Origin of the sequence: Polaribacter porphyrae, from assembly GCF_002954685.1 — a bacterium.
Classification (GTDB): domain Bacteria; phylum Bacteroidota; class Bacteroidia; order Flavobacteriales; family Flavobacteriaceae; genus Polaribacter; species Polaribacter porphyrae.
In genome coordinates this window covers 773,600-831,270 of record NZ_MSCN01000001.1, presented here as the reverse complement: position 1 = coordinate 831,270, position 57,671 = coordinate 773,600, and the positions used below count along the sequence as shown (strand labels likewise).

The following is a 57,671-nucleotide window of genomic DNA, read 5'->3' as shown; positions in this document are numbered from 1 at the left end:
CATCAACCAAAACCTTTTGAAAACGTCTTTCTAGAGCTTTATCTTTCTCAAAATATTTTTGATATTCATCTAAAGTAGTAGCACCAATTGCTCGCAATTCTCCACGAGCTAAAGCTGGTTTTAAGATGTTTGCAGCATCCATTGCACCTTGTCCACCTCCAGCACCAATTAGTGTGTGGATTTCATCAATAAACAACACAATATCTCCATCCGAAGTTGTTACTTCTTTAATTACTGCCTTTAAACGCTCTTCAAACTCACCTTTGTATTTTGCGCCAGCAATTAAAGCTCCCATATCTAAAGAAAAAATGAGTTTATCTTTTAGATTTTCTGGCACATCACCATCTACAATTCTATGTGCTAAACCTTCTGCAATGGCTGTTTTACCTGTTCCAGGTTCACCCACTAAAATTGGATTATTCTTTGTTCTACGTGATAAAATCTGTAATAATCTTCGGATTTCTTCATCACGTCCAATAACAGGGTCTAACTTTCCATTTTGCGCTAAATCATTTAAGTTTTTAGCGTATTTACTTAATGAATTGTAGGTTTCTTCTTGACTTTGAGAAGTTACTCTTTCTCCTTTACGAAGTTCCTCAATAGCTGCTTTTAGTAGCTTTTCTGTTACTCCTTGGTCTTTTAGAACTTGAGCAATATTAGATTTTGATTTAAAAATTGCTAAAATTAAATGCTCAATAGAAACAAAATCGTCTTTCATATTTTTAGCGATGATAGATGCTTCATTTAACGTTTTACCAGCTTCTCTTGATAACATTAATTCTGCTCCAGAAACTTTTGGTAAACTCTCTAATTGTTTGTCTAAAATTTGATTTATAACACCAGTATTGATGTTTAATTTCTTCAATAAAAAAGGCAACACATTTTCATCAACTTGTGTTAAGGCTTTAAAAATATGCTCGTTTTCTATTTGATTATGACCAAAACCTTGCGCTAACTGTTGTGCTAGTTGAATGGTTTCTTGTGATTTTGTTGTATAATTATTAAAATTCATTTTTCTTTGTTTTTTAAATCAACTGTCATTTTGAGCGTAATGGAATGCAGTCGAAAAATCTTAATGCCTTAATTTTAGATTTCTCCACAAGGTCGAAATGACAAGTTTATATTATTTATTTTTTCTTTATAACTATTACTTATCAATTACAATACCATCAGAAATTTAAAAGAACAACAAGTCAAAATGTCTTGAAAAGCCTTTAAAATAAAGACAAAATGACATTTTAAGTTCTTGATTTAGAAAAATTAGAAGGAGAAGTGCCAAATCTTTTTTGAAACAACTTTGAAAAATAGGAGTTGTGTAAAAAACCAACCTCTGAAGAAAGTTCTTTTAAAGAAATAGTATGATTATTTTCTAAAATAGTTCTTGCTTTTTGCAGTTTTACTTCAGTAATAAATTCTTTTGGTGTTAAACCTGTTTCAGACTTTATTTTTCTGTACAAAGAACTTTTTGAGAGGTGAAATTGTTCTGCTATATCTTCTTGTTTTAATGAAGTATTTGCAACATTTTTATTAACATAATTGCTTACTTTCAGAATCCAATTTTCAGTATTTTTAGTTGAATGATGAATATTCTCATCATTTCTGTATATTTTTCTTTTCTGATAATTGTGTAATGAATTTTGAACTCTAATCATTAACTCATTCTTCTCAAAAGGTTTTTCTAAATAATCATCAATACCCAATTTCAAAACATCTAATTTGCTTTTAGAATCTGATCTAGCTGTTAGCATTATTATAGGAATATCTGGATAAATAGGTTTTAAGTTTTTTATAAAATCCAAACCATTCATTTTAGGCATCATATAATCTGTGATGATAAAATCAACTTTATTTTCTTGTAAAATTTTCAAAGCTTCTGCACCATTTTCTGCTTCTAAACAGTTGTTTTCTTTAAAAATATCAGCTAAATATGCTCTCATTTCTCTATTATCATCAACCAAAAGAAATTTATAAGATTTTTGATGCAAAACTAATTTATCAAACTGAAATGTTTTTTCTTTTATCTCTTCTTTATGTACTTTAATTTCTTTTACAGCGTCAGTTTTGGGAATGGTAATTTTAAAAACACTTCCTTTATTTAATTCGCTTTCAACAGTTAAGCTTCCACTGTGGAGTTCAATAATTTCTTTACTAAATGCTAAACCAACTCCACTTCCTCCAGCTTTGTTTATTGAATTATCTGCTTGATAAAAACGTTCAAATATCTTTTTAGTATCTTTTTCTGATAACCCTATTCCTGAATCTTCAATTTTGATAATTACATTATCCTTTGATAATTCTAGATTAATACTTACAGTTCCATTTCTATCAGTATATTTTAAAGCATTAATTACAATGTTATTTAAAGCTCTTTCTAGATAAATAACATCAGATTTTATAAATAATTGTGCTTTATGTGTATATTTAAAATCAATATTTTTTTCTTTAAAAAGAGGTTCAAAATTCAAAATTATCTTATGAATTAGATTGTTAAGATTAATTGTTTTTAAATTAATTTTAAAATCTGCACTCTCCATTTTAGCCAAATCTAAAACATCATCTACCATTTTCTTTATTTTTGAAACTTGAACATCTACACCCTGTTCTATATTTTCTAGTTCATTTGATGATAAATCACTTTCTTTTAGTTTATCAATCTGACCTTTTATTAAAGTTAAGGGTGTTCTTATTTCATGAGAAATATTGATAAAAAACTGTGATTGAAATTGATTTATTTTCTCTAAATCGTTCTTTTTAGATTCTAATTCAGCTTCATTTGTTCTGTTGATATTTTTAAAATAGTTGATGATAATAAAAATTGCAAAAAATAAAAATGCAATTGAAACATCGTTAAACATTGAGATTGGGTAATGATGAAAGAAAAAGTTAGGAATAAAAAATAGGAGGAAAGCAATAAAAAGAATTACAAGGTTTATTCTTTTAGAATCGATGAAAATTAAACTTTTACTAAAAACTAAAAAGAAATAAAACTCTAAAAGGTTTTCTTTAAATAGAAAGTTTGCGTACCAATAGGTAAGACCTATCAACAAAAATAAATACAAAATTCTACCTAATAAATGATGTTTTTTATAATGAATAAATTGAATCATAAAAATTGCAGAACTCATAGCAATACTCAATAAAATAACAGAAAACGAACTGTGTTCTTTATATTCATCAACAGCCATTACTACTGATAATAATTGCCAGCCTAAACAGAATACATTAAATAAAACAATCTTTTTAAGCTCTGTTTTTGAAGTAGTATCATCAGAACCTAATTGAATATATTTTTTGAATAAAGTGTTAATTGTCATTTGGTTACCTATATAAAAAACAAGAATTACGTATAAAAGTATAAAATAAATTGAATTGTTTGTGCTATAAGTTGGTCTAAAATTGATATTTGATTAAAATATTTTTGTTTCCATAAAATAACTACATCCTATGAAAACTTTTACTTTACTATTTGCTTTTTTAATTTCGTTTACACTGGTTGCTCAAAACGTAAACATACCAGACTCAAATTTTAAAAACGCATTATTAAGTGATGCCACTATAAATACGAATAGTGATAATGAAATTCAGGTTTCAGAAGCACAAGCCTTTACTGGAACAATTCAAGTTTCCAATAAAAATATATCAGATTTAACTGGAATTGAATTTTTTGATAATTTAACAAAACTCTATTGTCATTATAATAATTTGACCACAATTAATTTAAAAGATAATAAAGAATTGTTAGAGCTTGGAGCGTCTAACAATAAAATCAATTTTATAGAAGTTGATAAAAACGTGAAGCTACAAGTTTTAGGTTTGGGAGATAATGAGTTGACTAACATAAATATTGATGAGAATGTAAATCTGATAGAACTTTATTTAAATGCAAATAAATTGAATACCATAGACGTTTCTAAAAATACTGCATTAGGAAAACTTCTAATTGGAGGAAATAATTTAACAAGTTTAAATGTTTTGCAAAACACGAATTTAAGGACGCTTTCTTGTGCAGAAAATTCTATTTCAGATTTAGATATCAGTAATTGTTTGCTTTTAGAAGATTTGAATTGTGGCTATAATAATCTATCCACTTTAAATACTGCAAATAATATTAGTCTGTTTGAAATTTCTTGTGATGATAATAGTTTAACTTTTTTGGATGTTACTAAAAATGTGAATTTGCTACAATTATTTTGTAGAAATAATAAGATTACTGAATTAGATTTGACAAAAAACACAAAGTTAGGTCAGGTATTTTTACAAAATAATCTCATAAAAATTTTAGATATTTCTAATGCTCCAGATATGACAGAATTTTATTGCAATGACAATTCGCTTACAGGTTTAGATGTTGCTAATGGAAATAATGCAAATTTATATTTGAATGCTTCTCAAAACCCTGGTTTACAATGTATAAATGTGGATGTTGGTTTTAGCCCAACCAATTGGGATAAAGATCCAGCTTCAATGTATGGAACTAATTGTGCTGTGGCTTCTATAGATGATGTTGAATTAGGTAAGCATATTAAAATTTATCCAAATCCTTTTAAAAATAACATTACAATTGATAACTTTTCTAATGAAAATGTAGCACTTTCAATCATTTATACTAGTCTTGGAAAAAGCATAAAGTCTTCATCAGAAAACATTCTAAATACTAAAGATCTATCCAAAGGAGTTTATTTTTTGAAAATTAGATTTTCTTCAGGCAAACACATTATTAAAAAAATTGTGAAATAATAGTTTGATTTTTTCTGATATTTGCTTAAAATATCAAAATGGGAATATTTAATAACTTGTTTGGAAGCAATAATGGTAAAGAAAATCAACCTGAAAAAAAATCTTTTTTAAACTGGATTCCTTTAACATCTTTAGAACAGTTAGAGGAAATTAAAAAACAATCAAAAACAGAATCCGTTTTAATATTCAAGCATTCTACAAGATGTGGAATTAGTAGTTTAGTTATCAGGCAGTTTGAGAAATTATTTCAAGAACAACATCAAAATTTAAAAGTGTATTATTTAGATTTATTGAGTTATAGAAGTATTTCTGATGAAGTAGGGTATAGCTTTCAAATAATGCATCAATCTCCACAATTAGTAGTTGTAAGAAACGAAGTTGCTGTGTATAATGCTTCTCATTATGACATTACTCAAACAGATTTAACAAGATTTATATAGATAAACTTGCATTCAACCTACTTTAAGTCTTAAATTTGTTACTTAAATTTTTTAACCTTTGGCAGAAATAAATACTTCAGAAAAAATAGTAGGAAAAGAATTATATGGATATCAAAAAGATGCACTTCAAGAGATTTTTAGAAGATTTAAAGATGCGCCTCAAGACTATCATTTATTATATCAGCTGCCAACTGGAGGTGGAAAAACAGTTATTTTCTCTGAAATTGTAAGACGTTATTTAGAAACTTTTAAAAAGAAAGTACTTGTTTTAACCCATAGAATTGAGTTAAGCAAGCAAACTTCTAAAATGCTGAATGAATTTGGTGTTAAAAATAAAACAATAAATTCTACTGCTAAATTAGATGATCAACATGAATATGATTGTTTTGTAGCAATGGTAGAAACACTCAAAAACAGACTAAATGATGAAAAAATTGATATTTCTGATATTGGTTTAGTTATTGTAGATGAAGCACATTATAATTCATTCACTAAAATATTTAAATTTTTTGATGAATCATTTATATTAGGTGTTACAGCTACACCATTAAGTTCTAATATAAAGCTACCAATGTATGAGAATTATCAAGAATTATTTGTTGGAGAATCTATTCAAGATTTAATTGATAATGGCTATTTAGCAAGAGCAAATATGTATTTTTATAATGTTGGTTTAACTTCGTTAGAAGTTGGTGCAAATGGAGATTATACTGTAAAGTCTTCAGAAGACTTATATACTAATAATGATATGCTTTCCAAATTAGTATCTGCTTATGAAGAAAGTGCTAAAGGAAAGAAAACCTTAATTTTTAATAATGGTATAAATACGTCTATTCAAGTATTTCATGCATTTAAAAAAGCGGGTTATCCTATTGCTCATTTAGACAATACAAATACAAAAAAAGAGCGTGAATTTATTTTAAAATGGTTTCATAAAACGCCAAATGCTATTATTACCTCTGTAAGTATTTTAACAACTGGGTTTGATGAACCTGGTATAGAAGCAATAATCTTAAACAGAGCCACAAAATCATTGACATTATATTATCAAATGATTGGTCGTGGATCTCGTATTTTTGGTGATAAAGTTACTTTTGATGTTATTGATTTAGGAAATAATTTTTACAGATTTGGACCTTGGGGAGCAGATTTAGACTGGCAAAAAATGTTTAGAGCTCCTGACTATTATCTAAATGCAATTCTTTCTGATGAAGAAATTGAAAGTACATTTAGATATGAATTACCTGCTGATGTTAAAAAAGAATTTGCAAACTCTAAAGACACTTATTTCGACATGAAACAAGTGTATATTGATACAATTAGAGCTGGTGAATCTTCGAAACGAGTTTTAGAAAAATCTATTGTTCATCATGCAAAAATGTGTATTGAAAATTCTGAAGATGTTTTTGATGCATTAATCTTAGCTAAAAAGCTAGGTGAGGAGATTGATGATAGAATTAATAGATATGCAAAGTGTATTTCTAAAAGTACACACAATTTTGTTACTTGGTTAAAAGATGATTATCGTAAAAAATTAAATGCATATTTGCGTTCTAATTTTGATGAAGATTATGAAAAGATTTTCGGACATCCTCCAGTTGAGGAATAAAATAACTCTTCTTAATTCATATTTAATTAAATATCAGAGTTGCAAATTGCAATTTCTGTGTTAATTCTTTCCAATAAATTAAGATTACTTTTATTGCATTTTCTATTTTCGTTCATAATTAAGTAATAAGAACCTTCAATAGTTACTATTAAGTTTTTTAACAGCTTATCATTTAAAAAATCATAATTTCCTTTTTTAATTTCGTCAAAATCAATTTTTCTAACAAACAAATCTGTAAAATATTTTTCGTAGATAGTTGCTAGCTTTTTGTAACTTTTTAATGTTAGTTTATGTTGAGAATAATGTTCTTCTATAGTTCTTCGCAGTTTAAAATTATCGATTAATTTCATATCTCCAGAATTAATTAACGTCTTATAAGTATTATTTTCTGGATAAAAATCAACCATAGTAGAAAGTTCAAAAACTTTATTTACAATTGTATCTCTATTACCTTTTTTCTTACCTAAAAAAGGTTTTATATCATGAATGGTTTTTAGAATGGTGTAAATTTCACCATCATTTTTTTTAAGTGTTTTTATTTCTGTTTTAATATCTAAAGCCAAACTCTCTAAATATTCAACTTTCAGTTTTGTATTCTTAACATTTTCTCTAAATGTGTTTAAAGAAAAAGCTCCATACAAGCCAATAATTACAATAATAACTTCTCCAACACCATATTTCCAGTTGATTTTTTTCATTTTAAGAAAAATTTAAAAATGATTTTTTTGAGGTCTATCCTCTCTGTTTCAGCTAAAACTTTACTTCTTACTAGTTAAAGAATTTAGATAAACATATTTCTTTTAATACAAAAAAATATAGAATAAACCATTTTATTCAACTAAATAACAGTTTATTACTGTAAAACATCAGAAAGAAATAATTAAAATATCAGAAAATAAAGCTAAAAACTATTTTAATTTATTCTTTTTCGTTTGTAAAACCCAAGTTGCATTGAATCCGAAATGGAAATTCCCATCTTTGGCATTAAAATTATTTCGGGTTTGTGTTATAAAAGTATCTTCAGCAAAATTTCTAGCATTTGTAATTTGAAACTGTAAAAGCAAATGACTCAACTCCCAATTAACACCAACCATAAAAGCGTTGTAAGTTTGAACTGACTTTAAAGGATTAGTTACATAAAAATATTCTGAAACAATAGCTGCATGATTTCCTATTTTATGTCGCCCACCAAAAGCAACAGCAAACTGATTATTTGGGTCGTTTGTTAACGGGTTTTCTTCTCTATGAATAAAAGTGGGTGCAACTTGTAAAGATAATTCAGTATTAATTTTTTTTCCGATTAAAACCTGACTCGTAAATGCATACTTATCTGTTGATGAACTAGTTTGTTGATAAATATTGCCATTTGCATTTTCCAGTTTTCTATGAGATAAAGCTTGTACTAAAGTAATGCTAAAAGGCATCTTTTTAGAGTTTTTACGTTGTTTAAAAAGCTTGTATTTAAGAAATCCATCAGTAATTTTATCATGATTTGTATAACCTAAACCAAAAGTAAAATTATCAGAAAAAGCATAATCTAAACCATAACGTGTACTAACAACATCAGCTAAAAAACGTTGCCCTGCAAAGTTGGGGATATTCCAATATCTGTTATATAAAGAAATTTCTAAAGCTCCTTTTTTACGAGTTTCAATAGAATGACCTAAACCAATTCTAGTTGTTTTAAAAGTGGCAATTTCATATAAAGGTTTATTAGTAAGTTCGTTGTTTAACTTATCTAGTAAGTCTTGAGCATTTATAGAAGAAGAATATGCAACTATAAAAAGCAATGCTAATAATTGTTTCTTTATACTATTCTTCATAAGGTTTGTATTGAAATTTGAATTTGATAGAAATAGTTTTTGCAATATTACTCGATAAAATTGGTGGAATTTTAATTTGAAAATCTTTTACTTCTACATCAAAACTACCACTCACAATATAATTACCATCAGAATTATCAATTACGGTTTTTATATCTACTTCTTTGGTTATGCCATGTATAGTTATAGATCCATGAATTATTTTAGTTTGTTTCCCTTTTAAGTCTGTATCAAAGTCTTTGATTTTGCCTTCAAAACTTGCTTTTGGATAAATATCTGACTCTATATAACTTTCGTTAAAATGTTCGTACATTAAATCCTTTTTAAATACAAATGCACGCATTATCATACTTACTGCAATCTCTTTTTTATCTGTATCTAAAATACTTACAACTTGATTGTTTTTAGCTTCTATATTCTCTACAGATGTGTATGAGAAAAAAGAAACTTGTCCTAATCTAGCAATAAATTGATTTTCTTTAGGCGAAAAGTTGCTGAAAGAGAACAATATTAAAAAGAGAAGTAAAAATTTATTCATTTTATAAAATTTCTATGGAACAATTTAGTAAAATTACATCTTTTAAGAAACCTTTACAAAGTCCTTTTACTATTATTTTTTGATTTTCTTTCAACGTTTTTATTTTTTCTTTTTCTGCTGAATTAACATCACAAATTACCCCAAATGTATTAGAATTACTTTGTAATATTACAGTGTTTCTACTATTTAAAAAAGAAATTTCTTTAACAGTACCAATAACTTCAATAATTTTATTAGTATAAATGGTATCTGTTTTTTCTTCATTTTTAGAATATGCTCGCAACAAATCATTAGAATGTATTGTAAAAGCTACGGTTTCATTTTTTAAATTCTTTTCTGATGAATCTACAAACAACGGAATAATATAATGGTATGTATTAATAAGTATTAATACAAAAACAATTAATAAAAAGAATTTGTTTTTGAGTTTCATATTTATCAAAGAAAATTAAAATTTGAGTATCTAAAAAAGAAAATACGCTAAAAAGGAAAAAAATAACTTAAAGAGGAATAAATGCTTGACAAAAAGTAAAGAATAGTAGTATATTTCCACTTTTAAATACAATGAAAAAAGACAAACTCTATTTTTTAACATTTTTATCTATTACTGCAGTTTTTTTACTAATTGCTTTAATAGCCTCTCAATATTTTATAAAAGTAAGTGCTAATCAGCTTATAGAAGTACAGGTAGAGTCTAGTAAAAGAGAGGCAAATGAAATTGCTAAATTGATTAGCTTTCAACTAAATTCTAAAATAGAGAAAGATAAAATTGTTGAAAATACGCAACAAATTATTGAAAACTCAAATACCGATACTTGGTTTATTAGTGTATTTAATTGGAGTGGAAGAGAGGTGGCTAACCCAGATAAAACAAAAGTAGGGCAGCTAGTAAACTCTAACAAAACATTACTATCATCCTTAAAAGAAAAAAATAACTCTGACGATTTATATGATTTACTTATGAACGCCAATAACGTTGCTTCATCAGAAATAATTCATATATCACCAATTAAAAATGCTGATTTAATAGTTGCTGCTAATGTAAATTTAAATAGTATAAAGGCACAAATGAAAGCTTTAAAAACTAATTTCTACCTTATTTTTTCTGTGATGGGTATTTTAGTGATAGTACTCTCTTTTCTTGCAGTAAGAATTATTGGAAGTGCTTATGAAAAGCAGCTAGAATTAAAAAATTCTTCATTAGCATCAGAAGTAATTAATTTATCTAAATTAAATACAGATTTGGTTTCATACAAAGAAAAAGTAGCTGAAAAACCAGAGCAGATTGATGCAAAAGAGCCCCAAGAAAAAGACAAAGAACGAATTTTAACCTACATTAGAAACGAGTTAGTTCCTGTAAATATAAAAGATATTGCTTATGTATATACAGAAAATACAATTACATACGTAGTTTGTTTTGATGGTAAAAGATCAACCACAAATATGAGTTTAGATGACATGTATTCTAATTTAAATTCTAGTATATTTTTTAGAGCGAACAGACAATTTATTATTAGCATAACTGCTATTGATAAGATTATTAAGTATGGTAATAGTCAGTTAAAAATTCTATTACAATCTAAAACATCAGAAGAAATAATTATTAGTAAAAATAAAGCCGCCGAATTTAAACAATGGTTAAATATCTAGTCATTCGTAGGCTAAAACCTGTTAAATTCAAATTACTTTCAAGCTATTTTTTTCCTTTTTACACTAAAATCTTTCCCTTTCGCAAAAGTTGATGCTTTGTAAATCCTTTTAATTTAGTTACTTTACAGTGTAATTAAAAACAACTATAATGATAAACTTCCAAAAAACTAAACCACACTTTTTTTTATTGAGCATTGGCATTTTGTTTGCATCTTGCTTATCTAATGTAGACGAAGTAGAAGAACTAGATCCTTGTGATGCGATTACATTTTCAGTAGATGTAAAGCCAATTATAGACAGTAACTGTATTCAATGCCATGGAACAGGAGGTAACTTTCCTAATTTAACAACTTATACTGGAGTTAGTACAAATGCAACTATTGTAAAAACTGAAATTGTAAGCAAAAGAATGCCTCAAGGAGGATCACTATCAGATGCAGAAATTCAAGCCATAAGTTGTTGGGTTGATGCAGGTGCACTAAATAATTAGAAATTATGAATAAGAAAAAAATTATTGTTGTTCTTCTAATTCTAGGAATGTTAGGGGGAGTAGTGGGTTATAAAATGTATAACAAACCTCACGTAAATGTTAATGACACTAAAGCAGACTTTAGTGTTAATGCAAATGCTTTTTTAAATGAATTTTCTACGGATGAAACTAAAGCCAATACAAAATATTTAGAAAAAATAGTTAGTGTTAAAGGTATTATTTCATCAATTAAAGTAGAAAATAATAAAGGAATCATTTCCTTAAAAACTGATGATGATTTTGGTAGCATTCAATGTCATTTGTCTGATGAAGCTACAAAAAGTATCAATAACCTTAAAGAAGGACAAAATATAACAGTTAAAGGAATTTGTACAGGATATCTTATGGATGTTATCCTTGTAAAATCAGAAATTATCAACTAAAAATAAAATAAATCATGAAACCAATTATCACATTAATTTGCTGTTTGTTTATTATAACAATTAGTAATAGTCAAGAAAGGTATTTAACAAAAAATGGTGCTGTAAACTTTTTCTCAAAAGCACCTATGGAAGATATTACTGCAGACAACAATCAAGTTTTAAGCATCATAGATGCTACAACTGGTAAAATGGCAATATCAATTTTAATGAAATCATTTTTATTTGAAAAAGCATTAATGCAAGAACATTTTAATGAGAATTATGTAGAATCAGATAAATATCCAAAAGCTACATTTAAAGGTAGTATCCTTAATTTTGATGCTATTAATAGTACAAAAAGTAAAGCAAAAGTTAAAGGGAATTTAACCATACATGGTGTTACAAAAGAATATCTTATAGAAGGTAATTTTACAAGAACAGATGATGCAATTTTGGTTGATGGTGAGTTTACAGTAAATTTAGATGATTTTGGTATCAAAATACCTGCAGTAGTTGCTAAAAATATTGCAAAAAACATAAAAGTAAGTTTTAAATTTAACCATACACCTTTTAAGAAATAAAAACATGAAAAAATTTGTACTAACCATTTTTTTTATAGCAACTCATATTGCTATGTTTAGTCAAGATGACTTACTTGATATACTAGATGATGAAGCTCCTAAAAGCAAAACAGATGGTGTTGTAACATCAACTTTTAAAGGAACTCGAATTTTAAATGGACATTCTGTAGAGAATAGAAAAGATAAAGAGCTAGAGTTTATAATCTCACATAGATTTGGACGTTTAAATACTGGTTTTAAAGACTTATTTGGTTTAGATGAATCTAATGTGCGTTTTTCTTTAGAATATGGTTTAAATGATAATCTAACTATTGGAATTGGTAGAAGTAGTTTCGAAAAAACATACGATTCTTTTTTAAAATATAGTTTATTTAAACAAAGAAGAGGAGAAAAGTCCTTTCCGTTTGCAATTTCTCTTTTTGGAAGCATTGCTGCAAAAACACAAGAAGAAAGTTTCCCAATTAAAGAGAGAAGTTTTGCAGAAAACTTATCTTATGTAGGGCAAGTATTAATTGCAAGAAAAGTAAGTAAATCTTTCTCATACCAACTTACACCAACATATATTCATAGAAATACAGTTACAAATGTTGCAGACCCAAATGGAATTTTTGCTCTTGGTTTTGGTAGCCGTGTAAAATTGAGTAACAGAGTTTCTTTAAATGGCGAATATTATCATGCTTTTAACGAATCTGTATCTATTAATGCTCAAAACTCACTTGCCTTTGGAGTCGATATAGAAACTGGAGGCCATGTATTTCAATTGATTTTCTCAAATGCAAGAACGATGATCGAAAAAGGTTTTATTGCTGAAACTACTGGCGATTTCTTTGGAGGTGATATCCATTTTGGATTTAACATTTCTAGAACCTTTTAAGAATCCAATTTTCGAAAGAAAAATTCAAAGCTGAAATACCAAAAGCAGATTAATGAGGTGAGTACTCATTTTTTAAGCAATCATTAATCTGCTTTTATTTAATTCATTCAATATGTATGAATTAGAGTCTTATACCCTAAATTTAACTTAAAAATTACAACAATGTTTCAAAGAGAATATACAGTGCAAGGTACAGATGTGAATGATTTTATGGTAATGCAAAGTGATGCTTACTTAAAATATGCCTCTAAAATAGTAGAAACTTTTTTGTTTGTAAAAGGTTACACAAAGCTTAAAATGAACACCTTAAAAGTAGGTTTACAAAAGCAAAGTGATCAACTTAACCAAAATAAACCCTTATTATTTACTCAAAAATTTACAATGCTACTAGAGTTTAAAAACATTGATTACACGTTGCAAAAAATGACTATCCTTGTTAGTTTTTACAATTCTAAAAATGAACCTGTAGCAAGCTTACAAAGAGAATTTTCATGGTTTGATTATTCTAGCTGGCAAGTAATTACGCCTCCAAAAGTAATTACTAAATATTTTAAGCAAGAAACCATCTTAAACAAAGCAAGTTAAAATTTACCAGACCTAATATTTTCGAAAGAAGTTTTACTTTCTATACTCATCAAAAGTACCATCATTATAAAAAACTACAATTCGTTGAATTTGCTTTCCTGTATTTGAAGAATCTTGAAATAGATTTGGTGGAGTAGGAGAGGCTTTAAGAGTTGAAGTATTATTCTCTTTTGGAAAATTTCCTTTTCCATTAAGTAACCAATGTATATCTACATTTTTAAAAGTAGTCGTGATTTTTAAAATAAAATCTAAACTAGGTTTGTTTCTACCAGATAAAATGTGAGAAATACTAGAACGTTGCACACCAATTTTATCAGCAAAAAGAGAGGCTGAAAGCTGATGAAAATCCATCACTTTTTTTATTCGATTAGCAAAATCTGTACTATTTATCATTGTAAACAATTGTAACAATACAAATGTAAATTAATATAATATGTCTTCAAAATATATTTTTACAAATATTACACACTCTGATTTTTTAATAAAGTAAAACTTCATTTAAAACACACAATTAACTTATTTTTAATAAACTAAATATGTTTTTAAAAATAAAATAAATATTTGCTATTCTATAATTTTATAGTAGTGTTATTATTTTGAATAGTGTTTACAAATGTATTCAATATTAGATATCTTTAAGTTTACAATTGTAATTTCAATAGTAGTTACAATTGTAAAATTATAATTGGTTGCTTCTATACTAAAGTGTAAATTTGCATTAATAATTTACTATTGTGGAAATTTTATCTGTTCAATTTTTAGAGGAAATATTTAATCAACAAAAAGAGAAAAATCTTTTTGGTAAGTGGATAACTTTTAATGATATTAAGGATTTATTTAATAAACACAAAGAACATTTTATAGTTCAACAAATAGGATTTTCTGAACAAGATAGACCTATTTTCTCTCTAAAAACAGGAACAGGTAAAAAGAAAATTTTGCTTTGGTCTCAAATGCATGGTAATGAAAGTACTGGTACTAAAGCTCTTTTTGATATTTTAAATTGCTTTTCTAATTCATCTAATAATGTTTTTAAAACTATTTTAGAAGAATGCACCTTGTTATTCTTACCAATGCTAAACCCTGATGGTTCTGAAGCTTATACAAGAGTAAATGCGAATAATATAGATTTAAATAGAGATGCTGTTGATAAAGTTGCAATAGAAAGCAAGTTACTTCGAGAAATATTAGAAAAATTCAATCCAAAATTTTGTTTTAATTTACATGATCAGAGAACTATTTTTGGTGTAGAAGGCACAAAAAACCCTGCAACAATATCCTTTTTAGCTCCTTCAGAAGAAAAAACTAGAGCTTTAACTGGAGGTAGAATTCAAACCATGAATGTTATTGTAGCTATGAATACAATGCTGCAAAACTTTATTCCAAATCATATTGGTAGATATACTGATGAGTTTTACCCAACAGCTACTGGAGATAATTTTCAAAAACTAGGTTATAATACTGTTCTTATTGAATCTGGTCATTATCCAAAAGATTATGATAGAGAAAAAACCAGAGAATTTACATTCTATTCCATTCTGCAAGGCATTTATCATATTGCTACTTCTCAAGAATTTATAGCTTACAAAGCTTATTTTTCTATTCCTAATAATACCAAAATCTTTTATGATGTTATTCACAGACATCAAAATTCAAGAAATGATGTTGCTTTTCAATACAAGGATGAAATTATCGATAGCAAATTAGTTTCTTCACTTGAAAAGGTAGATGAAAAAGATATTTTTAATAAAATTGGACATAGCGAAATCGTTTTCGTTGATAAGAAAAATTAAATTTTTCTCATTTTTAGTTATTTTTAATTAAATTAAATTCATAAATTTGTCATGTTAATTGAATAATATATAAAATGAAAAAATTTATTTTAGATGAAATTGATCATCAAATTCTAGACATCCTAATAGAAAATGCAAGAACACCTTTTACAGATATTGCAAAACAATTGCTTGTTTCAGCAGGAACTATTCATGTTCGTGTTAAGAAGATGGAAGACGAAGGTATTATTCAAGGTTCAACATTAACCCTTAATTACGAAAAAATGGGGTATTCCTTTATAGCACATGTTGGTGTATTTTTAGAAAAAACTTCAATGACTCAAAATGTTATTGAAAATTTAAGGAAAATACCTAATGTTACTGTGGCTTACGTTACTGCTGGTAAATATAATATTTTCTGTAAGGTTAGAGCTAAAGGCACCAATGATGCCAAAGATATTATTTATCAAATAGATGATGTACCAGGAGTGAACAGAACAGAAACTATGATTGCTCTAGAAGAAAGCATTAACGACAAAAAGAGAATGATGCATGCAATATTTGCAGAGTTATAAAAACAATAAATAAATTTTAAAAAAACCTTATCATAAAAATGATAAGGTTTTTTTATGGAATAAAATTCATAATGATTAAGTTTGTTATGAAATTTATAATTTGTGATGTCAAAAATTGAATATACTTCAAATTTAGAGTTAGATAATCAAACTTTATTATATTTATATAAAAGCATTTTAAAACCTCGTTTAGTAGAGGAGAAAATGTTAATCCTTTTAAGACAAGGTAAAATTTCAAAATGGTTTTCTGGTATAGGGCAAGAAGCAATTGCAGTTGGTGTTACTGCAGCTTTAAATAAAGACGAATATATTTTGCCAATGCATAGAAATTTGGGTGTTTTTACTACTAGAGAAATTCCTTTGTATAGGCTATTTTCTCAATGGCAAGGTAAAATGAATGGATTTACAAAAGGAAGAGACAGAAGTTTTCATTTTGGTACACAAGAATTTGATATTATTGGGATGATTTCTCATTTAGGACCTCAATTAGGTATTGCTGATGGTATTGCTCTTGCTAACAAATTAAGAAAAGAACAAAAAGTTTGTGCTGTTTTTACAGGTGAAGGTGGCACAAGTGAAGGCGATTTTCATGAAGCACTAAATGTGGCTTCTGTTTGGAGTTTACCAGTATTATTCTGTGTTGAAAATAATGGTTATGGCTTATCAACACCAATATCAGAGCAGTTTAATTGTAAAAATATAGCAGATAAAGGTATTGGTTATGGTATGGAAAGCCATATTATAGATGGTAATAATATAATAGACGTTTTTACAAAAGTTAATAAACTTGCAGAAAGTATTCGAAAAGAACCTAGACCAATTTTAATTGAGTTTAAAACTTTTAGAATGCGAGGTCATGAAGAAGCTAGTGGTACTAAATATGTATCCCAAGAATTAATGAATACTTGGGCAGAAAAAGACCCAATTAAAAATTTTGAGCAGTTTTTATTTGACAGAAAAGTGCTTACAAAAAGCTTAAAAGATGAGTTTCATAAAGAAATAATTAAAGAAATCAACGAGCATCTAAAAATTGCTTTTGATGAAGAAGTAATTCAACCAAATATCAAAACCGAATTAAATGATGTTTATAAATCCTCATTATATGAAGAAATCAAACCTTCTTCTACAAAGAAGAATATCCGTTTTGTAGATGCAGTTTCTGATGGATTAAAATTATCCATGCAAAAGCATCACGATTTGGTAATTATGGGGCAAGATGTGGCAGAATATGGAGGCGTTTTTAAAATCACTGATGGTTTTGTAAATGAGTTTGGTAAAGAACGAGTTAGAAATACACCAATTTGTGAATCAGCAATTGTGTCTGCTGCTTATGGTTTATCAATTAATGGGATAAAATCAGTAATGGAAATGCAATTTGCAGATTTTGTTTCATCAGGCTTTAATCCAATTGTAAACTTATTAGCGAAATCTCATTACAGATGGAATCAAAATGCAGATGTAGTAGTAAGGATGCCTTGTGGAGCAGGAGTAGGAGCTGGACCATTTCACAGCCAAACCAATGAGGCTTGGTTTACCAAAACACCTGGTTTAAAGGTTTTATACCCAGCTTTTCCTCAAGATGCAAAAGGTTTACTAATTCAAGCTATTAACGATCCAAACCCTGTGTTGTTTTTTGAACACAAAGCTCTCTACAGATCTGTTTATCAAGATGTATCTGAAGATTATTTTACGATTGAAATTGGTAAAGCAAATTTGCTTAAAAAGGGTAATGATTTAACAATTATCGGTTATGGAGCTACAGTACATTGGATTTTAGAAAGTTTAAAAGAACTCCCAAAAATAGCTGCTGATGTTATCGATTTAAGAACATTACAACCTTTAGATACTGCAGCTATTTATCAATCTGCAAAAAAAACAGGGAAAGTAATTATTGTGCAAGAAGATTCAATGTTTGGAGGTATTGCAAGTGATATTTCAGCATTAATTAATGAAAATTGCTTTGAGTTTTTAGATGCTCCAGTAAAAAGAGTTGCAAGTTTAGAAACACCAATTCCTTTTCAAAAAGAATTGGAAAACCAATATTTAGGAAAATCAACCTTAACAAAACAGATATTAGAAATCCATAATTATTGAGTATTTTTAACACAATTAAAAAATATCAAATGAATAACAAGCAAATCATATTTAAAAAACGCCCTGTTGGTGTGCCAGATGCTGATACTTGGCAATTAGAAACGAATCCAGTTCCAGAATTAGCAGAGGGCGAAATTTTAGTAGAGCATCATTATATTTCTTTAGATCCTGCAATGCGTGGTTGGATGAATGATACAAAATCATACATTCCACCAGTTGCTATTAATGATGTAATGCGTGCTGGCTCAATTGGAAAAGTGATAAAAAATAATGGAAATCCTAAATTTGAAGTTGGAGATGTTGTTACAAGTTGGGGAGGAGTGCAGCAGTATGCTATAACAAATGGAGATAGTTGGTATAAAGTAGATACACGTTTAGCACCAATGCCAAAGTATATTGGTATTTTAGGGATGCCAGGTATGACTGCTTATTTTGGAATTACAGAAGTTGGCAAAATTACAGCAGGTGATATCGTTTTGGTTTCTGGAGCTGCAGGTGCAGTTGGTAGTGTTGTTGGCCAAATTGCAAAAATAAAAGGTTGTACAGTTATTGGTATTGCTGGTGGACAAGAAAAATGTGATTATATTAAAAACGAATTAGGCTTTGATGAAGCTATTGATTATAAATCAGAAAATATTTATTCGGCATTAAAGCAAAAATGCCCAAAAGGTGTAGATGTATATTTTGATAATGTTGGTGGTAAAATTTTAGATGCTGCATTAAGTAAATTAAGAATGCATGCCAGAGTTGTAATTTGTGGAGCAATTTCTCAATATAATAACAAATCTAAAATTGATGGTCCAAGCAATTATTTGTCATTATTAGTTACACGATCTACAATGCAGGGAATGGTTGTAATGGATTATGCTAAAAAATTTGGTGATGCAGCCAAACAAATGGGAATGTGGATGCAAGAAGGAAAATTAACATCTAAAGAAGCTATTTATGAGGGTATTGAAAACTTTCACGAAACCTATAACAGGCTTTTTTCTGGTGATAAAAAAGGGAAATTGGTTTTAAAAGTGATAGAAGAGTAGGCAAGTGGAACATTTTTTTCAGTGCCCATATTGTTGGGAAGAAATTTCTATGATTTTAGATACTAGCGTATCTCAACAAACTTACATTGAAGATTGTGAAGTTTGTTGTAATCCTATAGAAGTTTCGCCAAGTTTTGAAAATGGAGAATTGGTAGGATTTTATTCACAATCTATAGAACAATAGCATAATTTCTATAAGGTTTTGCTTATTTTGAAGAGATTATACTAAAGGGTTTTTCCAATCAAATTTTTCAAATAAACTAAGCCAATCTTTTGAGAAATCAGCTTGTAAGTGCAATACTTCTGATGAAAAAGGATGAGAAAATTCCAATTTACCTGCATGTAAAAAAAGGTTTTTCCACCCAAAATTTTCTATAAACATAATATCATGATTTTTATCACCGTATTTAGCATCACCAATTAAAGGATGAGAAATTTTAGAAGAATGCACTCTTAATTGATGCATTCTTCCTGTTTTTGGGGTTAGTTCAACTAAACTATATCTTGATTTATCATAGGGCTTTACAGGAATATCTAATGTAATATTTGCCAGTGTTTTTAAAAGTGTTAATGCTTCTTTATGCACTTTTGCATCACGCCCTTTTACAGGAGAATCTATTGTTTTTGAATTAGGAGAAAAACCACGAACTACACCAAAATAAGTTTTCTGAATTTTATTATTTGTAAATAATTCTTGAAATTTAGAAACGTATTCTTTTTGTTTTGCTAATAAAATAATACCAGAAGTTTTTCTGTCTAACCTATGGATAGGAAATACTTTTATACCAATTTGTATTTCAATCAATTGTAAAAGAGAGGCTTCATCTGCTATATTTCTAGAGTGTTTTGCATGATGAACCAAAACATTATTGGGTTTGTTTACACAGAGCAGGTAATTATCTTGAAAAATAGTAGCAATATACATTCCGTGAAAAGAAAACTTAATTAATGTTAAAGTTAACAATTTATTACATTTATTTTATTAAATTATCAATATTAAATTTTTGATTATGAAAAAAGTGTTATTATTTGTTATAATTATGGTCACAGTATCGTGTAGCAGTTCTAAAAATTTCTTGTCAGAGGAACAAATTGTAGAATTAGAAAAAATAATAAAGTCAAACAGTATAGAAGTTAATTTTGAATGGGCAAATCCACTCTCTACTTCATCATTAATTGTGATGAATAATTTATTACCTCCTGGAAACACATCATCTAATATTAGTTTATTAGGTAATCCTAATTATTTAAAAATAGATAAAGATTCAATTAAAATTAACTTACCTTATTTTGGCGAACAAAGAATAGTTAATAATTACGGTAGTACAAATACAGGAATCAAATATAATGGTGAAATAGTAAGTAAAAAAATAGTTTTTAATCAAAAGAAAAAGGCATATCAATTAAAATTTAGTTTTAACAATAAACAGGAAGGCTATAATGCTCATTTAACATTATTTCAAAATAAAAAAGCCAATATAAACATAAACAGCACACATAGAACTATGATTACATACTATGGTAATTGGACAGTTTTAGAGGATAAAAAAGTAGAATAGATTATTCTTTACCAATTTGGCTTATCATTCTATCATTACCAACACCTTTTGGGTCTTCTCCCCATTGATTTGCTCTAGCTTCGCCTTCCATACATAATAAAACTAAAAGCCAAATAAAACCTGCAATAGGTATAAATAATACAAAAAAGTATGCACCACTTTTACCAATATCGTGTAATCGTCTTACTATTACTGCCAAATTAGGTATTAGCATAGCAAAACTATATATGTATGCAATAAATATAACCCAAATTATTCCTGTAGCTTCAGCTATTGCTCCTAGAATAAATAAAAGAGCATAAAAGAAGATGATATTAAAAAGTGTAAACATCCAATATTCTTTACGTCTTGCTCTACCCGAAAAATCTGCATACTGTTGTAATACTTTTAAATACCAATTCATAGCTTGTGTTTTTGATTATTCAGTTGGCGAAAGTAGTAATAAAATATTTAAAAAATACCTCTAGATTTTATTTCTAAATATTTATTAATAGTATTACCTGTTAAGTTTTTTGGTGATGTTAATACAGATTGAATTCCATATTTCTTTAATTCATTTACAATTCGTTTTTTCTCGTACATAAACTTTTCTGCTATAATACTATCATAAACTCCTTGTATGTTATCTGCTTTTGCATTGATTAAGACATCTAACTCTGTATTTTTAAAAAAAACAACTAGCACTAAATGATTTTTTGCTAACGCACGTAAATAGGGGAGTTGTCTATTTAACCCATCAATAGTTTCGAAGTTTGAAAAAAGAATTAATAGACTTCTATGTGTTATTTTTCTTTTGATAACCGAATACAAAGCACTAAAATCTGATTCTGAAAAATCAGTTTTAATATTATGCAATGCTTCAGATATTAAGGTCATTTGCGAATTTCGCCTTTCAGCCACAACCCAATCTTCTAGTTTTTTAGAAAATGAAAGCATACCTGCTTTGTCTTGTTTTCTTAAAATAACATTACTAATTCCTAATGTAGCATTTACAGCATAATCTAATAAACTCAATTCTTCGAAATGCATCTGCATTGCACGTCCTTTATCGATAATACAATATACAGATTGCGATTTTTCTTCTACATATTGATTTACCATCAATTGACTTCTTTTTGCAGTAGCTTTCCAATTTAAGGTTCTAATATCATCACCAGAAACATATTCTTTAATTTGCTCAAACTCTAAAGAATTTCCTATTCTACGGATTTTCTTTGTTCCATAAGAAATTGAATTAGAATTAAAACTTTTAATATCAAATTCTCTTAATTTTAAAAATGATGGATAACATTTCAATTCTTTTTCATCACCTAAAACAAATTTTTTAGTAGCCAATTGCAAAGGAGTGTTTGCATATACATTAATATTCCCAAACAAATAAACTCCTCTTTCTGTGGGTTTTAAAAAGTAAGTAATCACTTTAGAAGTACTTTTTTGCAATACTTCTCTAAAGTTAAAATCTCTTTTTTGAAATTGATAGGGCAATTCTTCAATCAAAACCAAATGAGCTGTAAAAGGATATTTATTTTCCAGCTCTAAAGTGATTTTATTATCATCGCCATTCGATAAACGTTCAGGTAAAATCCTGTTAACTTTTATAGCATCTTTAATATTGTAGAGATAAATCACATCAATCAAAGTAAGTATTGATAGCATAAATAACAATACTTTAGAGGCTTCAAAAAAAATAGGAATGAAAAAACCAATCACAAAAAATACAGCTATACAGGCTAGAGCATAGAAGAATCTATTGTTTAGATATAATGTATTGTAAAATTTTTTCAAAGAATTATATGTTTAAGATTTTCGTGCCTCAAAATCACTTGAAATGACAAGTCAATTAAATATTGCTACTAAATTTACCTTGGTATTTCTACAGTTTCTATAATTTGTTCTATAATTTGTTTACTGGTTAAGCCTTCCATTTCTCTTTCTGGAGTAACAATAACCCTATGTTGTAAAACAGGAATTGTTGCTCTTTTAATATCTTCTGGAGTCACAAAATCTCTCCCTTCAATAGCAGCAAAAGCCTTTGATGCTATAAGAATAGAGATACTTGCTCTTGGTGAGGCCCCTAAATATAAAAATGAGTTTGTACGCGTATTAATTACAATGTTAGCAATATATTTTAGCAAATTGTCTTCAATTTTTATTTGCTTAATCAACTCTTTATATTCAATAATCTTTGAAGCTTCTATAATTGTAGCTATTTTACTCGATTTTGTGGTGTTCTCTAAAGCATGTTCTCTAGTTATTATTTCTAGTTCTTCTTCTGCATTTGGGTAATCAACAACAATCTTAAACAAAAAACGATCTAATTGTGCTTCTGGTAACCTATGAGTACCTTCTTGTTCGATAGGATTTTGCGTGGCCAATACTATAAAAGGTTCTTCCATTTTGTATTGTTTACCATCTATAGTTACTTGTTTTTCTTCCATTACTTCAAACAAAGCAGCTTGGGTTTTTGCTGGGGCTCTGTTAATTTCATCAATCAAAATCATATTAGAAAAAATAGGGCCTTTTTTAAATTCAAAATCAGCAATTTTTGCGTTAAATACAGAAGTTCCTAAAATATCTGAAGGCATTAAATCTGGTGTAAACTGAATTCTACTAAAATCTACTTTCATTGTTTTAGATAAGAGTTTAGCTGTAATCGTTTTCGCAACTCCTGGTACACCTTCTATTAAAACATGCCCATCTGCAAGTAAGGCTACAATTAATAAATCTAGCATTTCTTTTTGCCCAACTATTACTTTTTGTAGCTCTTTTTTTATCTTAAAAACACTTTCTTGCAATCCGCTTAAATCTATTCTATTTTCGAATGCTAACTTTTCTGGTATTTCGTTTTCGTTTGGTGTTTCCATCATTTATTTTTTAAAAATTTTTCTATCATTTTATGCAATACAAATAGCTCTTCTTCAGAACATTTTGAACGTTTATTTAAAGTAATGATTGTATTAACTAAATATTTTGTATTCTGTAAATTATTCCCTGATTTTGCTGCTAGATTTTTAATAAATTCTTTGTTTAAATTATTGGTATTTAGCAAGTATTTTGTCCTTATTTTTTCTAAAAAGTAACTAATTTTTTTATCAACTAAATTCTTATGATTTTGCTCTTTTAGATACAAACTGGCAATGGTTTGTGTAAAAGCAACAGTTGTATTTTCTAAAGGATCAATAATAGGTATAGCTCTTTGTTTTCTCCTTGCATTAAATAGCATAAAAAGCAAAACACCAACAATTGTAACAAATAAAAACCATTTAAGCGTTGGGTGTTGCAAAAAGAATTTAAAAACTGAATTCTCTTTTTCTGACTGATTAGAATATTTACTTCTTTTAATTTGAGGATCCCAAAGAATGGTAGAAGAGGGGAGATAAGAAAATACTTTTTCTGTATAAGATTCCTTATCATTCAATAAATAATAATTGGTAAACACAACAGGATTCGAGTGCAGATAAACAGCTCCTTTACCATGATAAATTTTTATAAAATTAGGTACATCCTCACCACCAACAATTGCATTGCCTAAAACAATAGTTTTGTTTTCATTGTATTGCAAAAAATAGTTTCTTCTAATATTCCTATCAAATTTATAAGTAGAGTTGTACAATTCTTCATTTGTAAATTTAAAAGTACCTTCTAATTCTCTTAATTTTGTAATACCAAAAACATCTTTATCTAAATTATTGGTGGTAAATTCTAGTTGCTTTTTTAAACTTTTATTAAAGTAATTTAATGAGATAAATGCTGTATTACCATCAGCCACAAAAGAAAGGAGCTCTTTTATAGCATCTTCAGAAAGCCAATAGGCATCGTTTTTTATACAAATGTAATTCCCAAAATTAGGAGTTGTAGTATCATAATTTTCGAAAAGATAATCGTAAAAATTTTGTTTTAAAAGTATAACTTCTTCACTTTCAAATAAGTTTTTAGCCTCATTATAAACAATATACGTTCCAAAAGGGCTTTTTTCACGCTCTCTGTAATTTTCTGACCAATTCGTTTTTTTGCAACTGGTTAGCAATAAAAACACCACAAATAGAGTAACTAATTTATGTATATGAAGTTTAAACATCAACTTATGGAATTTATAAATGATTGATATTTAGCTGCAGCATGATGAAAGCGTTTTTCATCCACAGGAAATTCTCCATACCAAACATAGCTGTAAATGTAAGATAGGTAAGAAAATTGTGATCTCATTTCAGTATTTTCGATCTCAAAAAGATATTCTGAATTTGTTTTTTCTTTGTGATAATTAATGAGTTCTTTAGTTGATAATTTTTTAAGGACACTCAAATAATAATAACGTATGGCTAGTCTAAACTCTTTGTTTGTAATAGCTTCAGCTAGTAAAGTATCTAAATCAACTTCATGAATGTCTTCATTTTCTATTAACTGTTTTTGAACCAAGTTCTTATTAGAAGAAGGTTTTTCTCTAAAATTGAATTGCAACCCTAAAACGGTTTTTAAAATCAAGAAAATAACAAAACCACCAATTAAAAAAGGAAAAATAGTCGTCATAAAATACCCTAATGCTTGGATAAACCCCTTGTTAACAGTAGGAGTGGAGTCACTCTTTTTTTCTATGTATTCTTTGTATTTAAAATCATCATCAGAATAGGTATCTTTTAAATCAGTATTAAAAGCTCTATCTTCTACCATTTTTGTATCTTTTTGATAGACAATAGTGTCTTTTTGAGTTATTTCTCCATTATTATTATCTTGAGAAAACCCATAGCAATGCAGTGATAGTAAAACTAAAAATAAGATTTTCTTCATGAAGTAATTCCTTGTTTTTTAGCAACTACAAAAGGTAAAATTAAGTAGTAGTAACTTATGGTAAATAAACATAAAAAAATGATGAAAAAACAAAATAGGGTTGGCATTTGGTTAGAATATCGTGTAATATAGCCTTCTAAAAATGCTGCAATTAGAGTAAAAGGAATGGTGCTAATAAAAATATAAAAAGCATCTCTAATACCTATTTTAAAAGATTGAAAACGCTTTAAAGTACCTGGAAATAAAATACTTGCACCAATAATATAACCTGCAGCAGCCTCTATAATCATTCCAAAAATTTCGTATGTACCATGAATCCAAATACCTTTAAGACTATCAAACAAACTATTATGTTGGTAAAAAAAAGCTTGAAAAACAGCCACCATAATTGCATTATACACTATATAAAATGCAGTACCAATACCTACAAACAAACCAGATAAAAACATATTTAAGCCCACTCTTTGGTTGTTATCATAAATACCAATAAAAGTACCCCAATTGCTACCACTTTTATAAATAGCCATAGCATCACCACTTTCTATATTCTCTAAAGTTGTGTCCACATAATTGTTTCCGAGAATTTGACGTGCAAAAGACTCATCGTTAAACGTAGAAATTAATCCAATAAAAAAACAGATAAAAAAGATGATAAAAGACAAATAAAAATATTTTCTATATTTAAAAGAGAGTAGTGGTACTTTCTCGAAAAAGAAGTAAACAAAAGCATTTTTATCTCTTCTTTTTGAGTCATACACCTTATCGAAACTGGTTTTTGCAAGCTTGTTTAGATATAAAGTTACCTTGCTTTTTGGATAATAAGTTTGCGCATATACCAAATCGTTCATGATTTTTATATGCAGGTTGGCAACATCATCTGGACTTTTTTCCTCTTTATTTGAAATTAATTGTTCAAATTCAAGCCATTTTTCTTTATTTTGCTTTATAAAAGCGACCTCTCTCATTATAAGCTAAAGTAAACATTGCATGAAAACACTCCAAATAAAAACAGCACAAAATGTAGCCATAAAATTTACATTGGCCAATGTTTTTCAGCGTTTATTGGCTTTTATTGTAGATAATATCGTAAAAGTAGCCTACATCTATTTTGGCATAGAAATACTTGGTTTTGATATGTTTAGAGCAGCTTTTGATGGCGATTCTTGGACCTTAAGAGCCATGGATGTTTTGTTCTTTTTGCCTGTAACATTTTATTCTTTATACACCGAAATTTTATTAGACGGACAAACATTAGGAAAAAAGCTATTGCACATTAAAGTGATTAATATAGATGGCTTTAAACCCACAATTACCGATTATATTATGCGTTGGTTTCTACGAATTGTAGATTTTAACTTATTTACTTTATTGTTTGTATATGTTGCTTCTTTAGGTTTAAACGATGCGTATGTACTAATTATGCTTATTTTTATGTTTGGCAAACTCGTTGGTTTTTTCTTAATTTTATTTACCAATAACAATCAGCGTTTTGGAGATATTATAGCGAATACTATTGTAATTTTTCTAAAGGATGAAGTTCGTTTTTCGCACACCATTTTAATGGATATAAAAGACAGTTACAAACCAACTTACCCAAATGTAATTAAGCTTTCTGATAACGATGCACGAATTATAAAAGAAACGTTTAAAACAGCAGCGAAGTTTAACGACTATAAAACATTAATAAAGTTACGTTCTAAAATTATTGAAGTAGCTGACATAAAATCTATTCACAAAAGCGACAAAGAATTTATTGACACTGTTTTAAAAGATTATAATTTTTATACGCAAAGTATGTAGAAGGGATTATTCTTTACTGTTCTTTTATAAAAACAATTTTACTTTAGATTTTCGAATAAAAGCATAAGAGTATGGGTTTAGAAATATTCTATTTTACATAATATAAATTATAGTACAAATAACAGTAATTTCTGTATAGCCGTTTTTCAGGCTATTTAATCATAATATCAGATATAACACCTTTAGGTTTATATCGATAGATATTATGTTAAAAGAAATTACGGCTAATTAACTTCTAGATTTATTTGATAGCTATAATTATCTTTTATGTAAAATATCCCAGAAGGTCTCGTAAATACAATAAACACTGTTATGGGGGTGTTTTAAAATTCGTCAACAAGTGTTTTCTTCAAATACTTTAATTATAAGAAACATTTAGAGCATTAAAGTTTGTAGCTATAATTCGACATTATGTTAAATTGCCTCTTGCAAAAAGGGCTCGATTGCTTTTTAAAAATAATTATGCTACGCAGTAATTTTTTTAAACACAATTTTCCAACGCTTGCAGCCGCAAAAAAAGCTAACATATTTAATTTGTAGAAAAATTTGTAATTTTATAATAATCCGTTAGTATTTTTTTCTAATACCATTTTCGTCAGCTTTCCTCAAGAGCATAAATTTTATAAAATCGAGTTTTTACGAGATTCTCGAACCCCTTTAAAATCTTAAGCATTAACTAAAAAAGTGAGTGAAAATAAAATTCTATGCACTTGTTCTATTTGGTAGTTATAATTAACTTTTTTTTGATTAGTACTATAATTATTATGTTAAATAGAAAATAAACATAGTTACTATTAATCTTTCATTATTTTCTTTTTTTCCTTGATGAAAAAAGAAACAAAAAAATCAAGACTTACATATAATTTTGGAAACAATTACGGTTCGTTTCTCTATATTTTAGGATAGATTCTAACTTTTAAGACTATTTTTAGAAGTATTATAAAATAGGTAAACTTAAGAAGATGTATTGCTAACACCCTAAAATATTACGTTCCACTCTCCTATTGTTTTGCCAAAATTATATTAGGTCGTTAAAAATCGAAATAACTATAATATATTTTTGTTACTCTTCCCAAACAATACTTATAACACTATCATATGCTGGTGTTACTATACAAAATTCATAAAAATTGAAGTCATTATCATTCTCATATTTATTCAATTCTAACCAAGTGGATTTCCATATAGGCTGTTTGGATTTTTCTTTTGTATGAATTTTACCTTTTTCAAAAAACTCCATTGCTACAGAATCTTCTGGTGGTGATAATTTAGTGCAATCAGTGATATAATGTGGAAAATCATCATTCCGCATCCAATATTTTACTCTTTTATTATATGAGTGGAATAAACATATTGGGTGATCACCTAATTCTAAATATTTAAAAGCAACTGAAGTAAGACTAGTTTTAAAATAACTAGATAAATCCCTTAATAGTTTTGGTGAAAATTTTTTACCTTTTTGTTTTTTATAAAAAATTATACTAGGCATTAAAAGTTCAGAGGCAAATTGATTTGCCTCATACTCTACTCTACCATTTCTAGCTTGTTTCTCTTTATTATTGAACCAAGACATAGTTGCTTCATTATCATTATGTATATCAATTCCTTTATGCATAACTAAATGCCCTATTTCATGAGCAATTGTGAACCTTCTTTTTTCTTCAAAAGGAATACCATTATTAATCTCAATAATCGTATTTTTTTTTCCAAATATGATACGCCCATCAGAATTGGTCATTGGTTTATGGACAATAGTACCACCTAAACCACTAGCAAATAAATCTAATGGAAAATCTATTAAATCATCAAATCCATTATCACATAATAAATCTCTTGCACATGCACAACCTTTTGTATATTTAATCAGTTTCTCCATCCAATTCGTCCATCAAATCCACTAAATTTTTACCTTTAATTATTTCCTTTATTTCTTCTTCTGTCAACTTATCCAAATTTCTGAATTGCACAGAAAGCTCTTTGGCTTCAATTATTTTTTTTAAAGAAGCAATTGGTTTATCAATATTCTTTTCAATAGCATCTTGAAATTTAGCAACAATAATTTCTAATAAATTATCCGTCTTTTCTTTAACTATGATGGCTTTATTCATAAACTTAATTCTCTTTGAGAATTTAGATATTTTCTCGTCTTCATGCAATACATCTACCCCATCATCTTTTAAAGATTCTTTAATAATATCAACATCTAGATTTAAATAGAATTCTGTGATGCCTTTATCTATGTTATTCTTTATTTTGCTCATGATTTTTTTTGTAAAATGTTTTTACGCCTTTTTTGTAAACGTTTTAAGGCATTGTAAATGGTGGTAACATCTAATTCAAGAAAATCAGCAATTTCTTGAGGTTTGAATATTTCATCACACCAACACTCAAAAATTAGTATTTCGAGGTCAGTTGCTTCTGAAGCTTTTAGTTTTTCTAAAAAGTCCTTTTTTTCAGTTTTATAATCTATTTTTTGTGTAGTTGTATCTTCAAAACCAATTTCATCTGAAATTACAGGAATATCTAGTATATACGATTCATCAATGATTTCTTCATCAGGAGTATTTTTACGTCTTTTTTGTTTTTCAATTGAAGCATAAATATCACTTTTAAGTGATCCAAAAACGAATCCTTCAAAATCAATTTTATTTTTATTCCAATTTCTAACACCTGAAAGAGCTTTTTCAAACACAGCGAATACAAAGTCTAACGGTTCTAGACCATCGTAGTTTTTTTTATTATATCCTAATTTGCTAATAGTAAATGCTTGCATTCTTCTTATCAAGCTGTCTATATCACAATTTTTAAGGACTTCAGATATTTCATTGTTAATTTTTAACATAGAAGCGCTTTCTATTTATTATATGCTCATAGATTTTATTTTTTTTCCAGGCAATGGCAAATTATGAAATATTATAAGCATAGTACTTATAGATAGCATAAATAATTTTAAAATAATAAAAAAAAAGAAAATGGCAAAAAACAAACCAGTTGGAGACAACGCAAGAAAAGGAGCAGTAAAACAGCGCTCGCAAGTGCTAAACCCTAAAACAAATCTTTATGTAAAACGAGATACAGAAACAGGAAAGTTTATGGATGTAAAAACATCTGGAGGTAAATTTAAAGGAGTTAGAAAAGAAAAATAATTTTAAATAAAAAAGTATGATTAAAAAATTACAATTGAATTCTCAATTATATCCAGCAGATGTAATTGTAGCAAAAAAAAGAAATGGATTAGGTAGAATACTTAATCATTATGTTGTTTATGTAGGAAACGAAACATTTATAGGAAACCTTCAAGATGGTGTTAAAGTTTTATCTGAATCAGAATTATCTGATTTATTAGTAGACTATGAGCCTGTAAGAATAAAACCATTTGAAAGTACGGGTTTTCAAAGAAACCAAGCGATAAATAGAGCATATCATAGATTAGGTCAAAAATACAGTTTGTTAAATTTTAACTGTGAGCATTTTGCTAATTGGGTTCAAAAAGGCAAAGAGAATAGTGTTCAAGTCACAATTTTATTGTCTGTTTTGGTTTTAGGTCTTACTTATAAATTAATAAAAGTAAATAATGGGAAAAGAAGGTAAACGACTTCTAGTATACTTTGTAATTCTCATCGTATCTACAATTTATCTTTTTGTTAGATATTTTGTTTTAACTAATGTTTCTGATTTTCACAAAGAAACTCTTGTTGGATTAGCAGTAGCAGGTGTTACATCATCTGTTGTTGGTTTTTATGAAATAATTAATTCATATGGAAGCTATTTTTGGAAAGCTTTGAACTGTTCTGTTTTCATTCCTAATAAAAAAGTATATATATCATTAAGCTACCTTTTACGAATAAAACTTCACGGAAGTGAAAAGTATTTATTGGTAAGAGGTAGTAAAATTGATCAGTATCAACCAGTTGGTGGTGTATACAAATTAGTAGGTAATAAATGTATTATTAAAGAATGGGAAGCTGAACCAAAATCGGATAAGAAAAACCAAAAAGACTTACGATTTTTTGTTAAGGCTAAATATCTACCGAAAATTATTAAGTGGTTTAAATCTGGGAAAGACAGAGAAATTGGAATTTGGAGAGAATTTTTTGAGGAACTTGTAGAAACTAAAATTGTTAGTAAAAAGAATTTCAGCACTATAAATGCTGAACAAATAAAAACTGTAGATAAGCTATTAGTTAGGGAAAATCGCTTTAAAGATGAAACTTACCATACTTTAATCTATAATATTTATTCGGTTGAATTAAATAATAAACAGACTAAAGAATTAGTAAAATTAATGACATATAATCCTATCACAAATGACTACGCTTTTGTGTCTAGAGATGAAATTAAAAAAGAATGTTTTAATAATAGTAAAACAAGAATTGGACAACACACTAAATACATTATATAAAAATGAATTTACAACAATATTTACATAATAATGGTCTTCAAAGAGAAGATATATTAACGCGAATTGCAGTTTCATTAGAATTAGATGAAACAAGAAAAAAGAGAATGGAATCGGCTTATAATGCTGTATATGATATACTTGAAAAAGATGAAATATTTTTTTCAAAAGTTGATTTTTTAGTATATCCTCAAGGGTCAAAAGCAATAGGAACAACAGTAAAACCAAGAGGTAAAGAAGAGTTTGATTTAGATATAACTGTTGAAATAAGAGATTCTTATTATAACTATACTTCATCAGAGATATATAATCACTTAATTCGAGTTTTAAGTAATAATGATATCTTTAAAGAGAAGTTAGTTAAGAAAAATAGATGTGCACGTATTGATTATGTAGGAGATTTTCATATGGACGTACTTCCTGGTTGTATTGTAATTAATGGTGATAGCAAAATTATGGTTCCAGACAGAGAATTAAGCTCTTGGACATCCTCAAACCCAAAAGGCTATGCAAATTGGTTTACTCAAAAAGCAGAAACTGTATCTAGTTCAAATCTTAACAAAGCATTTAGAACATTTTCCGCTTTAAATGAAGCAAAAGCTGAACAAGAAGAATTACCAAATGATGATATCTATAGCAAAGAACCTCTTAAAAGAGCTGTCCAGTTAACAAAGAGATATCGAGATATCTATTTTGAAAAAAATCCAAAATATAAAACCTCAAGTATTGTTTTAACTACAATTTTTGGTGAATTATATGAAGGAGAACCTTCAATTTATCAAACTATAGATAGTATTTTAAATAAAATAGTAAAGCGATACACAGATTATCAATATTTATTTGAAAGTCAAGGTGTATACAAAAGAATAAAAGTTTTGAACCCAGTAAATACTGAAGAAAATTTTACTGAAAAATGGAATAAAGAAAAAGAGTACTACAATCAATTTATAGCTTTTGCAAAAAGTTATAAAGAGAAATGGGAAAAGCTTAAAAACAGGAACTTTGGAGTTGCTGAAGAGTTGTTTGGAAGCGATAGAATTAAAGGAATCTTAACAGACCAATTAAAAGAGTTATCGAAAAATGAAGGAAATCAGTTAGAAGCTGTTGGGGTGACGATAATGTCAGGTAACACTTTTGTTGATAAATCAGGGAATATAAATAGTTCTACAGGTTATAAAAGTAAAGCAAATAGGAATTTTGGAGGTATTGAGTAAAATTGATATAAATAAAAAATATAAACCAACAGATATAACAAAAGACCTCATAAGTGCACATATTCAGCAAAAGTTAATTGAGGATAACTTTGATTGGATTAAATCATTTGTTAAAGACGGAAAACTTATTGGAGGTGGAAAAATTAAGCCTAAAGGTTGTAAAAACAATTACGAAACAGTTTTTGAGTATGACCCAAACAAAAAAGGCAGAAAGGAAAACATTTTTGTGATAGATAAAGCAATTAAATTTGGGAAAGTTCCACATTTATATTATAACCATAGCCTTTGTTTATATCATCCAAGTGATTTGTCTCCATATATGCAATTTAATTTTGTAGATACAATTCCTTGGATTTCAAAATGGCTTGTTACTTATGAGTTGTGGTTAAAATATGGTGTTTGGTTGGATAAAGAAGTTAAGCATTAATTAAGAAGTACTTCATTCTCTATTAATTGTTTTAAATTTAAAAAGCCGCACAATGCGGCTTTTTTAGCGACAGGTCTCGGGTTCGAACCGAGGACTCATCCATAAGTATAAAGGTTACGTTCATAAAACATTACAATTAATTATTTAGTTGCGGAACCTGTCGGATGTTGCAACATTGTCGCCAAGTAAAGTTGTGAATTCTACTATGTATTTGACTACATTAAGCGTTGTAAAACTTACTACTAGTGTTAAAATTAATTCTTTCATATTCATCTTTGTTTTTTTAATTTATCCAGTTAATGATTCATAATTAAAAGATTCCTATAAAATGACTTGTTCTATATAGTAACCAAAATAATTCTATATAAAATATTAGTAATTATTCATTATGTTTGGCTTGTGAAAATTGTATGGACAGAAAAAGCAGTAATTGAGAATCAAAAAAATGTTGATTACTTAACCGAAAATTGGGAGCAAAAAGTATTGTCTTCTAATTACTTAAATAAACTTGACAGTTTAATAAATTCACTTTCTACAAATCCTAACCTAGGTAAATATGACAAGCAAATAGGTAGTCATAAAATTTTAGTAGTAAAACAGATTTATTTATTTTATGAAATAAGAGATAATCAAATTATTATTCGGTCTTTTTAGAACAATTACAAAAAACCTTTTTGGCTATAAATATTTTTCTTTTAATTGTTTCATAACCACACTATGCTCTATAACTCTACCATTTTTAAAGTCATCATCAGAAATAGCTAAATCTCTTTTAAGCTCTTGTAAATATGCTTCTTTAGGAAACAAAGCTTTTGTTAAAATATTAACTTCCTCAATAGAAAAAGCGTTCTCTCTTAACTTCCTATAATAAGTTGGTGGTTTCAATCCAAGCAACTTTATAAAATGACTGGCTTTGTAATCGGTCTCATTTATCAATTGAGGGATTTGCTGAATATAATTATTATATTGTTCAACTATATTTATCATTTTATTATAAAATTTGTATATTTTTTTAACAAATTTAGTGAAAAATATGATAAAAATACTGTAAACTATAATGTATTTTTAAATTATGGATTATCCAGTGGATGATTCTTTATTAAAAGCTACAATTTAAACTAATTACTATCTAGGCAACATATCAATAATAATTTTAACCGTTTTTTATAGTTAACATAATTCTATTTATTGTAAATTGAAGCTATGAAAACAAATAATTATTCTGCTGGTATTTTACAATACATTCCGTTTTTTTATGTCATTTGGTCTGATGATTTATTATCCTATTCCGAAATTTCTGTGGTAAAAAATGCCATTGAACAAGATGATACAGTTACCAAAGAAGATTATAAGTATCTAACACAATGTTTAGACAAAAAGAATCCACCAAGTAATAATGAGTTAAAGCATTGGAAAAATACCATAGATAATTCTAATGTAAAGTTAGTAGAAAATGACACCTATCCCCTATCCACTTTTAGTCAAAAAATGATTTGCCATCATTTTGCAGCATGTCCTTTTAATACACATTTAAAAGAGATTGAAATAAATTTAGGGATTCAGCCCAATCACTACAATCACTTATTTGAAATTGAAATTGATAAAGAAATTACTTCTAACTTTTATGATTCAAATGAAATCGATACTATCTTAAAAGGAGCACAAACTAAAGTAATTGATGAATTTAGAAAAGACTTAAAAAATCCTATTTTTAATTGGCAAACAAGAAGAACTAAAGAAGCATTTAGAACTCATGTTTTAAAACAAATAGCATTTTTAGCAGAAAAAGGCTATGGAGCAATGGCTTTTCCAGAAGTTTATGGAGGCACAGAAAATATGCCTGGTTATGCTGCTATTTTCGAGAATATGATGTTTGTTGATGGCAGTATGGCTGTAAAATTTGGTGTGCAATTTGGTCTTTTTGGAGGAAGTATTCAAAAACTGGGGACGAAAAAGCATCATGATTTGTACTTATCAGCAACTGGCAAGGCAAATCTTTTAGGTTCTTTTGCAATGACTGAAACTGGTCATGGATCGAATGTAAGAGGTATTAAAACAACAGCCACTTATGATGAAAAAACAGATAGTATTGTTATTCATACTCCAGGAAAAAACGACAATAAAGAATACATTGGTAATGCTTTAGATTCCACAATGGCTTCTGTATTTGCACAATTAATTGTTAAAGGTAAAAATCAAGGAGTGCATGCTATTTTAGTACCAATTCGTGATAAAAATCATCAATTAATGGCTGGTGTTACAATAGAAGACAATGGTTATAAATTAGGTTTAAATGGTGTTGACAATGGTAAAATTTGGTTTCATCAAGTACGAGTTCCAAGAGAAAATCTATTAAATAAATATGGAGATATTACTCCTGAAGGAAATTATCATTCAGCTATAGAAAACCCAAGTAAACGTTTCTTTACCATGTTAGGTACTTTGGTTGGAGGTAGAATTTGTGTTGCAAGAGCAGGACTTGGAGGTGCAAAAAAGGCATTGGCTATTGCTGTAAAACACGCTTTAAAAAGAAGGCAATTTAATGATAGCATAAAGATTCAAGAAGATTTGTTGATGGATTATCCAAGCCATCAATTGCGATTAACACCTGCAGTTGCCTCTTGTTTTGTGTATGATGTTACACTTACACATATTATGAAAACCTATAGTGATCCGAATCTTGTAGACAAACGAAAAATAGAAACACAAGTTGCTGGCTTAAAATCGATTATAACATGGTTTGCCAATGATACCATACAAGAATGTAGAGAAGCTTGTGGAGGAAAAGGATATTTATTAGAAAATCAAATTGCAGATTTAAAAGGTGATGTAGATATCTTTACCACTTTTGAAGGTGATAATCATGTTTTGTTACAATTGGCTGCAAAAGGAGTTTTATCTGATTTTAAATCGGAATTCAACAGTGCTGGTTTTACAGCAGTTTTGAAATTGTTGGGTGCTAGAATTAGTGATAAGTTGAATACAATAAATCCTGCATATACTAATAATGTAGACAAAGATCATTTGTACAATCCAAAATTTCATAAACATGCATTTAATTTTCGTACTAGAAGGTTAACGTATACAGTTGCTATGCGTATTCGAGATTATGTAAAAAAAGGAATCCCTGCATATCAAGCCTTTTTAAAGGTGCAAACGCATTTATTAGCTTTAGGAAAAGCGTATAGTATAGAATTGGCATATACTATTTTTGACGATTTTACAGCAACGATTTCTGACGATAAAAATAAGGCATTATTCAAAAAACTAGGTGTTTTGTATGCACTACATCATTTGCGAAAAGATGCTACTTGGTATTTAGAACAAGGGTATATTAATGGAACAAAATCGAAAGCAATTCGTCAACGAGTAGAACGACTTTCTACAGAATTAAGACCTCATATTGGGGTTTTGGTTGATGGTTTTGGTATCCCTGAGCATTGTTTGGAAGCACCTATTGCGAATTAAAAAGAGAAATCTAGATATAGGTCTTTGTTTTTATCTAGTTTTAGCAAATAATTTAATTTATTACTTGGCTTAAGTTTGTTGCTATTTTTTTCAATTTAGTATTCTTCGCCTTTAAAATTTGACTTTTGAAATCTGATGTTATGAGTCATCAACATAAAATTTATATAATATTCATTGGGTTTTATGTATCTAAATGAAACAATAAAAACCTTTACAAATATAAATTGTAGAAAACTCTTTTTATTTTCTTTTATAAACAGTACCACCAATAACCAAAGCTGCAGAGATTACCATTAGATTTTTAATAATGTATTGCCCTTCTAATGTTGGTAGCAGAATATTATTTTGTTGAAAAGTGATTTCTGGTAAAAAAACAAGAGGCATAAATGTACCCACCATTTGTAAAAACAAGAGTGCAATAGCAATTCGTGTAGTTTTTTGAAATAAGAAACAAATTCCTATAACTACTTCCCACCAGCCAATAACAATTAACCAATTTTCTGGTGAACCAAAAGGCAGCCAAGCCACTGTTGCTTTTAAAAGTGATGCTGCTGAAGACAATCCAAAAGGTTTTAAAATACCAAACCAAAAAAAGATAATTCCGAATGAAATACGAAGTGCAGGTATGCTGAAAACCCTCATTTTTTCAGCAATTTTTTGGTCTATTTTTTTAAAGTCGATATTTTGCATTCTGTTCAAATTTATAGGTAAAATAGGATACTATAAATTTACTAAATGAAGGTTTTAATATCTCTTATTTTTAATTGATAAAATAAATGAAAGTATTAGATAAATTGAATTGTTTATTAGTAATATTAAAATTCTAAACCTCTTTCCTCAAAACCTCTAAAGGCGGACTTTGCAACACCGATTTTAAATTACTCAATCCAATTACAACTACTAAAAATGTGATTGCTGGGAGAAACACCACAAAAGGAATACTTGATGGAATAAAAGGTTCTTTAAACAAAAAAGTCGCTAATAATTGACTACCTATTAGCGATAATAAAATTCCTGTTAAACTTCCTAAAATACCTAAATATACATATTCTAAAGCTGTGATTTGTAAAATCTGTTTGCTTTTGGCACCCAAAGTACGTAGTAATACACTTTCTTTTATTCGCTGGTATTTACTGTTTCTCACTGAACCAATCAACACTATAAAACCAGTAAGAATGCTAAAAAATGCCATAAAATTGATAACCCAAGAAACTTTATTTAAAATATCTTCGATAATGGTAAATACTTGGCGTAAATCTAAAATGGTAACATTTGGGAAGTTCTTTACCAAATTTCGTTGTAAATCTGCTGAAACTTCTTCGTTTGGAGCATAAGTAGTCATCACATTAAATTGAGGTGCTTTTTCTAAAACTCCTGTTGGAAACAAAATTAAAAAATTAACCTGCATACTACTCCAATCTACTTTTCTAATACTCCCAACTTTAGTATCCATTAAAACTCCTTGAATGTTAAACGTTACCTTATCCTCTAACTTTAGATTTGCATCTCTTGCAAGACTTTCTGATATTGAAATTGGTACAATATTTTGCCCATTTGCTTTGCCAGTAAACTCACCTTCTAGTAGTTCTTCAGTTTCAGCTAATGCATCTCTATATGTAACTCTGAATTCGCGATTTAACATCCATCTTCGCATTTTTATAGTTGTATCTTTTCTAATTTCATTTGCGGTTTTACCACGAATTTTCTCAATTCGCATTGTAATAATTGGAATGTTATCGATAACTTCTAAATCGTTAGCTTTAAAATGGGTTAACAATGCCTTTTCTTGATTACGCTGTACATCCATTAAAATGATATTTGCATCTATTTTTTTATCCTCTAAAGATGTTTTATATAGTAAAATATCTTTGGTAAAATATAAGGTGCTAATCAAAAAAGTGCCTAAACCTATAGCCACAACCAAGACCATTGTTTGGTTATTAGGTCTAAATAAATTTAATAAACTTTGCCTACTAGTAAATCCCCAAGAAGTAGGAAAAAACTTTTTAATCAATTTAATAAATACATTTGAAATTCCTGCAACAATAGCAAATGTGATGAAAATTCCGATAGTAAAAAGAATTCCATTAAAAGCACTTTTTAGCATCCAGAATGAAAATAAAAAGATAAAAAGTAGAATTGCCATAAAAACTAAAATTCTTGCTTTTTTAGGTTTCTGTTCATTTTCTTCTTGGCCTCTTAAAACTTCTAGAGGCGATACATACCAAGTGCCTAAAAGTGGTAATAATGCAAATAAAACCGACATTAAAATGCCTAAAGCAATTCCCATTAAAATGGGTTGAAAAGAAATTGATACTTCTACTGCAAATGGTAAAAACTCTTCTAAAATATAAGGAAAAGCGAATTGCAAAGCTATTCCTATAGATGAGCCAATAATACCACCAATCAATCCAATTCCTAGTATTTGAATCATATAGATTAAGAAAGATTGTTTTCTTGAAGCTCCTAAACATTTTAAAACAGCTACATTTTTAAGCTTTTCTTTAATGTAAATATGTACTGAACTTGCAATACCAATACAACCCAATAATAAAGCAATAAAAGCAACCAAGTTTAAAAAGCGACTAACATTTTCATATCTTCTACCTAAATTTCGACTGGTGCTAGTATGTGTATCTAAATCTGCATTTTCATCATCTAAAACAGGGTCAATTTCTTTGTCTAATAACTCCAAATCCATATCTGGAGCTTTAAAGAAATATTGATATTCGGTTCTACTACCTAATTGCAATAATTCAGTTTTTTCTAAAAAACGATAAGGAATGATAACAGTAGGTGCAACCGAAGAAGAAATGGCTGTACTACCTGGAATAGATTTTAATGCACCAAGAATCGGAAACGTAACTTTACCTAATTTTATAGAATCGCCTGGTTTTAAATTGTATTGTAATAATAGAGTAGCATCAACTAAAGCACCTCCTAATTCTTGATAAGTGCTTTCTGCATTTTCAGGGACAGTTGTTAATTTTCCATAGAAAGGAAAAGCACCTTCTATAGCTCTTACTTTCACCAATTTTGTGTCTTCATTTTTTGGGAAAGCTGCCATTGATACAAAATTGACTTCTGATGCATCTGCACCTAAAGAATCTATAATTGCTTGTACTTTTTCTGTGGGCTTTTGCCTGCTATCAATAATAAAATCAGCACCCATTAACGATTTGGACTGTTTTTTAATATTATCTTTTAAATTACCACTAAATAGTTGAATGGAAACCACAGCTGCAATTCCTAAAATTATGGATGCCATAAAAAGCATCAATCTAGAAAGGCTTGCTTTCCCATCTCTCCAAGCCATTTTAAAAAGCCATTTTAACCCTGCTTTTGATTGTAAGTTGCTCATTTAACTAAAGCTGTTTTTTCATTTGAAATTACCTTCCCTCCTTTTAAACGTAAAATTTGTTGGGTTCTGTTGGCTAAATCCAAATCGTGGGTTATAATTACCAAAGTTGTTCCAGCTTCTTTATTCAAATCAAAAAGTAATTGAATTACTTTTTCACCTGTTTCTTCATCTAAATTTCCAGTAGGTTCATCAGCAAATAATATTGATGGTTTGTTAGAAAATGCTCTAGCCAAAGCAACTCTTTGTTGCTCACCTCCAGATAATTGTGTTGGATAATGATGCAACCTATCTGCTAAACCAACTTTGGTTAACAATTCCTTTCCGAATTTAGCTGCATTTTTATTACCCTGCAATTCTAAAGGCACAATTACATTTTCTAAAGCTGTTAACGTAGGCAATAATTGAAAATTTTGGAAAATAAAACCAACATTTTTATTTCTTAATTCAGCACGTTCATCTTCGTTTAAATCTTCTAAAGAAGTACCACACAATTCTATAGATCCAGAAGTTTGGTGGTCTAAACCTGCACACAGGCCTAATAAAGTCGTTTTTCCACTTCCAGAAGGACCAACTATCGAGAAAATACTTCCTTCTTCTACTTCAAAGGAAATATTTTTTAATACTGTTAATTGTTTAGAACCACTAGTGTAAGTTTTCTCTAAATGATTAATCTTTAATATCTTTGGCATTAATATCTATTTAATTAAAAGTTATTCCTTTTGGTTTTAACCAAAAGATTTTCGTTGAAATTGTTATTCTCGCAAAAAGAGAATCCATAAAATATACTAATATTGAAAAATAATCATTTAACAAAGAATATCATCAATCAAACAAAAACAATTTTCTTAAAATTCTGTTATTTTTCTCTATTGATTTTATTGATTTCTTGTAAAACCGATACAACTAAAAAAGAAGATTTATCAGAAAAAAATAAAACTGAAATTGAAGTTAAAAAGGATGAACAAACTACCTTAAAAAGAATTGTTTTTTTTGGGGATAGTTTAACTGCTGGTTATGGTTTGGATGACTTGGAAGATGCTTTTCCTAGCCTTATCCAAAATAAAATAGATTCGTTAGGATTAGGATATAGTGTTGTTAATTCAGGCATTAGTGGTGAAACTACAGCAGGTGGAAAAAACAGGATTGATTGGGTTTTAAATCAAAAACCAGATATTTTTATTTTAGAATTAGGGGCAAACGATGGTTTACGTGGTGTGCCATTATCTGAAACTAAAAAGAATTTACAATATATGATTGATGCTGTACAAAAGAAATATCCAGAGACTAAAATTCTGTTGGCTGGTATGCAAATTCCACCGAATTTTGGACAAGAATATACTTCTGAATTTAAAAACATATTTCCAACTTTGGCAAAGAAAAATAATATTGCTTTAATTCCTTTTTTGTTAGAAAATGTTGGTGGTGTTCCTAGTTTAAATCAAGCAGATGGTATTCATCCTACAAAAAAAGGGCATCAAATCTTGGCAAATAATGTTTGGGAAGTTTTAAAGACCGTTTTGAAATAAATTATCATTTTATTCAGCTATTAACTCGTTTTCTTTTTCTGAAATAAACTGCTTATAGTGTTGATAACGCTCATAAATTTGATTTACATAATTTACGGGTTCTCTACCTCTTACATAACCATATTTGATAAAATCTTTATTATAGTTAATTGGCAAACGTAAATCTAAAAGTGCCTTCTCTACATTGTTTTCCCAAATTAAAGGATTTAAACCATTTGCTTCTGCTAAACGTTGCGCATCTCTTACATGACCATAACCACAATTAAATGAAGCGAGAGTTAACTTTGTTCTATTCAATTCATCAGTAATATCTGTAAAACGCTCGTAAATTTGGTTTAAATAAGTAGTACCACCTCTTATACTTTCTATGGGATTTGTAATATCTTTAATCCCTAAATCTTTAGCTGTGCCTGGCATAACTTGCATTAACCCTTTTGCACCAGCCCAAGATTTTGCTTTGGGATCAAATTTAGATTCTTGATAAACTTGAGAGGCTAATAATCGCCAATCCCAACCTAATTTTTCAGTATATTTTTTAATCAAATCATCATATTTACTAATTTGATTATTGGTTAAACTATAGTAATCACTTTTAATTCGTCTTTTAAAAAAACGTTTATTCTTAAAATACTTGTTATAAATAACAAAATAGCTTGTTTTTTTTCGTTGTTGCAAAATCCAGTTGTTTACAGCATTTCTAAAATCAACTGATTTTTTTCTAGTTACCCATGCAATTCGTTGTGAAAATGAAATAGGCACATCAATTTTTAAAATTGGATTACTACTAGCATTAATCCTTGCCAAATTTTCATCAGCAATTGTGTATTTAATTTCACCATCTGCAACCATATCCATTATTTCTGCAGTAGATAATCTACTATCTAATGTATCTATATATATCTTACCTCCTATTTCGTTTGATAAACTCATTAAACGCTCATAATACGCAGAATTTCTTCTAATAGAAACTGTATCTCCAATCAAATCTATTGGGTCATCAATTAATTGCTTTTGTAATGCTCCCCAAGAAATAGTTCTAAAATTATCTGGCTTTTTTTGTACTAAAACTTGTTTTGTTAAATATAAATACTCTGTAAAATCAACTTCCCATTTTCGTTGATTGGTAATAGTCATTCCATGGGCTATTAAATCAACTTCTCCTTTATTTAGTACTTCAAATTGAGAATCTAAATCATCTGAAACTATAATTTCTAATTTAAGATTTAAGTGTTTTGCTAAGCGTTGCAACAATTCGTACTCAAAACCCATAGCTTGCCCTTTGTACAAAAAATAGCTAGTACTACTGTACACGACTAATGCTCTTAAAACACCATCTTTTTTTATATCATTCAAATCTCTGTTAGAAGAGTTAGCGACAATACTATTATAAACTTCAGCTTTTGGGAGTTTGTTTTTTTTAGATTTATTACAAGCTACAGATAAGAATGATAGCAGTAATAGTAGCCTTATTGAGTGCTTTAGATACATATAATTCTATAAATATAATTGAATTATATGTTAATCAAAAATATAATTTATAGTTTCCAGTTATTTTAATTGTTAATTACCAAAAAAAATACCTACAAAATTAATTGTAAGTATTTTATTAAGTTTACCAGTTTGCTAAATATTAGGCTGCATAATGGTATTTAGTATTTTCTTTTACAAAAGATTTTACAATTCCTCTATCTTTTAGATCATCCATAATATTATACAATGATAGAATCATTGAAATAGTATCAACCTTTTTAAGGATTTCAAAACTTGTTAGTGGTTTTTCGCTAATTGCATTTACTACAGATAGTTGATCATCTGTTAAATTATATTGTTTCATAGTTTATTATTTTTAACAAAGTAAATCTACAATTAATAATTTAATATTCTTGTAAAATTAGATAAACGTAGCAGTATATTGTATGAATGACTTTTTTTTATGGATAAATAGTAAAAGCAAAAAACGTTGCTTTATTTGCTATTGTAGCAAATTAAACAACGTTTATTACATTTAAACAAAGATAAGATAGCTTATGCAGCGTAATGATATCTAATATTTTGTTTTATGTAACTTTTTAGCACACCTTTAGTTGCTAACTTATCTAAAATATTATACAAAGATAATATCATTGATATGTTATCTACTTTTTTTAAAATCTCGTAACTTGGAAGGTGTTCTTCTTTTACAGCATTTAAAACTGACTGCTCTACAGCAGATAGGTCTGATTGTTTCATAGGGGTTATGATTTAAGGGTTTTTAAGTTATACAAATATACATATTTTTTTAAATAAACAAAATATAAATGATTTTTTAGTGATATCTTAACATATTACTTTCTCTTTCTTGAAGTTATAAAATAAACTCCAGTTAATAAAATACCAGAAGCGATTATTGATTGCATTGATAACCTTTCATTCAAAAAATACCATCCCATAAATAATGCTATTACAGGATTTACATACGCAGAAGTGGCTACTTTTTCTGTAGATACATTTTTTAATAAAAAGTTAAAAGCTGTAAAGGCAATTAAACCTCCAAAAACAATTAAAAGTAGCATTGCTATTTGTACATTAATACTCCATTTAGTTGGATAAATCCATTGTTCATTAAAGCTAAAACTAGCCAAGAACAATACAAAACCTGCAAATAACATTTGATAGCCAGTACTTACTAAAAAACTTTTTGGCACATCTGCTTTGGATACAAATACACTACCATAGCTCCAGCTCAACACACAAGTTAGCATCATAAATATACCTAATAAAGTACCTTCTGAAGTGGTTAATTCTTTTTGACTTACTAATAAATACATCCCCAAAAGTCCAAGAATAACTCCAATAATTGACTTTCTTTGTAAAGGTTTTCTATCTATTAATCTCATCAAAAAAAGAACAAATAACGGTTGAGTTGATGCAATTAACGCACCAAAACCACTATCAACATATTTTAATGCCCAAACAAAAACTCCATTTCCATATACTAAAAAGAAAAAAGAGGCAATCATTGAATTTAAGAACTGTTTTTTTGAAATCTTAAAAGAGTGCTTTAATATTAATGCTAAAAAAACCATTAATAAACCCGCTACAAAAAAACGAATAGAAGCTAAAAAAAAGGGAGGCAACTCTGTAACAGCAACTTTATTAAATAAATATGTTGAACCCCAAACTACATATATTGCAATAAAGGAGAATATGATGAGTAGTTTATGTTTTTTCAAATAAAATAATTTAAGTTACAAAAATACTATAAAATCAACCATACTAAATTTTAATTATTAGCTTCATAAGTTTATATTTGAGTATTAAATTTGTTTAAATGAAGGAAACTTTTGATAAAGCAAGAGTAATTAGTTTTAGTGATGCTGTTTTTTCTATTGCTATGACTTTATTGGTTCTTGAAGTTGTGATACCTAGCTATAAAGAATTAAAAACAAGGGATACTTTGTTGATTTTACAAAATAGAATTCCAAGTTTTATTGGTTTAATAGTTAGTTTTATGGTTACAGCTTTATATTGGATAGCACACATGAGAATTATGAAATATGCTTCTACTATTGATAAAAAAATATTGTGGTACAACATATTTCTATTATTTTTTATAGTACTCCTTCCTTTTTCTACCGCTTTTTATGTAAAAGGTTTTTTATTAGAAGGTCCTTTTGCGTTTTATTGTTTTAATTTGGCTGCCATAGGTTTTTTTAATTTTTTACTTAATGTGTATATTCCAAAAAAAGAAAAAGGAAAAACAGGGGTTACACCAGAATTCGCAAAATTTATAAAATACAGGGCTTTTAACGCTTTTTTAGTATGGACTTTAGCTGGTTTTTTGGCATTTTATTTACCATGGGTTGCTCGTTTTTTATTCATTTTTTTATTTATAGTTGAAGCAATAATGGCTAAAGTTTATAATCGTAAAAAATTACGTAAAGCAGATGTTGAATCGTAAATATCCTTTTGACCCATCATTGAAGCATCATATAATAATTGCTTTAGGTTTAGCAGTTTGGATTTTTGTGTTTCTATATTATACAGAACCTTTGGACGTTGGAGAGTTTAGAGATGAAGAAAAATTCTCTTTTTTAATTGGTTATAGTTGTATTGGAGGTTTAAGTTATCTACTATTCTTACCTTTTCAGTATTTGATTTTAAAAAAAAGTGCCAATAATTGGACAATATTCAATGAATTTTTGTTCCTATTTACTTTTAGTATCTGTACAATTACCGTTTCAAGATTATTTTATCTTTATGTTGTAATGGCAAATGAGAGAAATCCATACGGATTATGGTATATGCTTATTAGTATTTTTTTACCTGCAATCGCAACGATTTTACCCATTATCATTTTTGGGCGATTTGCATTTGGAAAATATAAAAATAAACAAACCGAAGCTAAAAAAATAGAGATTAAAGGAGAAGGAAATTATGAAGGCTTACGATTGTTTTTTAACGATATTATTTGCATCCAATCTTCAGATAATTATATCGAAGTTTTTTACTTAAATGGAAATGAGTTGAAAAAAACTTTAATCAGAAATAAACTTTCTGTAATTGCTGATGAATTTCCTGAACTTTTAAGAACACATCGTTCTTACATCATTAATCCTTATCACTTTTTGCAGTGGAAAACTGAAAGAGGAAAATTATTTGCAGAGTTAACAACTTCTATTTTTACCCCAATATCTAATACTTACAAAAATGAAGTAAAATCGATTCTAAATTCTACCACAGAATAGTTTAATTTCACCCCAAACACTTGTTATTATTGAGTTTAATTAATTTTGATTTCTAGTTTTGTATCAGAAAGTTTAATCACAAAATTTAGAATTATGAAAACTCAAATTGTATTAATTAGTATTTTTATTTTATCAATCTTTAATGTATCAGCACAGAAACAACAACAAGAAATTGTAATTGTAGGCACAATGCATACTGTACCAAAAATTGTAAAAAAAAGTTATAAACCTATGTTACGTTTTGCGAAAAAATACAATCCTGAAGCAATTTATGTAGAATCGCCCATGGCAAAAGATGATAAATCTTGGGAATATTTAAAAAATGGATGGTCTAAAAATTATCAACAATTTTATAAATTATCAGACTCTTTAAAATCATCATTTAATTTTGATGAAAAGAAATACCATAAATTGTCTTTAAAAAAGTTTGTTGCATTAACAAAAGAAGAAATTCAATACCTAATCACCTCTTCTGCTTATAAGAGAGATAATGGAAATTATGAATTATATCAATATTTATTAAAATATGGTATTAATGGAGCTAAAAGGCCAACAAGACATGAAGATGGTGATTTAACCTATAAATTAGCGCTAGCAAAGAATTTGAGAGTTAAAAATATGGATGATCAACAAACTAATAAGGAATATCATATTGCATGGGACAAATGTGTAAAGGAAGGAAGTAAAAATGGAAGTAATGCAGCAGGAAGTAAAATTAATAAAAAACAATATAGTGCTGCTAAAATTCCTGCAATTTTTAGAAAACTAGGAAAACATACCAATAAAAGAAAATCTTTAGAAGGTTTACATAAAATGAGCTCTTTTAGCTATGTTACACAAGACACAAAAGGTTGTCTGGAAGGGAGAAAATATTGGAACGAACGTAATATGAGAATGGCGAAAAATATTGCAAACCAAGTTTTGGAATCTGGTAAAGTCAAAAATATTGTAATGGTAGGAGCTTCTCATGTAATTGGTTTAGAGAAAGAATTGGAAAAAAATTATCCAAATTTGAAAGTAATTCTAATGAACGAGTATTAAACTTTCTATTTTCTAAAAAAAAAATCTAGATTATGTGATATTATATAAAACTAAAAACCCTCCAGATTCAAGAGGGTTTTATTATTGTTTTTTTTATAAAAACTGACTGATCAACAGATATTATAAAAACACAACTTTAATAATATTAAAGATTTACATATTTTTTTCAAAATATATAAAGAGCTTTGAAAAAAATTAAAAAATGATTAAAAAACACTGCAGTTATTTTTTATTTAGAATTAAGAAATATAGATTAATTTTACTTTCTATAATCCTAAAACATTAAATCAACTTTTCTCCATTCAACTAGCTAATGCAATAGGCTAGATGCTAAAAACACAATGTTTAACTAATGGTGTAAATATTAAACAATTAAATGTTTCTAACAATTATTAAGTCTATTATAACTATTAATCCTTACATTTTATTTTTAAAATAATGTTTTTTTAAAATAAAAAAACTAAAAACCCTGATATTAAGATTATTAAATTTAATTTTTAGTTTTGTCACGTCCTAAGATAGTGTTATACCAAAACATTATAACTATGGATTCAAATTACAAAAAGTGTACCCAAAAAGATTACAGTTTAAGTCTAAAACTTCAGATAGTACAAGAGATTGAACAAGGATTGTTAACCCCAATGCAAGCCACAAACAAATATGGCGTACAAGCTAGATCTACGATTCGAACTTGGTTAAAAAAATATGGTAACTTTGATTATCAATATACAACCCAACAAGGTATGTCTAAAACTCCTGTGAAGCTATTACAATAACCCAACTAATACCATAATACATTTCACTTGTTTTTATATTTTCTGCTTTATCTCTCACTGCTTTTTGTAATGAAATAACAGCATAAACTCCAGGATTGCAAAAGAGAAAGAAGATATTTTTATGATGAGTTTCTATGCTTGGCTAAAAGCAAAAATGACCAAACAAGAAGTATATCGTGTTACTCTAGATTTGATAAATAAATAGGTTTTTAGCTTATTTCTGCCTTTTCATCAATTCAGCTTCAATATCTTTTAAAGTAAAACCTTTTGCTTGTAATAGCATTAAGTAATGAAATAATAAATCTGCAGATTCATATAAAAACAATTCATCATTATTATCCATTGCTTCTATAACAGTTTCTACAGCCTCCTCTCCTACTTTTTGAGCTATTTTATTAATTCCTTTTGAAAATAATGAAGCTACATAAGATTTTTGAGTGTCTTTGTTGGAAACTCTTTCTGCAATTACATTTTCTAAAGTTGATAAAAAACCAAAGTTTGAATTATTTTCTTCATTCCAACAAGTATCTGAACCTTTGTGGCAAGTTGATCCTTTTGGATTGACGAAAATCAACAAAGTATCATTATCACAATCTAGTTTTAAATCTACTAAATTTAGAACATTACCACTTTCTTCACCTTTGGTCCAAAGTCGATTTTTAGTTCTACTAAAAAAAGTAACCAACTTTGTTTCTTGCGTTTTGGCAAAAGCTTCTTCATTCATATACCCTAGCATCAGAACATTTTTGGTTGTTGCATCTTGAATAATTGCAGGTACTAAACCGTCGTTATTTTTATTGAAATCGATGTTCATAATTTTTATTTATACTGTCAGTTCGAGTAATTTCGATTTTTCATCGAAATTGTATCGAGAACCTTTAACTACTTCTCGATACAATTTTTTCGTTCCTCAAAAATTACTCGAAGAGACAATTTGTATTATATTCTCACAGGAATATTTCTTTTTTTCAATTCTTGTTTTAACTCTAAAATGGGAATTTCTCCAAAATGAAAAACACTTGCTGCTAAAGCTGCATCTGCTTTGCCTTTTTTAAATGTGTCAACAAAATGTTGAACAGTACCTGCACCACCAGAAGCAATAATTGGGATATTTACCAATGATGATAAACGTGATAAAGCTTCATTCGCAAAACCTGTTTTAGTACCATCATGATTCATAGACGTAAATAAAATTTCTCCTGCTCCACGTTCTTCTACTTCTTTAGCCCAATCAAATAATTTTATGTCTGTAGGAATGGTTCCTCCAGCCAAATGTACAAACCATTCTTCATTAATTTGTTTCGCATCAATAGCTACAACCACACATTGACTTCCAAATTTTTGAGACAATTCATTAATTAAATCTGGTCTTTTTACAGCAGAGGAATTTATAGAAACTTTATCTGCTCCACATTTTAATAAGGCATCTACGTGTTCTACAGAAGAAATTCCACCACCAACTGTAAATGGAATATTTACTTGTTCAGCTACCTTTAAAACCATATCTAAAGTAGTTCCTCTATTTTCTAAAGTTGCTGCAATGTCTAAAAACACTAATTCGTCTGCTCCTAATGCAGCATATTGTTTTGCTAAAACTACAGGATCACCAGCATCTATTAAATTAACGAAATTGACACCTTTTACAGTTCTTCCGTTTTTAATATCTAAACAAGGTACTATTCTTTTTGTAAGCATTTTATTTTCTTCTAGTCATTACTAATGAAATAAAGCAATCTGTTTTCTAATAGAGAGATTGCTTCGTAAACTCGCAATGACATTAATTACTAATTATAAATTGTTCTAATTGTTTTAGGCTAATTTTATTCTCATAAATCGCTTTTCCAATAATTACACCTTCGCAACCATTTTCTGCCAATTTAGGTAATTCATCAAAAGTTGATATTCCTCCTGAAGCAATTAGTTTGATGTTACTGTTATTACGAGGATGTAAAGACGAAGTAATCTTTATATTATTTTGAGATTGCTTCATTTCATTCGCAATGATAATTTCATTTAAAATCTTTTTATATGTTTCAAAACTAGGTCCTTGTAACATGCCATCTTTAGAAATATCTGTACAAATTACATATTCAATTCCTTTCGTTTGATAATCCCTAATAAACGGAATCAATTCTAAAGAACTTTCTTCTTGCCAGCCATTGGTAGCGATTTTTCCTCCAGAATTATCAGGATAAAAATCTGCTCCTAAAATGATTTTTTCTGAACCGTATTTTTCAATCCAACTTTCAAAAATTGTTGGGTTCTTAACAGCAATACTACCTCCAGTAATTTGATTCGCTCCAGAGTTAAAAGCGATTTCTAAATCTTTATCAGACTTTAATCCACCACCAAAATCAATTTTTAAATTGGTTTTGGTTGCAATTTGTTCTAAAACTTTATAATTGATAATCTCGCTTGCTTTTGCGCCATCTAAATCTACTACATGTAGATATTCTATACCTGATGCTTCAAATGCTGCAGCAACTTCTAAAGGATTCTCATTATATATTTTCTTGGTATTGTAATCGCCTTTTGTTAAACGGACACATTTACCATCTATGATGTCTATTGCTGGTATTATACGCACTTTATTATGTTTTGCAGACCTTTCTGGTTTTAAAAACCTGAAAGGTCTTATCATTATAATTGTAAAAAATTCTTCAAAATTTGCTCTCCTGCTTTTGATGATTTCTCTGGATGAAACTGAACTCCATAAAAATTATCTTTTTGTAATGCTGATGCATATTCAATTTCATAATCGGTTTTGGCAATCATTTCTTTGCATTGCTCTGCATAAAAACTATGTACCAAATACATATATTCATTTTCTTTTATTCCTTTGAATAAATCTGATTGCAGATTTTTAATTATATTCCACCCCATTTGTGGAACTTTTACTTTATTTGAAAATTTTTTTACTTCTACATCAAAAATTCCCAATCCTTTTGTATTTCCTTCTTCTGTTGAATTGCACATTAATTGCATTCCTAAACAAATTCCTAAAACAGGTTGCTTTAAAGTAGATATTATTTTATCTAAACCACTTTCTTTTAACATTTTCATAGCAGTACTTGCTTCTCCAACTCCTGGGAAAATTACTTTATCAGCAGCACAAATTTCATCAATATTACTAGTTAAAATTGCGTCAATTCCTAACCTTTTAAAAGCAAATTGAATACTTTTAATATTACCTGCTCCGTAATTTATAATTACAAGGCCTCCTCCAACTCCTCCAAAGGAGGAGAGTGGCTCATTGTTATGTTCTCCAGTTTCTATATATTTATTCATAATAATTCCGCAATTAATTCCTTCCCTTTGGGAAGGTTAGGATGGCTTACAACATTCCTTTTGTGCTTGGCAAAAACATCTTATCTGCATCACGTTTAACTGCCATTTTCATTGCTTTTGCAAAAGCTTTAAAAATCCCTTCTATTTTATGATGTTCGTTTGTGCCTTCTGCTTTAATATTTAGATTACATTTTGCGCCATCTGTAAATGATTTAAACAAGTGAAAAAACATTTCTGTTGGCATATCACCTATTTTTTCTCGTTTAAAATCTGCATCCCATTCTAACCAATTTCTACCACCAAAATCTACTGCTACTTGAGCCAAACAATCGTCCATAGGCAAACAGAAACCATATCTTTCTATGCCTAATTTATTTCCTAATGCTTTGTTGAATAATTCGCCAAAAGCAATCATAGTATCTTCAATAGTATGGTGTTCATCAACTTCTAAATCTCCATCAACTTTTATGGTTAAATCCATTGCTCCATGTCTACCAATTTGGTCTAACATATGATCAAAAAAATGTAACCCTGTAGAAATATCATTTTTGCCTGAACCATCTAGATTTAATTTGATGTAAATTTTAGTTTCATTGGTATTTCTGGTAATTTCTGCAACTCTATCCTCTAATTTTAAAAACTCGTAGATTTTTTGCCAATCTGTAGAAGTTAAAGCTATCGAACTATAAATCTCTTTTTTATCTGATTCAATTTCATCAGCACCTAATTCAGGGTTTTCTGAAAGGAAAATTCCTTTTGCTCCCAAGTTCTTTGCCAATTCCATGTCAGTAATTCTATCGCCCAAAACAAACGAATTTTCTAAATCATAATCTTCAGAAAAATATTTAGTTAATAAACCTGTTCTTGGTTTGCGGGTTTCTGCATTTTCATGAGGAAATGTTTTATCAATACAAACTTCAGAAAATACTACACCTTCTTTTTCAAAAGCTGAAATCACTTTATTTTGAGCAGGCCAAAAGGTTTCTTCAGGGAAAGAATCTGTTCCTAAACCATCTTGATTGGTAACCATTACCAACTCAAAATCCAATTCAGTAGCAATTTTTGCCATGTATTGAAATACTTTGGGATAATATTCTAACTTTTCTAAACTATCTAATTGGTAATCAATAGGTGGTTCTAAAACTAGGGTTCCATCTCTGTCTATAAAAAGTACTTTTTTACTCATTTTATTTAATTTTCCTGCAAGGCTTTAAAACCTTACAGGTATTTCTTTTGATGCTTTTATACCTACAAGGTTAAAAGAAACCTTGCAAAGTGTTTATTGAATCGCTTTTAAAGCACGAATCAATTTCTGATTTTCTTCGCAAATACCAACACTAATTCTTAAACAATTTTCACACAAAGGTTGGTTAGTTCTATTTCTAATCACGACTCCATATTCAATCAATTGCTGATAACGCTTATTAGCATCATCGACTTTAATCAACAAAAAATTACCATCAGATGGATACACTTTTTCAATATAACTTACACAGCATTCTAATTCTTGTTTCAGTCGCTTTCTCTCACTAATTAGTTGTTCTATTTCATTAGTAACTTCATCAAAACTTTTTAATCTTTTTAAAGCTCTTTGTTGTGTCAAATGATTAACATTATAAGGTGGTTTAATGTTGTTTAAAAATTTTATAATTTCTTTTGATGCATAACAAATGCCTAAACGTATACCTGCCAAACCATAAGCTTTAGATAAGGTTTGCGTGATAATTAAATTAGGAAATTGATTTAATTTTGAGAGCCAACTTTCTTTTTTTGAAAAGTCGATATAGGCTTCATCTAAAATGATTAAACCTTTAAATTTTGTTAATAAAACTTCTATGATCTCTGGTTTAAAACTATTACCAGTTGGATTATTTGGTGAGCATAAAAAAATTAATTTTGTATTCTTATCTGTGGTGCTTAATATTTGATCTGAATCTGGCTGAAACTCATCTTTTAGTAAAACTTTTCTATTTTCTATTGCGTTGATATTTGCTAAAACACCATACATTCCGTAAGTTGGTGGTAATGTGATAATATTATCTTTATTAGGTTCACAAAATACCCTGAAAATTAAATCTAAAACTTCATCACTTCCATTTCCTAAAAGAATATTTTCTTTTGCTATTTTTTTAGTTGTAGACAATAAGTCTTTTACTTTATTCTGTTGTGGATCTGGGTAACGATTTACTCCATTCTCAAAAGGATTTTCATTAGCATCCAAAAAAATCATATTGTCAGAACTAGCATCTTTATACTCATCTCTTGCAGATGAATAAGGTTGTAAAGATTTTATATTATCTCTTACTAAAGTGTGTATGTTAAAAGCTGTTTTCATACTTATAAGACTACTAAAATAGCCTTTTCGTTACATTTTTATGACAAATCTTTTAATCTTAATGAAACTGCATTTTTATGCGCTTGTAAGCCTTCTGCTTCTGCCATAATTTCAATTGTATTACCAATATTTTGAATACCATTTTTAGAAATTTTTTGAAATGTAATGCTCTTGGTAAAACTATCTAAATTTACTCCTGAATATGCTTTGCAAAACCCATTTGTTGGTAATGTATGATTTGTTCCTGATGCATAATCTCCAGCACTTTCTGGTGTATAATTACCAATAAATACAGAGCCAGCATTTTGGATATTATCTACATAAAAATTAGTATCATTTGTACAAACTATAAAATGTTCTGGTCCATATTCATTAATCAACTCTAAAGCAATTTCATCAGTTGAAACAAAAATAGATTTTGAATTGGCTATTGCCTTTTCTGCAATTTCCTTTCTTGGAAGTTCATGAAGTTGTTTCTCAAGTTCTCTTTCAACAGCATCAATTAGTTTCTGAGAGGTAGAAACTAAAATTACTTGACTGTCTGTACCATGTTCTGCTTGACTTAATAAATCTGATGCCACAAAATTGGCTTTTGCAGAATCATCTGCAACTACCAATAATTCACTTGGTCCTGCAGGCATATCTATTGCTACTCCATATTTTGTAGCTAATTGTTTGGCTACAGTTACAAATTGATTACCAGGACCAAATATTTTATAAACTTGTGGAATATTTTCTGTACCAAATGTTAAACCAGCAATGGCTTGTATACCTCCTACTTTTATAATTTTAGTTACGCCACATAAATTGGCTGCATATAAAATTGCAGGGTTAATTTTTCCTTCAGCATTAGGTGGAGAACATAAAACAATCTCTTTACAACCTGCAATTTGAGCAGGAATTGCCAACATTAAAACAGTTGAAAATAAAGGAGCTGTACCTCCAGGAATGTATAAACCAACTTTTTGAATTGGTCTTTTTTCTTGCCAACATTCTACTCCATTTGTAGTTTCTACAAATACTTTAGAAGTTTTTTGAGCGATATGGAAAGCAGTAATATTTTTATTTGCTAAAATGATGGCTTCTTTTAATTCATCAGAAACTAATGTTTTAGCTTCCTCGATTTCTGCTGGTGACACTAAATTATTATCTAAAGAAACACCATCAAAAAGAGATGTATATTTATCTACAGCAGCGTCTTCATTTTTTTGAACATCAGTAAATATTTGGTTGACTGTATTTTCGATGTCATCAACCGTTTTTGTAGGTCTCTCTAGAATAGTAGACCAAGTTTCTTTAACTGGATTATTTATAAATTTCATAATAAATCTTTTAGCTGTCACTGCGAGTTTACGAAGCAATCTTTTTGTTATTATAAAGATTACTTCAATCGTTCCTCATTCGTAATGACAAGCGAATTTAAAGTACCATTTTTTCGATTGGACAAACTAAAATACCTTCTGCTCCATTTGCTTTCAACTCATCTATAATTTCCCAAAACTGATTTTTTGAAATTACAGTATGTACTGAACTCCAGCCTTTTTCAGCTAATGGTAAAACTGTTGGACTCCTCATACCTGGTAAGAGTTTTAAAATATTTTCTAATTTATTATTAGGAGCATTTAATAAAATATATTTTGAGTTTCTACCTTTTAAAACAGATTGAATTCTAAACTGTATTTTCTCTAAAATTGCTTTTCTTTCTTGGTTTATTAAAGGAGAAACTGCCAAAACAGCTTCCGACTTTAACAATACTTCAATTTCTTTTAAACCATTTTTAAATAAAGTAGAGCCACTAGAAACAATATCGCAAATTCCGTCTGCTAAACCAATATTAGGTGCAATTTCTACAGAACCATTAATTTTGTGTAATTGTGCATTAATATTCTGCCCATTTAAAAACTTTTTTACAGTTTCTGGGTAAGAAGTAGCGATTCTTTTACCTGCTAAATCTTTCAAAGAATTTGCACTAGATTCTTTAGGAACCGCAATTGAAACTTTACATTTAGAAAAACCCAAACGTTCTATAAACTGAATATCATCTCCTTTTTCTATCAAAACATTCTCACCAATAATTGCTGCATCTACAACACCGTCTTTTAAATATTGTGGAATGTCTCCATTTCTTAAATAGAATACTTCAACAGGAAAATCTCTTGCAGCAGCTTTTAATTGATCTTTTCCATTATCGATAGAAATACCAATGTCTTTTAAGATTTTCATGGAATCTTCATTTAATCTTCCAGATTTTTGTACTGCAATTCTTAAGTTACTCATACGTAATTTATTATAAATTCTAAATTCTTCTATTAGATTCCCTTTTTCGAGGGAATGACAGTTTATTTGTAATCTTTTGCAATGCAAAAGAAGCGTTTTTTCAAATAAAAAAACCTGTTTGATTTGCTCAAACAGGTTTATAAATATCTTGATTTTATTCAATACATTTTTAAATCGCTTGAGAGCAATTGTAAAAATGATGGTGATGATTTTGAATAAAAGTCATTGTTTTATGATTATGTTACAAATATCTTACATTTTTGAAATAACTTCCAAATGATTTTGTAAAAAAGATTTTTAAATATCAAAATTTATCTAATTTTTAAGATTTGTTAATTATTTAAGAATAACCTTATATCTTTATGCTTGAAATTGTAAATTTAAAAATCTTACTTCGCTAACGTCGAATATAAGTCATTAAAACGACGCATATTCGTCTTAAGCGTTAGGCACAGGCCTGACAGAAATTAAACATAAAACAAAAATTATTATGAAAACAATTTTAACAGTAACCTCAATTTTACTATCACTCAATGTTTGTGCACAACTAGGAAGTGATACTGGACATGGAATCGTTAGTATCAATGGAAATACCAGCAATTATACATCTTCAATATTACGACTAGTCAAATGGTCTAATAACAATGCTCATATTGATGTAATGGATAATAAAGACTTACATCTAAATTTTTATGCTTCTGGAAACACAACGGTTGGTTATGGTGGAGGGGATTTTGAAGTAAAAAATAATTTGAAAGTCAGTGGCAAGATAAACGACCGACTTTCACTATTTACATGGGGCAACCCTAATTATGGACATACTAATAGTACACTCGTTATGAACGGAATAAGACAAAATGGGCAGTGGGAAATTCTTGGAGATGGTGCTAGGACTTCAATTGGATTGATTTCTACTGATATTTTTGGAAACATAAGATTTGTATCACATCACGATTCTTCAATAAGTAATAGTAAAACAATGACAGATGATCAATTAATTGGTCAAAACACACGAATGATTGTTGCAAATAACGGAAATGTAGCTATTTATGGAAAATTGGAATCTAAAGAAGTAAAAGTTACACTTACTCCTACAGCAGATTTTGTATTTGAGGAAAATTATAATTTACCAACATTGGATTTTATCGAAAATCATATAAAAGAAAAAAAACATCTTCCGGAAATTGCATCTGCTGAAGAGATGAAAGAAAATGGTGTTAATATTGGGGAATTCCAAATCCAGCTATTACAAAAAATAGAAGAATTAACACTTTATACCATCCAACAACAAAAAGAAATTAATTCGGAAAAAGAAAAAGTTAAAGAACTCCAAAAAGAAAATAAATCTTTAAAAAAGATTAATCTAAAACTTCTTGAATTGCAAAAAAGATTGGAGAAACTGGAAAAAAACTAAAGCCAGATACCTAACACCGGTAATCGTTGCACAACCCTCTAAAAAATCAAAAAAATATTTTTATGAAG

At 28.4% G+C, this 57,671-nt stretch carries 62 protein-coding genes (1 of these 62 cut by a window edge); 29 read left to right on the top strand and 33 right to left on the bottom strand.

Features of this window, described 5'->3' with window-relative positions; translation table 11 throughout:
- Both clpB and BTO18_RS03825 read right to left on the bottom strand, forming a co-directional pair.
- Positions 1-1,012, bottom strand: partial view of an ATP-dependent chaperone ClpB gene (clpB, locus tag BTO18_RS03830; protein WP_105014958.1) — the beginning only. Its footprint begins 1,595 nt before the window's first position; the window shows 1,012 of its 2,607 coding nt (coding positions 1-1,012); it begins with the start codon at positions 1,010-1,012; its stop codon lies off the left edge, out of view.
- Between the two features lie 226 nt (positions 1,013-1,238).
- Positions 1,239-3,314 (bottom strand): hybrid sensor histidine kinase/response regulator transcription factor, encoded by a 2,076-nt coding sequence (locus BTO18_RS03825; RefSeq protein WP_105014957.1) that lies wholly within the window; start codon positions 3,312-3,314, stop codon positions 1,239-1,241.
- A 130-nt stretch (positions 3,315-3,444) separates the two neighbouring features.
- Between BTO18_RS03825 and BTO18_RS03820 the strand changes: the two genes are divergently transcribed.
- Genes BTO18_RS03820 through BTO18_RS03810 form a run of 3 tightly spaced genes read left to right on the top strand, consistent with a single transcriptional unit; the run spans position 3,445 to position 6,786 of the window.
- Positions 3,445-4,737: a T9SS type A sorting domain-containing protein gene (locus BTO18_RS03820; protein WP_105014956.1), complete on the top strand. Its 1,293-nt coding sequence runs from the start codon at positions 3,445-3,447 to the stop codon at positions 4,735-4,737.
- A 38-nt stretch (positions 4,738-4,775) separates the two neighbouring features.
- The gene (gene ytxJ, locus BTO18_RS03815; protein WP_105014955.1) at positions 4,776-5,177 is read left to right on the top strand and encodes a bacillithiol system redox-active protein YtxJ; all 402 of its coding nucleotides are present in this window, start codon (positions 4,776-4,778) and stop codon (positions 5,175-5,177) included.
- Positions 5,178-5,235: 58 nt separating this feature from the next.
- Positions 5,236-6,786 (top strand): DEAD/DEAH box helicase, encoded by a 1,551-nt coding sequence (locus tag BTO18_RS03810; protein WP_105014954.1) that lies wholly within the window; start codon positions 5,236-5,238, stop codon positions 6,784-6,786.
- Between the two features lie 26 nt (positions 6,787-6,812).
- Here BTO18_RS03810 and BTO18_RS03805 read toward each other — a convergent pair whose 3' ends face one another.
- The 4 genes from BTO18_RS03805 to BTO18_RS03790 all read right to left on the bottom strand — a co-directional run bounded on the left by BTO18_RS03805 (position 6,813) and on the right by BTO18_RS03790 (position 9,580).
- Positions 6,813-7,484, bottom strand: coding sequence for a hypothetical protein (locus BTO18_RS03805; RefSeq protein WP_105014953.1), 672 nt, complete (start codon positions 7,482-7,484; stop codon positions 6,813-6,815).
- A 210-nt stretch (positions 7,485-7,694) separates the two neighbouring features.
- Positions 7,695-8,609 (bottom strand): DUF5777 family beta-barrel protein, encoded by a 915-nt coding sequence (locus tag BTO18_RS03800; RefSeq protein WP_105014952.1) that lies wholly within the window; start codon positions 8,607-8,609, stop codon positions 7,695-7,697.
- Positions 8,599-9,147, bottom strand: coding sequence for a YceI family protein (locus BTO18_RS03795; RefSeq protein WP_105014951.1), 549 nt, complete (start codon positions 9,145-9,147; stop codon positions 8,599-8,601). The genes BTO18_RS03800 and BTO18_RS03795 overlap by 11 nt, the downstream gene beginning before the upstream one ends.
- Before the next feature lies 1 nt (position 9,148).
- Positions 9,149-9,580: an OB-fold protein gene (locus tag BTO18_RS03790; protein WP_105014950.1), complete on the bottom strand. Its 432-nt coding sequence runs from the start codon at positions 9,578-9,580 to the stop codon at positions 9,149-9,151.
- A 131-nt stretch (positions 9,581-9,711) separates the two neighbouring features.
- Between BTO18_RS03790 and BTO18_RS03785 the strand changes: the two genes are divergently transcribed.
- The 6 genes from BTO18_RS03785 (at position 9,712) to BTO18_RS03760 (ending at position 13,728) form a co-directional block, all read left to right on the top strand.
- The gene (locus tag BTO18_RS03785) at positions 9,712-10,797 is read left to right on the top strand and encodes a LytR/AlgR family response regulator transcription factor (RefSeq protein WP_105014949.1); all 1,086 of its coding nucleotides are present in this window, start codon (positions 9,712-9,714) and stop codon (positions 10,795-10,797) included.
- Between the two features lie 148 nt (positions 10,798-10,945).
- Positions 10,946-11,287: a c-type cytochrome gene (locus tag BTO18_RS03780; protein ID WP_105014948.1), complete on the top strand. Its 342-nt coding sequence runs from the start codon at positions 10,946-10,948 to the stop codon at positions 11,285-11,287.
- A gap of 5 nt (positions 11,288-11,292) precedes the next feature.
- Positions 11,293-11,709 (top strand): OB-fold protein, encoded by a 417-nt coding sequence (locus tag BTO18_RS03775; RefSeq protein WP_105014947.1) that lies wholly within the window; start codon positions 11,293-11,295, stop codon positions 11,707-11,709.
- Positions 11,710-11,723: 14 nt separating this feature from the next.
- A complete protein-coding gene (locus BTO18_RS03770) occupies positions 11,724-12,269 on the top strand; it encodes a YceI family protein (RefSeq protein WP_105014946.1) in 546 nt (181 codons plus the stop codon).
- 4 nt (positions 12,270-12,273) lie between these two features.
- Positions 12,274-13,143 (top strand): DUF5777 family beta-barrel protein, encoded by an 870-nt coding sequence (locus tag BTO18_RS03765; RefSeq protein ID WP_105014945.1) that lies wholly within the window; start codon positions 12,274-12,276, stop codon positions 13,141-13,143.
- A gap of 162 nt (positions 13,144-13,305) precedes the next feature.
- A complete protein-coding gene (locus BTO18_RS03760; protein ID WP_105014944.1) occupies positions 13,306-13,728 on the top strand; it encodes a thioesterase family protein in 423 nt (140 codons plus the stop codon).
- 33 nt (positions 13,729-13,761) lie between these two features.
- Here BTO18_RS03760 and BTO18_RS03755 read toward each other — a convergent pair whose 3' ends face one another.
- Positions 13,762-14,121 (bottom strand): helix-turn-helix domain-containing protein, encoded by a 360-nt coding sequence (locus BTO18_RS03755; protein ID WP_105014943.1) that lies wholly within the window; start codon positions 14,119-14,121, stop codon positions 13,762-13,764.
- Between the two features lie 341 nt (positions 14,122-14,462).
- Here BTO18_RS03755 and BTO18_RS03750 point away from each other — a divergent pair, with 341 nt between their 5' ends.
- The 5 genes from BTO18_RS03750 to BTO18_RS03730 all read left to right on the top strand — a co-directional run bounded on the left by BTO18_RS03750 (position 14,463) and on the right by BTO18_RS03730 (position 19,390).
- Positions 14,463-15,521: a M14 family zinc carboxypeptidase gene (locus tag BTO18_RS03750; RefSeq protein WP_105014942.1), complete on the top strand. Its 1,059-nt coding sequence runs from the start codon at positions 14,463-14,465 to the stop codon at positions 15,519-15,521.
- Positions 15,522-15,595: 74 nt separating this feature from the next.
- The gene (locus BTO18_RS03745; RefSeq protein WP_105014941.1) at positions 15,596-16,075 is read left to right on the top strand and encodes an Lrp/AsnC family transcriptional regulator; all 480 of its coding nucleotides are present in this window, start codon (positions 15,596-15,598) and stop codon (positions 16,073-16,075) included.
- Positions 16,076-16,180: 105 nt separating this feature from the next.
- Positions 16,181-18,169 carry an alpha-ketoacid dehydrogenase subunit alpha/beta gene (locus BTO18_RS03740; RefSeq protein ID WP_105014940.1) on the top strand — a complete coding sequence of 663 codons (1,989 nt, stop codon included), beginning with the start codon at positions 16,181-16,183 and terminating at the stop codon, positions 18,167-18,169.
- Between the two features lie 29 nt (positions 18,170-18,198).
- Positions 18,199-19,206: an NADP-dependent oxidoreductase gene (locus BTO18_RS03735; protein WP_105014939.1), complete on the top strand. Its 1,008-nt coding sequence runs from the start codon at positions 18,199-18,201 to the stop codon at positions 19,204-19,206.
- Between the two features lie 4 nt (positions 19,207-19,210).
- A complete protein-coding gene (locus BTO18_RS03730) occupies positions 19,211-19,390 on the top strand; it encodes a CPXCG motif-containing cysteine-rich protein (protein WP_105014938.1) in 180 nt (59 codons plus the stop codon).
- A gap of 36 nt (positions 19,391-19,426) precedes the next feature.
- On the opposite strand, the gene BTO18_RS03725 is transcribed toward BTO18_RS03730, so the two are convergent.
- Positions 19,427-20,170, bottom strand: a complete 744-nt coding sequence (locus BTO18_RS03725) for a pseudouridine synthase (RefSeq protein WP_317197592.1) — start codon at positions 20,168-20,170, stop codon at positions 19,427-19,429.
- Positions 20,171-20,216: 46 nt separating this feature from the next.
- On the opposite strand from BTO18_RS03725, the gene BTO18_RS03720 reads away from it, so the two are divergent.
- Positions 20,217-20,765, top strand: a complete 549-nt coding sequence (locus BTO18_RS03720; RefSeq protein WP_105014936.1) for a DUF4251 domain-containing protein — start codon at positions 20,217-20,219, stop codon at positions 20,763-20,765.
- A gap of 1 nt (position 20,766) precedes the next feature.
- Here the strand turns inward: BTO18_RS03720 and BTO18_RS03715 are convergent, their stop codons facing one another.
- From BTO18_RS03715 to BTO18_RS03690, 6 genes are all read right to left on the bottom strand, one after another.
- Positions 20,767-21,168: a DUF805 domain-containing protein gene (locus BTO18_RS03715; protein WP_105014935.1), complete on the bottom strand. Its 402-nt coding sequence runs from the start codon at positions 21,166-21,168 to the stop codon at positions 20,767-20,769.
- Positions 21,169-21,215: 47 nt separating this feature from the next.
- A complete protein-coding gene (locus tag BTO18_RS03710) occupies positions 21,216-22,550 on the bottom strand; it encodes a DUF58 domain-containing protein (protein ID WP_105014934.1) in 1,335 nt (444 codons plus the stop codon).
- A gap of 74 nt (positions 22,551-22,624) precedes the next feature.
- On the bottom strand, positions 22,625-23,629 hold the full coding sequence (locus BTO18_RS03705) for an AAA family ATPase (protein WP_105014933.1): 1,005 nt from the start codon (positions 23,627-23,629) through the stop codon (positions 22,625-22,627).
- On the bottom strand, positions 23,629-24,843 hold the full coding sequence (locus BTO18_RS03700; RefSeq protein WP_105014932.1) for a DUF4350 domain-containing protein: 1,215 nt from the start codon (positions 24,841-24,843) through the stop codon (positions 23,629-23,631). The genes BTO18_RS03705 and BTO18_RS03700 overlap by 1 nt, the downstream gene beginning before the upstream one ends.
- On the bottom strand, positions 24,843-25,550 hold the full coding sequence (locus BTO18_RS03695) for a hypothetical protein (RefSeq protein WP_105014931.1): 708 nt from the start codon (positions 25,548-25,550) through the stop codon (positions 24,843-24,845). The genes BTO18_RS03700 and BTO18_RS03695 overlap by 1 nt, the downstream gene beginning before the upstream one ends.
- Entirely contained in the window at positions 25,547-26,515 is a 969-nt protein-coding gene (locus BTO18_RS03690; protein WP_105014930.1) for a stage II sporulation protein M, read from the bottom strand. Before BTO18_RS03690 ends, BTO18_RS03695 begins: the two co-directional genes overlap by 4 nt.
- Positions 26,516-26,537: 22 nt before the next feature.
- Here BTO18_RS03690 and BTO18_RS03685 point away from each other — a divergent pair, with 22 nt between their 5' ends.
- Complete coding sequence (locus BTO18_RS03685; RefSeq protein WP_105014929.1) at positions 26,538-27,350, top strand: RDD family protein; 813 nt, start codon at positions 26,538-26,540, stop codon at positions 27,348-27,350.
- A 1,063-nt stretch (positions 27,351-28,413) separates the two neighbouring features.
- Here the strand turns inward: BTO18_RS03685 and BTO18_RS03680 are convergent.
- From BTO18_RS03680 to BTO18_RS03670, 3 genes are read right to left on the bottom strand one after another with little or no spacing between them, the layout of a single operon-like run.
- On the bottom strand, positions 28,414-29,226 hold the full coding sequence (locus BTO18_RS03680; protein ID WP_105014928.1) for an ImmA/IrrE family metallo-endopeptidase: 813 nt from the start codon (positions 29,224-29,226) through the stop codon (positions 28,414-28,416).
- Positions 29,210-29,611, bottom strand: a complete 402-nt coding sequence (locus tag BTO18_RS03675) for a hypothetical protein (protein WP_105014927.1) — start codon at positions 29,609-29,611, stop codon at positions 29,210-29,212. Before BTO18_RS03675 ends, BTO18_RS03680 begins: the two co-directional genes overlap by 17 nt.
- Positions 29,608-30,192 (bottom strand): hypothetical protein, encoded by a 585-nt coding sequence (locus BTO18_RS03670; protein ID WP_146106877.1) that lies wholly within the window; start codon positions 30,190-30,192, stop codon positions 29,608-29,610. The genes BTO18_RS03675 and BTO18_RS03670 overlap by 4 nt, the downstream gene beginning before the upstream one ends.
- A 130-nt stretch (positions 30,193-30,322) precedes the next feature.
- Here BTO18_RS03670 and BTO18_RS17565 point away from each other — a divergent pair, with 130 nt between their 5' ends.
- The 6 genes from BTO18_RS17565 (at position 30,323) to BTO18_RS03645 (ending at position 34,044) form a co-directional block, all read left to right on the top strand.
- Positions 30,323-30,496 (top strand): hypothetical protein, encoded by a 174-nt coding sequence (locus tag BTO18_RS17565; RefSeq protein WP_170063223.1) that lies wholly within the window; start codon positions 30,323-30,325, stop codon positions 30,494-30,496.
- A gap of 16 nt (positions 30,497-30,512) precedes the next feature.
- A complete protein-coding gene (locus tag BTO18_RS03665) occupies positions 30,513-30,941 on the top strand; it encodes a lecithin retinol acyltransferase family protein (protein WP_105014925.1) in 429 nt (142 codons plus the stop codon).
- Entirely contained in the window at positions 30,925-31,752 is an 828-nt protein-coding gene (locus BTO18_RS03660) for an SMODS-associated NUDIX domain-containing protein (RefSeq protein WP_105014924.1), read from the top strand. The genes BTO18_RS03665 and BTO18_RS03660 overlap by 17 nt, the downstream gene beginning before the upstream one ends.
- A 2-nt stretch (positions 31,753-31,754) precedes the next feature.
- Entirely contained in the window at positions 31,755-32,963 is a 1,209-nt protein-coding gene (locus BTO18_RS03655) for a nucleotidyltransferase domain-containing protein (RefSeq protein ID WP_105014923.1), read from the top strand.
- On the top strand, positions 32,956-33,390 hold the full coding sequence (locus tag BTO18_RS03650; protein WP_105014922.1) for a type II CBASS E2 protein: 435 nt from the start codon (positions 32,956-32,958) through the stop codon (positions 33,388-33,390). The genes BTO18_RS03655 and BTO18_RS03650 overlap by 8 nt, the downstream gene beginning before the upstream one ends.
- Positions 33,391-33,789: 399 nt before the next feature.
- Positions 33,790-34,044: a type II toxin-antitoxin system RelE/ParE family toxin gene (locus BTO18_RS03645; RefSeq protein WP_170063222.1), complete on the top strand. Its 255-nt coding sequence runs from the start codon at positions 33,790-33,792 to the stop codon at positions 34,042-34,044.
- A gap of 24 nt (positions 34,045-34,068) precedes the next feature.
- Here BTO18_RS03645 and BTO18_RS03640 read toward each other — a convergent pair whose 3' ends face one another.
- Entirely contained in the window at positions 34,069-34,377 is a 309-nt protein-coding gene (locus BTO18_RS03640; protein ID WP_105014920.1) for a hypothetical protein, read from the bottom strand.
- Between the two features lie 216 nt (positions 34,378-34,593).
- Here BTO18_RS03640 and BTO18_RS03635 point away from each other — a divergent pair, with 216 nt between their 5' ends.
- Positions 34,594-36,858 carry an acyl-CoA dehydrogenase family protein gene (locus tag BTO18_RS03635; protein ID WP_105014919.1) on the top strand — a complete coding sequence of 755 codons (2,265 nt, stop codon included), beginning with the start codon at positions 34,594-34,596 and terminating at the stop codon, positions 36,856-36,858.
- Between the two features lie 240 nt (positions 36,859-37,098).
- Here the strand turns inward: BTO18_RS03635 and BTO18_RS03630 are convergent, their stop codons facing one another.
- From BTO18_RS03630 to BTO18_RS03620, 3 genes are all read right to left on the bottom strand, one after another.
- Positions 37,099-37,548, bottom strand: a complete 450-nt coding sequence (locus BTO18_RS03630) for a DoxX family protein (protein ID WP_170063221.1) — start codon at positions 37,546-37,548, stop codon at positions 37,099-37,101.
- 133 nt (positions 37,549-37,681) lie between these two features.
- Entirely contained in the window at positions 37,682-40,219 is a 2,538-nt protein-coding gene (locus BTO18_RS03625; protein WP_226788997.1) for an ABC transporter permease, read from the bottom strand.
- On the bottom strand, positions 40,216-40,908 hold the full coding sequence (locus tag BTO18_RS03620; protein ID WP_105014918.1) for an ABC transporter ATP-binding protein: 693 nt from the start codon (positions 40,906-40,908) through the stop codon (positions 40,216-40,218). Before BTO18_RS03620 ends, BTO18_RS03625 begins: the two co-directional genes overlap by 4 nt.
- Before the next feature lie 102 nt (positions 40,909-41,010).
- Here BTO18_RS03620 and BTO18_RS03615 point away from each other — a divergent pair, with 102 nt between their 5' ends.
- Positions 41,011-41,745, top strand: coding sequence for an arylesterase (locus tag BTO18_RS03615; protein WP_105014917.1), 735 nt, complete (start codon positions 41,011-41,013; stop codon positions 41,743-41,745).
- A gap of 9 nt (positions 41,746-41,754) precedes the next feature.
- Here BTO18_RS03615 and BTO18_RS18130 read toward each other — a convergent pair whose 3' ends face one another.
- From BTO18_RS18130 to BTO18_RS03595, 4 genes are all read right to left on the bottom strand, one after another.
- Positions 41,755-43,233 carry an MltF family protein gene (locus BTO18_RS18130; RefSeq protein ID WP_105014916.1) on the bottom strand — a complete coding sequence of 493 codons (1,479 nt, stop codon included), beginning with the start codon at positions 43,231-43,233 and terminating at the stop codon, positions 41,755-41,757.
- 142 nt (positions 43,234-43,375) lie between these two features.
- Positions 43,376-43,579: a hypothetical protein gene (locus BTO18_RS03605; protein ID WP_105014915.1), complete on the bottom strand. Its 204-nt coding sequence runs from the start codon at positions 43,577-43,579 to the stop codon at positions 43,376-43,378.
- Between the two features lie 191 nt (positions 43,580-43,770).
- The gene (locus BTO18_RS03600; RefSeq protein ID WP_105014914.1) at positions 43,771-43,974 is read right to left on the bottom strand and encodes a hypothetical protein; all 204 of its coding nucleotides are present in this window, start codon (positions 43,972-43,974) and stop codon (positions 43,771-43,773) included.
- Positions 43,975-44,069: 95 nt separating this feature from the next.
- The gene (locus tag BTO18_RS03595; protein WP_105014913.1) at positions 44,070-44,957 is read right to left on the bottom strand and encodes an EamA family transporter; all 888 of its coding nucleotides are present in this window, start codon (positions 44,955-44,957) and stop codon (positions 44,070-44,072) included.
- Between the two features lie 98 nt (positions 44,958-45,055).
- Here BTO18_RS03595 and BTO18_RS03590 point away from each other — a divergent pair, with 98 nt between their 5' ends.
- From BTO18_RS03590 to BTO18_RS17465, 4 genes are all read left to right on the top strand, one after another.
- Positions 45,056-45,685: a TMEM175 family protein gene (locus BTO18_RS03590; protein ID WP_105014912.1), complete on the top strand. Its 630-nt coding sequence runs from the start codon at positions 45,056-45,058 to the stop codon at positions 45,683-45,685.
- Positions 45,672-46,472 (top strand): LytTR family DNA-binding domain-containing protein, encoded by an 801-nt coding sequence (locus BTO18_RS03585; protein WP_105014911.1) that lies wholly within the window; start codon positions 45,672-45,674, stop codon positions 46,470-46,472. Before BTO18_RS03590 ends, BTO18_RS03585 begins: the two co-directional genes overlap by 14 nt.
- A gap of 93 nt (positions 46,473-46,565) precedes the next feature.
- A complete protein-coding gene (locus BTO18_RS03580) occupies positions 46,566-47,513 on the top strand; it encodes a DUF5694 domain-containing protein (RefSeq protein ID WP_105014910.1) in 948 nt (315 codons plus the stop codon).
- Positions 47,514-48,058: 545 nt separating this feature from the next.
- Entirely contained in the window at positions 48,059-48,289 is a 231-nt protein-coding gene (locus BTO18_RS17465; protein WP_146106876.1) for a helix-turn-helix domain-containing protein, read from the top strand.
- Between the two features lie 214 nt (positions 48,290-48,503).
- On the opposite strand, the gene hisIE is transcribed toward BTO18_RS17465, so the two are convergent.
- From hisIE to hisG, 8 genes are all read right to left on the bottom strand, one after another.
- On the bottom strand, positions 48,504-49,103 hold the full coding sequence (gene hisIE, locus BTO18_RS03575; RefSeq protein ID WP_105014909.1) for a bifunctional phosphoribosyl-AMP cyclohydrolase/phosphoribosyl-ATP diphosphatase HisIE: 600 nt from the start codon (positions 49,101-49,103) through the stop codon (positions 48,504-48,506).
- 125 nt (positions 49,104-49,228) lie between these two features.
- The gene (hisF, locus tag BTO18_RS03570; protein ID WP_105014908.1) at positions 49,229-49,984 is read right to left on the bottom strand and encodes an imidazole glycerol phosphate synthase subunit HisF; all 756 of its coding nucleotides are present in this window, start codon (positions 49,982-49,984) and stop codon (positions 49,229-49,231) included.
- Between the two features lie 82 nt (positions 49,985-50,066).
- Positions 50,067-50,876, bottom strand: a complete 810-nt coding sequence (locus BTO18_RS03565; RefSeq protein WP_105017488.1) for a 1-(5-phosphoribosyl)-5-[(5-phosphoribosylamino)methylideneamino]imidazole-4-carboxamide isomerase — start codon at positions 50,874-50,876, stop codon at positions 50,067-50,069.
- A gap of 53 nt (positions 50,877-50,929) precedes the next feature.
- On the bottom strand, positions 50,930-51,577 hold the full coding sequence (gene hisH / locus BTO18_RS03560; protein ID WP_105014907.1) for an imidazole glycerol phosphate synthase subunit HisH: 648 nt from the start codon (positions 51,575-51,577) through the stop codon (positions 50,930-50,932).
- 46 nt (positions 51,578-51,623) lie between these two features.
- Positions 51,624-52,763 (bottom strand): bifunctional histidinol-phosphatase/imidazoleglycerol-phosphate dehydratase HisB, encoded by a 1,140-nt coding sequence (hisB, locus tag BTO18_RS03555; protein ID WP_105014906.1) that lies wholly within the window; start codon positions 52,761-52,763, stop codon positions 51,624-51,626.
- Positions 52,764-52,856: 93 nt separating this feature from the next.
- Positions 52,857-53,912: a histidinol-phosphate transaminase gene (gene hisC, locus BTO18_RS03550; protein ID WP_105014905.1), complete on the bottom strand. Its 1,056-nt coding sequence runs from the start codon at positions 53,910-53,912 to the stop codon at positions 52,857-52,859.
- 38 nt (positions 53,913-53,950) lie between these two features.
- The gene (gene hisD / locus BTO18_RS03545) at positions 53,951-55,234 is read right to left on the bottom strand and encodes a histidinol dehydrogenase (protein ID WP_105014904.1); all 1,284 of its coding nucleotides are present in this window, start codon (positions 55,232-55,234) and stop codon (positions 53,951-53,953) included.
- A 97-nt stretch (positions 55,235-55,331) separates the two neighbouring features.
- Positions 55,332-56,189: an ATP phosphoribosyltransferase gene (hisG, locus tag BTO18_RS03540; protein ID WP_105014903.1), complete on the bottom strand. Its 858-nt coding sequence runs from the start codon at positions 56,187-56,189 to the stop codon at positions 55,332-55,334.
- A 490-nt stretch (positions 56,190-56,679) separates the two neighbouring features.
- Between hisG and BTO18_RS03535 the strand changes: the two genes are divergently transcribed.
- On the top strand, positions 56,680-57,603 hold the full coding sequence (locus BTO18_RS03535) for a hypothetical protein (RefSeq protein ID WP_105014902.1): 924 nt from the start codon (positions 56,680-56,682) through the stop codon (positions 57,601-57,603).
- Positions 57,604-57,671 lie beyond the last annotated feature (68 nt).

What these genes read in the sequence shown, in the direction of transcription:
- BTO18_RS03825 (WP_105014957.1), bottom strand. Translation starts at nt 3,314, where the DNA reads ATGACAATTAACACTTTATTCAAAAAATATATTCAATTAGGTTCTGAT.
- BTO18_RS03820 (WP_105014956.1), top strand. Translation starts at nt 3,445, where the DNA reads ATGAAAACTTTTACTTTACTATTTGCTTTTTTAATTTCGTTTACACTG.
- ytxJ (WP_105014955.1), top strand. Translation starts at nt 4,776, where the DNA reads ATGGGAATATTTAATAACTTGTTTGGAAGCAATAATGGTAAAGAAAAT.
- BTO18_RS03805 (WP_105014953.1), bottom strand. Translation starts at nt 7,484, where the DNA reads ATGAAAAAAATCAACTGGAAATATGGTGTTGGAGAAGTTATTATTGTA.
- BTO18_RS03800 (WP_105014952.1), bottom strand. Translation starts at nt 8,609, where the DNA reads ATGAAGAATAGTATAAAGAAACAATTATTAGCATTGCTTTTTATAGTT.
- BTO18_RS03795 (WP_105014951.1), bottom strand. Translation starts at nt 9,147, where the DNA reads ATGAATAAATTTTTACTTCTCTTTTTAATATTGTTCTCTTTCAGCAAC.
- BTO18_RS03790 (WP_105014950.1), bottom strand. Translation starts at nt 9,580, where the DNA reads ATGAAACTCAAAAACAAATTCTTTTTATTAATTGTTTTTGTATTAATA.
- BTO18_RS03785 (WP_105014949.1), top strand. Translation starts at nt 9,712, where the DNA reads ATGAAAAAAGACAAACTCTATTTTTTAACATTTTTATCTATTACTGCA.
- BTO18_RS03780 (WP_105014948.1), top strand. Translation starts at nt 10,946, where the DNA reads ATGATAAACTTCCAAAAAACTAAACCACACTTTTTTTTATTGAGCATT.
- BTO18_RS03775 (WP_105014947.1), top strand. Translation starts at nt 11,293, where the DNA reads ATGAATAAGAAAAAAATTATTGTTGTTCTTCTAATTCTAGGAATGTTA.
- BTO18_RS03770 (WP_105014946.1), top strand. Translation starts at nt 11,724, where the DNA reads ATGAAACCAATTATCACATTAATTTGCTGTTTGTTTATTATAACAATT.
- BTO18_RS03765 (WP_105014945.1), top strand. Translation starts at nt 12,274, where the DNA reads ATGAAAAAATTTGTACTAACCATTTTTTTTATAGCAACTCATATTGCT.
- BTO18_RS03760 (WP_105014944.1), top strand. Translation starts at nt 13,306, where the DNA reads ATGTTTCAAAGAGAATATACAGTGCAAGGTACAGATGTGAATGATTTT.
- BTO18_RS03755 (WP_105014943.1), bottom strand. Translation starts at nt 14,121, where the DNA reads ATGATAAATAGTACAGATTTTGCTAATCGAATAAAAAAAGTGATGGAT.
- BTO18_RS03745 (WP_105014941.1), top strand. Translation starts at nt 15,596, where the DNA reads ATGAAAAAATTTATTTTAGATGAAATTGATCATCAAATTCTAGACATC.
- BTO18_RS03740 (WP_105014940.1), top strand. Translation starts at nt 16,181, where the DNA reads ATGTCAAAAATTGAATATACTTCAAATTTAGAGTTAGATAATCAAACT.
- BTO18_RS03735 (WP_105014939.1), top strand. Translation starts at nt 18,199, where the DNA reads ATGAATAACAAGCAAATCATATTTAAAAAACGCCCTGTTGGTGTGCCA.
- BTO18_RS03720 (WP_105014936.1), top strand. Translation starts at nt 20,217, where the DNA reads ATGAAAAAAGTGTTATTATTTGTTATAATTATGGTCACAGTATCGTGT.
- BTO18_RS03715 (WP_105014935.1), bottom strand. Translation starts at nt 21,168, where the DNA reads ATGAATTGGTATTTAAAAGTATTACAACAGTATGCAGATTTTTCGGGT.
- BTO18_RS03705 (WP_105014933.1), bottom strand. Translation starts at nt 23,629, where the DNA reads ATGGAAACACCAAACGAAAACGAAATACCAGAAAAGTTAGCATTCGAA.
- BTO18_RS03700 (WP_105014932.1), bottom strand. Translation starts at nt 24,843, where the DNA reads ATGTTTAAACTTCATATACATAAATTAGTTACTCTATTTGTGGTGTTT.
- BTO18_RS03695 (WP_105014931.1), bottom strand. Translation starts at nt 25,550, where the DNA reads ATGAAGAAAATCTTATTTTTAGTTTTACTATCACTGCATTGCTATGGG.
- BTO18_RS03690 (WP_105014930.1), bottom strand. Translation starts at nt 26,515, where the DNA reads ATGAGAGAGGTCGCTTTTATAAAGCAAAATAAAGAAAAATGGCTTGAA.
- BTO18_RS03685 (WP_105014929.1), top strand. Translation starts at nt 26,538, where the DNA reads ATGAAAACACTCCAAATAAAAACAGCACAAAATGTAGCCATAAAATTT.
- BTO18_RS03680 (WP_105014928.1), bottom strand. Translation starts at nt 29,226, where the DNA reads ATGGAGAAACTGATTAAATATACAAAAGGTTGTGCATGTGCAAGAGAT.
- BTO18_RS03675 (WP_105014927.1), bottom strand. Translation starts at nt 29,611, where the DNA reads ATGAGCAAAATAAAGAATAACATAGATAAAGGCATCACAGAATTCTAT.
- BTO18_RS03670 (WP_146106877.1), bottom strand. Translation starts at nt 30,192, where the DNA reads ATGTTAAAAATTAACAATGAAATATCTGAAGTCCTTAAAAATTGTGAT.
- BTO18_RS17565 (WP_170063223.1), top strand. Translation starts at nt 30,323, where the DNA reads ATGGCAAAAAACAAACCAGTTGGAGACAACGCAAGAAAAGGAGCAGTA.
- BTO18_RS03665 (WP_105014925.1), top strand. Translation starts at nt 30,513, where the DNA reads ATGATTAAAAAATTACAATTGAATTCTCAATTATATCCAGCAGATGTA.
- BTO18_RS03660 (WP_105014924.1), top strand. Translation starts at nt 30,925, where the DNA reads ATGGGAAAAGAAGGTAAACGACTTCTAGTATACTTTGTAATTCTCATC.
- BTO18_RS03655 (WP_105014923.1), top strand. Translation starts at nt 31,755, where the DNA reads ATGAATTTACAACAATATTTACATAATAATGGTCTTCAAAGAGAAGAT.
- BTO18_RS03640 (WP_105014920.1), bottom strand. Translation starts at nt 34,377, where the DNA reads ATGATAAATATAGTTGAACAATATAATAATTATATTCAGCAAATCCCT.
- BTO18_RS03635 (WP_105014919.1), top strand. Translation starts at nt 34,594, where the DNA reads ATGAAAACAAATAATTATTCTGCTGGTATTTTACAATACATTCCGTTT.
- BTO18_RS03630 (WP_170063221.1), bottom strand. Translation starts at nt 37,548, where the DNA reads ATGCAAAATATCGACTTTAAAAAAATAGACCAAAAAATTGCTGAAAAA.
- BTO18_RS03625 (WP_226788997.1), bottom strand. Translation starts at nt 40,219, where the DNA reads ATGAGCAACTTACAATCAAAAGCAGGGTTAAAATGGCTTTTTAAAATG.
- BTO18_RS03620 (WP_105014918.1), bottom strand. Translation starts at nt 40,908, where the DNA reads ATGCCAAAGATATTAAAGATTAATCATTTAGAGAAAACTTACACTAGT.
- BTO18_RS18130 (WP_105014916.1), bottom strand. Translation starts at nt 43,233, where the DNA reads ATGTATCTAAAGCACTCAATAAGGCTACTATTACTGCTATCATTCTTA.
- BTO18_RS03605 (WP_105014915.1), bottom strand. Translation starts at nt 43,579, where the DNA reads ATGAAACAATATAATTTAACAGATGATCAACTATCTGTAGTAAATGCA.
- BTO18_RS03600 (WP_105014914.1), bottom strand. Translation starts at nt 43,974, where the DNA reads ATGAAACAATCAGACCTATCTGCTGTAGAGCAGTCAGTTTTAAATGCT.
- BTO18_RS03590 (WP_105014912.1), top strand. Translation starts at nt 45,056, where the DNA reads ATGAAGGAAACTTTTGATAAAGCAAGAGTAATTAGTTTTAGTGATGCT.
- BTO18_RS03585 (WP_105014911.1), top strand. Translation starts at nt 45,672, where the DNA reads ATGTTGAATCGTAAATATCCTTTTGACCCATCATTGAAGCATCATATA.
- BTO18_RS03580 (WP_105014910.1), top strand. Translation starts at nt 46,566, where the DNA reads ATGAAAACTCAAATTGTATTAATTAGTATTTTTATTTTATCAATCTTT.
- BTO18_RS17465 (WP_146106876.1), top strand. Translation starts at nt 48,059, where the DNA reads ATGGATTCAAATTACAAAAAGTGTACCCAAAAAGATTACAGTTTAAGT.
- hisIE (WP_105014909.1), bottom strand. Translation starts at nt 49,103, where the DNA reads ATGAACATCGATTTCAATAAAAATAACGACGGTTTAGTACCTGCAATT.
- hisF (WP_105014908.1), bottom strand. Translation starts at nt 49,984, where the DNA reads ATGCTTACAAAAAGAATAGTACCTTGTTTAGATATTAAAAACGGAAGA.
- hisH (WP_105014907.1), bottom strand. Translation starts at nt 51,577, where the DNA reads ATGAATAAATATATAGAAACTGGAGAACATAACAATGAGCCACTCTCC.
- hisB (WP_105014906.1), bottom strand. Translation starts at nt 52,763, where the DNA reads ATGAGTAAAAAAGTACTTTTTATAGACAGAGATGGAACCCTAGTTTTA.
- hisC (WP_105014905.1), bottom strand. Translation starts at nt 53,912, where the DNA reads ATGAAAACAGCTTTTAACATACACACTTTAGTAAGAGATAATATAAAA.
- hisD (WP_105014904.1), bottom strand. Translation starts at nt 55,234, where the DNA reads ATGAAATTTATAAATAATCCAGTTAAAGAAACTTGGTCTACTATTCTA.
- hisG (WP_105014903.1), bottom strand. Translation starts at nt 56,189, where the DNA reads ATGAGTAACTTAAGAATTGCAGTACAAAAATCTGGAAGATTAAATGAA.
- BTO18_RS03535 (WP_105014902.1), top strand. Translation starts at nt 56,680, where the DNA reads ATGAAAACAATTTTAACAGTAACCTCAATTTTACTATCACTCAATGTT.